Source organism: Pseudomonas sp. Irchel 3E20 (assembly GCF_900187645.1).
Taxonomy (GTDB): Bacteria; Pseudomonadota; Gammaproteobacteria; order Pseudomonadales; family Pseudomonadaceae; genus Aquipseudomonas.
Window position 1 is genome coordinate 173,014 of the sequence record NZ_FYEE01000009.1, and the last position, 57,671, is coordinate 230,684.

The 57,671-nt window shown below is 59.8% G+C and carries 51 protein-coding genes and 1 tRNA gene (2 of these 52 only partly in view); 25 read left to right on the top strand and 27 right to left on the bottom strand.

The annotated features are described in order from the left end of the window. The 7 genes from tssG to CKW13_RS17425 all read right to left on the bottom strand — a co-directional run. Positions 1-831 carry the 5' portion of a type VI secretion system baseplate subunit TssG gene (gene tssG / locus CKW13_RS17395; RefSeq protein ID WP_095109827.1) on the bottom strand. It extends 252 nt beyond the left edge of the window, so the window shows 831 of its 1,083 coding nt (coding positions 1-831); it begins with the start codon at positions 829-831; its stop codon lies off the left edge, out of view. Next, the gene (gene tssF / locus CKW13_RS17400; RefSeq protein WP_095109878.1) at positions 795-2,621 is read right to left on the bottom strand and encodes a type VI secretion system baseplate subunit TssF; all 1,827 of its coding nucleotides are present in this window, start codon (positions 2,619-2,621) and stop codon (positions 795-797) included. Before tssF ends, tssG begins: the two co-directional genes overlap by 37 nt. Positions 2,622-2,627: 6 nt before the next feature. Further along, complete coding sequence (tssE, locus tag CKW13_RS17405; RefSeq protein ID WP_095109828.1) at positions 2,628-3,116, bottom strand: type VI secretion system baseplate subunit TssE; 489 nt, start codon at positions 3,114-3,116, stop codon at positions 2,628-2,630. Between the two features lie 110 nt (positions 3,117-3,226). Further along, positions 3,227-3,730 (bottom strand): type VI secretion system tube protein Hcp, encoded by a 504-nt coding sequence (locus CKW13_RS17410; protein ID WP_095109829.1) that lies wholly within the window; start codon positions 3,728-3,730, stop codon positions 3,227-3,229. Positions 3,731-3,771: 41 nt separating this feature from the next. Next, complete coding sequence (gene tssC / locus CKW13_RS17415) at positions 3,772-5,262, bottom strand: type VI secretion system contractile sheath large subunit (RefSeq protein ID WP_095109830.1); 1,491 nt, start codon at positions 5,260-5,262, stop codon at positions 3,772-3,774. Continuing rightward, entirely contained in the window at positions 5,259-5,762 is a 504-nt protein-coding gene (tssB, locus tag CKW13_RS17420; RefSeq protein ID WP_095109831.1) for a type VI secretion system contractile sheath small subunit, read from the bottom strand. The genes tssC and tssB overlap by 4 nt, the downstream gene beginning before the upstream one ends. 43 nt (positions 5,763-5,805) lie before the next feature. After that, a complete protein-coding gene (locus CKW13_RS17425) occupies positions 5,806-6,351 on the bottom strand; it encodes a hypothetical protein (RefSeq protein WP_141233991.1) in 546 nt (181 codons plus the stop codon). 438 nt (positions 6,352-6,789) lie between these two features. Here CKW13_RS17425 and tssJ point away from each other — a divergent pair, with 438 nt between their 5' ends. The 6 genes from tssJ (at position 6,790) to CKW13_RS24240 (ending at position 13,768) form a co-directional block, all read left to right on the top strand. Then, complete coding sequence (gene tssJ / locus CKW13_RS17430; RefSeq protein ID WP_095109833.1) at positions 6,790-7,383, top strand: type VI secretion system lipoprotein TssJ; 594 nt, start codon at positions 6,790-6,792, stop codon at positions 7,381-7,383. A 39-nt stretch (positions 7,384-7,422) separates the two neighbouring features. Continuing rightward, complete coding sequence (gene tssK / locus CKW13_RS17435) at positions 7,423-8,769, top strand: type VI secretion system baseplate subunit TssK (RefSeq protein ID WP_095109834.1); 1,347 nt, start codon at positions 7,423-7,425, stop codon at positions 8,767-8,769. Beyond that, the gene (gene icmH / locus CKW13_RS17440) at positions 8,766-9,536 is read left to right on the top strand and encodes a type IVB secretion system protein IcmH/DotU (RefSeq protein WP_095109835.1); all 771 of its coding nucleotides are present in this window, start codon (positions 8,766-8,768) and stop codon (positions 9,534-9,536) included. The genes tssK and icmH overlap by 4 nt, the downstream gene beginning before the upstream one ends. A gap of 11 nt (positions 9,537-9,547) precedes the next feature. Beyond that, a complete protein-coding gene (locus CKW13_RS17445) occupies positions 9,548-12,232 on the top strand; it encodes a type VI secretion system Vgr family protein (protein ID WP_095109836.1) in 2,685 nt (894 codons plus the stop codon). A 162-nt stretch (positions 12,233-12,394) separates the two neighbouring features. Next, positions 12,395-13,072, top strand: coding sequence for a DUF2515 family protein (locus CKW13_RS17450; RefSeq protein ID WP_095109837.1), 678 nt, complete (start codon positions 12,395-12,397; stop codon positions 13,070-13,072). A 240-nt stretch (positions 13,073-13,312) separates the two neighbouring features. Next, positions 13,313-13,768, top strand: a complete 456-nt coding sequence (locus tag CKW13_RS24240; RefSeq protein ID WP_141233992.1) for a hypothetical protein — start codon at positions 13,313-13,315, stop codon at positions 13,766-13,768. A gap of 304 nt (positions 13,769-14,072) precedes the next feature. Here CKW13_RS24240 and CKW13_RS17455 read toward each other — a convergent pair whose 3' ends face one another. Genes CKW13_RS17455 through CKW13_RS17480 form a run of 6 tightly spaced genes read right to left on the bottom strand, consistent with a single transcriptional unit; the run spans position 14,073 to position 21,756 of the window. Further along, positions 14,073-14,825, bottom strand: coding sequence for an OmpA family protein (locus CKW13_RS17455; RefSeq protein ID WP_095109838.1), 753 nt, complete (start codon positions 14,823-14,825; stop codon positions 14,073-14,075). A 1-nt stretch (position 14,826) separates the two neighbouring features. Then, a complete protein-coding gene (gene tagF / locus CKW13_RS17460; protein ID WP_095109839.1) occupies positions 14,827-15,813 on the bottom strand; it encodes a type VI secretion system-associated protein TagF in 987 nt (328 codons plus the stop codon). Next, on the bottom strand, positions 15,810-19,457 hold the full coding sequence (gene tssM, locus CKW13_RS17465; RefSeq protein WP_095109879.1) for a type VI secretion system membrane subunit TssM: 3,648 nt from the start codon (positions 19,455-19,457) through the stop codon (positions 15,810-15,812). The genes tagF and tssM overlap by 4 nt, the downstream gene beginning before the upstream one ends. 36 nt (positions 19,458-19,493) lie before the next feature. After that, on the bottom strand, positions 19,494-20,822 hold the full coding sequence (locus CKW13_RS17470; protein WP_095109840.1) for a hypothetical protein: 1,329 nt from the start codon (positions 20,820-20,822) through the stop codon (positions 19,494-19,496). A gap of 28 nt (positions 20,823-20,850) precedes the next feature. Continuing rightward, positions 20,851-21,111: a PAAR domain-containing protein gene (locus tag CKW13_RS17475; RefSeq protein ID WP_095109841.1), complete on the bottom strand. Its 261-nt coding sequence runs from the start codon at positions 21,109-21,111 to the stop codon at positions 20,851-20,853. Positions 21,112-21,153: 42 nt separating this feature from the next. Then, positions 21,154-21,756, bottom strand: a complete 603-nt coding sequence (locus CKW13_RS17480) for a M15 family metallopeptidase (RefSeq protein ID WP_256576613.1) — start codon at positions 21,754-21,756, stop codon at positions 21,154-21,156. Between the two features lie 380 nt (positions 21,757-22,136). On the opposite strand from CKW13_RS17480, the gene CKW13_RS24245 reads away from it, so the two are divergent. Beyond that, positions 22,137-22,865 (top strand): hypothetical protein, encoded by a 729-nt coding sequence (locus CKW13_RS24245; RefSeq protein ID WP_141233993.1) that lies wholly within the window; start codon positions 22,137-22,139, stop codon positions 22,863-22,865. Positions 22,866-22,884: 19 nt separating this feature from the next. Here CKW13_RS24245 and tssA read toward each other — a convergent pair whose 3' ends face one another. The 6 genes from tssA to CKW13_RS17510 form a co-directional block, all read right to left on the bottom strand. Further along, the gene (gene tssA, locus CKW13_RS17485; protein WP_176465130.1) at positions 22,885-23,955 is read right to left on the bottom strand and encodes a type VI secretion system protein TssA; all 1,071 of its coding nucleotides are present in this window, start codon (positions 23,953-23,955) and stop codon (positions 22,885-22,887) included. A gap of 786 nt (positions 23,956-24,741) precedes the next feature. Next, positions 24,742-24,817: transfer RNA gene (locus CKW13_RS17490), tRNA-Gly, on the bottom strand. A gap of 67 nt (positions 24,818-24,884) precedes the next feature. Continuing rightward, a complete protein-coding gene (gene pgsA / locus CKW13_RS17495) occupies positions 24,885-25,445 on the bottom strand; it encodes a CDP-diacylglycerol--glycerol-3-phosphate 3-phosphatidyltransferase (RefSeq protein ID WP_095109844.1) in 561 nt (186 codons plus the stop codon). A 33-nt stretch (positions 25,446-25,478) separates the two neighbouring features. Then, positions 25,479-27,302 (bottom strand): excinuclease ABC subunit UvrC, encoded by a 1,824-nt coding sequence (uvrC, locus tag CKW13_RS17500; RefSeq protein ID WP_095109845.1) that lies wholly within the window; start codon positions 27,300-27,302, stop codon positions 25,479-25,481. Between the two features lie 2 nt (positions 27,303-27,304). Continuing rightward, positions 27,305-27,946 (bottom strand): UvrY/SirA/GacA family response regulator transcription factor, encoded by a 642-nt coding sequence (gene uvrY, locus CKW13_RS17505; protein WP_095109846.1) that lies wholly within the window; start codon positions 27,944-27,946, stop codon positions 27,305-27,307. A 165-nt stretch (positions 27,947-28,111) separates the two neighbouring features. Continuing rightward, a complete protein-coding gene (locus tag CKW13_RS17510; RefSeq protein ID WP_095109847.1) occupies positions 28,112-29,401 on the bottom strand; it encodes a hypothetical protein in 1,290 nt (429 codons plus the stop codon). Between the two features lie 236 nt (positions 29,402-29,637). On the opposite strand from CKW13_RS17510, the gene nhaB reads away from it, so the two are divergent. Then, positions 29,638-31,140: a sodium/proton antiporter NhaB gene (gene nhaB / locus CKW13_RS17515; protein ID WP_095109848.1), complete on the top strand. Its 1,503-nt coding sequence runs from the start codon at positions 29,638-29,640 to the stop codon at positions 31,138-31,140. Positions 31,141-31,171: 31 nt separating this feature from the next. Here the strand turns inward: nhaB and zwf are convergent, their stop codons facing one another. Next, positions 31,172-32,692 (bottom strand): glucose-6-phosphate dehydrogenase, encoded by a 1,521-nt coding sequence (zwf, locus tag CKW13_RS17520; RefSeq protein WP_095109849.1) that lies wholly within the window; start codon positions 32,690-32,692, stop codon positions 31,172-31,174. Continuing rightward, positions 32,689-33,705 carry a phosphogluconate dehydrogenase (NAD(+)-dependent, decarboxylating) gene (gnd, locus tag CKW13_RS17525; protein ID WP_256576614.1) on the bottom strand — a complete coding sequence of 339 codons (1,017 nt, stop codon included), beginning with the start codon at positions 33,703-33,705 and terminating at the stop codon, positions 32,689-32,691. Before gnd ends, zwf begins: the two co-directional genes overlap by 4 nt. 231 nt (positions 33,706-33,936) lie before the next feature. On the opposite strand from gnd, the gene CKW13_RS24475 reads away from it, so the two are divergent. The 3 genes from CKW13_RS24475 (at position 33,937) to CKW13_RS17535 (ending at position 36,351) form a co-directional block, all read left to right on the top strand. Beyond that, positions 33,937-34,104, top strand: coding sequence for a DUF6026 family protein (locus CKW13_RS24475; protein ID WP_176465131.1), 168 nt, complete (start codon positions 33,937-33,939; stop codon positions 34,102-34,104). Between the two features lie 141 nt (positions 34,105-34,245). Then, complete coding sequence (locus CKW13_RS17530) at positions 34,246-35,991, top strand: phosphoethanolamine transferase CptA (protein ID WP_095109851.1); 1,746 nt, start codon at positions 34,246-34,248, stop codon at positions 35,989-35,991. A 138-nt stretch (positions 35,992-36,129) separates the two neighbouring features. Then, the gene (locus CKW13_RS17535) at positions 36,130-36,351 is read left to right on the top strand and encodes a hypothetical protein (RefSeq protein ID WP_095109852.1); all 222 of its coding nucleotides are present in this window, start codon (positions 36,130-36,132) and stop codon (positions 36,349-36,351) included. Between the two features lie 144 nt (positions 36,352-36,495). Here the strand turns inward: CKW13_RS17535 and CKW13_RS17540 are convergent, their stop codons facing one another. Continuing rightward, the gene (locus tag CKW13_RS17540; protein WP_095109853.1) at positions 36,496-36,984 is read right to left on the bottom strand and encodes a GNAT family N-acetyltransferase; all 489 of its coding nucleotides are present in this window, start codon (positions 36,982-36,984) and stop codon (positions 36,496-36,498) included. Positions 36,985-37,010: 26 nt separating this feature from the next. Next, positions 37,011-38,132 carry a cell division protein ZapE gene (gene zapE, locus CKW13_RS17545; protein WP_095109854.1) on the bottom strand — a complete coding sequence of 374 codons (1,122 nt, stop codon included), beginning with the start codon at positions 38,130-38,132 and terminating at the stop codon, positions 37,011-37,013. Between the two features lie 162 nt (positions 38,133-38,294). On the opposite strand from zapE, the gene CKW13_RS17550 reads away from it, so the two are divergent. The 3 genes from CKW13_RS17550 (at position 38,295) to CKW13_RS17560 (ending at position 40,837) form a co-directional block, all read left to right on the top strand. Next, the gene (locus CKW13_RS17550) at positions 38,295-39,725 is read left to right on the top strand and encodes a nucleobase:cation symporter-2 family protein (protein ID WP_256576615.1); all 1,431 of its coding nucleotides are present in this window, start codon (positions 38,295-38,297) and stop codon (positions 39,723-39,725) included. A gap of 67 nt (positions 39,726-39,792) precedes the next feature. Next, on the top strand, positions 39,793-40,257 hold the full coding sequence (locus CKW13_RS17555) for an LEA type 2 family protein (RefSeq protein ID WP_095109855.1): 465 nt from the start codon (positions 39,793-39,795) through the stop codon (positions 40,255-40,257). 25 nt (positions 40,258-40,282) lie between these two features. Beyond that, the gene (locus tag CKW13_RS17560) at positions 40,283-40,837 is read left to right on the top strand and encodes a GNAT family N-acetyltransferase (RefSeq protein ID WP_095109856.1); all 555 of its coding nucleotides are present in this window, start codon (positions 40,283-40,285) and stop codon (positions 40,835-40,837) included. Positions 40,838-40,857: 20 nt separating this feature from the next. Here the strand turns inward: CKW13_RS17560 and CKW13_RS17565 are convergent, their stop codons facing one another. Continuing rightward, complete coding sequence (locus tag CKW13_RS17565) at positions 40,858-41,790, bottom strand: carbon-nitrogen hydrolase family protein (protein WP_095109857.1); 933 nt, start codon at positions 41,788-41,790, stop codon at positions 40,858-40,860. A gap of 84 nt (positions 41,791-41,874) precedes the next feature. On the opposite strand from CKW13_RS17565, the gene CKW13_RS17570 reads away from it, so the two are divergent. Then, positions 41,875-42,810 carry a LysR family transcriptional regulator gene (locus CKW13_RS17570; protein ID WP_095109858.1) on the top strand — a complete coding sequence of 312 codons (936 nt, stop codon included), beginning with the start codon at positions 41,875-41,877 and terminating at the stop codon, positions 42,808-42,810. On the opposite strand, the gene CKW13_RS17575 is transcribed toward CKW13_RS17570, so the two are convergent. After that, positions 42,782-43,036 carry a hypothetical protein gene (locus CKW13_RS17575; RefSeq protein WP_095109859.1) on the bottom strand — a complete coding sequence of 85 codons (255 nt, stop codon included), beginning with the start codon at positions 43,034-43,036 and terminating at the stop codon, positions 42,782-42,784. The two genes, CKW13_RS17570 and CKW13_RS17575, sit on opposite strands and share 29 nt — an antisense overlap. Before the next feature lie 167 nt (positions 43,037-43,203). Here CKW13_RS17575 and CKW13_RS17580 point away from each other — a divergent pair, with 167 nt between their 5' ends. Beyond that, on the top strand, positions 43,204-43,524 hold the full coding sequence (locus tag CKW13_RS17580) for a YqjD family protein (RefSeq protein ID WP_095109860.1): 321 nt from the start codon (positions 43,204-43,206) through the stop codon (positions 43,522-43,524). Positions 43,525-43,668: 144 nt separating this feature from the next. Continuing rightward, the gene (locus tag CKW13_RS17585) at positions 43,669-48,771 is read left to right on the top strand and encodes a dermonecrotic toxin domain-containing protein (RefSeq protein ID WP_095109861.1); all 5,103 of its coding nucleotides are present in this window, start codon (positions 43,669-43,671) and stop codon (positions 48,769-48,771) included. A 124-nt stretch (positions 48,772-48,895) separates the two neighbouring features. On the opposite strand, the gene CKW13_RS17590 is transcribed toward CKW13_RS17585, so the two are convergent. Further along, entirely contained in the window at positions 48,896-49,165 is a 270-nt protein-coding gene (locus CKW13_RS17590) for a PepSY domain-containing protein (RefSeq protein WP_095109862.1), read from the bottom strand. 153 nt (positions 49,166-49,318) lie between these two features. Between CKW13_RS17590 and CKW13_RS17595 the strand changes: the two genes are divergently transcribed. Together CKW13_RS17595 and CKW13_RS17600 are read left to right on the top strand one after the other, a co-directional pair. Further along, complete coding sequence (locus tag CKW13_RS17595) at positions 49,319-50,320, top strand: FecR family protein (RefSeq protein ID WP_095109863.1); 1,002 nt, start codon at positions 49,319-49,321, stop codon at positions 50,318-50,320. Between the two features lie 331 nt (positions 50,321-50,651). After that, positions 50,652-51,026, top strand: a complete 375-nt coding sequence (locus CKW13_RS17600; protein WP_095109864.1) for a fe2+ zn2+ uptake regulation protein — start codon at positions 50,652-50,654, stop codon at positions 51,024-51,026. Positions 51,027-51,032: 6 nt separating this feature from the next. On the opposite strand, the gene CKW13_RS17605 is transcribed toward CKW13_RS17600, so the two are convergent. Then, entirely contained in the window at positions 51,033-51,221 is a 189-nt protein-coding gene (locus CKW13_RS17605) for a hypothetical protein (protein ID WP_095109865.1), read from the bottom strand. 218 nt (positions 51,222-51,439) lie between these two features. Here CKW13_RS17605 and CKW13_RS17610 point away from each other — a divergent pair, with 218 nt between their 5' ends. The 6 genes from CKW13_RS17610 to glgX all read left to right on the top strand — a co-directional run. Then, positions 51,440-51,886 carry a DUF411 domain-containing protein gene (locus CKW13_RS17610; RefSeq protein ID WP_095109866.1) on the top strand — a complete coding sequence of 149 codons (447 nt, stop codon included), beginning with the start codon at positions 51,440-51,442 and terminating at the stop codon, positions 51,884-51,886. Beyond that, on the top strand, positions 51,886-52,323 hold the full coding sequence (locus tag CKW13_RS17615) for a YqaA family protein (protein WP_095109867.1): 438 nt from the start codon (positions 51,886-51,888) through the stop codon (positions 52,321-52,323). The genes CKW13_RS17610 and CKW13_RS17615 overlap by 1 nt, the downstream gene beginning before the upstream one ends. A 390-nt stretch (positions 52,324-52,713) precedes the next feature. Beyond that, on the top strand, positions 52,714-54,282 hold the full coding sequence (gene glgA, locus CKW13_RS17620; protein ID WP_095109868.1) for a glycogen synthase GlgA: 1,569 nt from the start codon (positions 52,714-52,716) through the stop codon (positions 54,280-54,282). A gap of 44 nt (positions 54,283-54,326) precedes the next feature. After that, entirely contained in the window at positions 54,327-56,405 is a 2,079-nt protein-coding gene (gene malQ, locus CKW13_RS17625) for a 4-alpha-glucanotransferase (protein WP_095109869.1), read from the top strand. 69 nt (positions 56,406-56,474) lie between these two features. Continuing rightward, positions 56,475-56,723, top strand: coding sequence for a DUF2934 domain-containing protein (locus tag CKW13_RS17630; protein WP_095109870.1), 249 nt, complete (start codon positions 56,475-56,477; stop codon positions 56,721-56,723). A 70-nt stretch (positions 56,724-56,793) separates the two neighbouring features. Further along, positions 56,794-57,671, top strand: partial view of a glycogen debranching protein GlgX gene (gene glgX / locus CKW13_RS17635; RefSeq protein ID WP_095109871.1) — the beginning only. The gene runs 1,261 nt beyond the window's last position; 878 of the gene's 2,139 nt are visible here — the first part of the coding sequence; it begins with the start codon at positions 56,794-56,796; its stop codon lies off the right edge, out of view.

The window sequence follows — 57,671 nt, forward strand, 5'->3', positions numbered from 1 at the left end:
CGGCCCTACCCATAAGCGCATGCGCAAATCGCGCTGCCAGACCCGCCCACCGACCAAGGCATTGCGCCCTAATGTCAAGCCGGGGGCGCCCAGGAAAGAGCGTTGATCCGTTGGTACCGAATGCCAACCGCCAACAAACTGCTCAATTCGTATGGGTACCTGGAAATATTCGCTGAGTACGCGTTGTAAATACGTCACCGACAACGGCCGATGGCCGATGGCCCCGCTGTAGAACGCAAGGGCTGGGTCGGATACACCGCCCGATGCGGGGTCGTTGGAAAGAGAGCGTTGAGTCAAGCCGGTTAAGGCTTGGGTCAACGGCAGAAAACGCCCCTGGCGATCCAACTCGTACTGCAAAGCGAGTCGGTACTTCTTCCACGCGCCGTAAAACAACGCCGTGGCGCGGTTGCTGAAGATGTCCAGAAAAGCTCGCGCAGCCCGATCGCGATGGACCAACTCCCGCTCGCCCAGGCGCTCGGTGTAGGACAGAGGTAACGCTCCCTGCCCTCCCAATAGGCCAAAAAACGCCGGCGTCAGTGACACAGAATCAAGATGACCCTGAAAATGCGCCTGCCATCGTTCAACACGTTCCAGCCCCTGTTCGGGGGTGTTTGCCAACACCTCCATCCGTTCAAGCTCACTGGCCGGAAAGCCCAAGGCTAATGTGTTGTGAAATTGCAGCCGCTTACCCACCACGTCGCCGGGTCGATCGCCCTGCCCAACAAACAGATGCTCAAGCACCCTAACCGCCTGAAAAAACTCATAGCGATAAGGTTGCTCGACCATCCGAGCGATCACACCAGTATCGAGTCGCCGCTTCGGGGTTGGCATCGAAGGACCTCCTCACCGCTGTGTTTGGATATCAGCACCAGTTGCGTGAAGCTGTTGGCGTGAACGTAAAGCCCAAAGAAGTGATCCAGCACCTGGGCAAAGATATGCAGGCCGATACCGACAAGGCTTTCATCATCGATCACCAACCGTATTTCGGTCCCGCGCGCCACGCTGGCGAAGTATTTTCCGGGCAGCCAGGCTGTGACCGGGCGGTGGTTTAGCTCGTGTATACCTTCGATTTGCCGGGCGGTCGTGGCTGAACGCTGCAAGTCGTAGAGCTTGAGCATTTCGCGAAACGCAGCAGCCCCCCCCTCGACCAGCGATAGGTGGTTGAGCGACAAATGGGAAATCAAGCGCCATTGCGCGCCGCGATCACAGGCAAAACGCACGGCTGCCGTAGGTTTGCGCAACAGCGAAATACGCTGTGCCAGGGAGCCACCGGGCATACGTAAATCTCCGCTCGGCACGCCATAGGCGAGTTGCTCAGGGAGATTGCGATTGCTGCAGGTCAGCTCCAGGCTTAATGACGAATTGCCTGGAGAAATGGGGTCCATGTCAGGATCGACTATGGTCAATTGCAGTTCATGACCAGGGCTTTTACGCGCCAGATTTTCATCCCGGTGTGCCACCCAGTAAAGACCGTTACGCTCTTGGCATTCGCCGTGGTGCAACGAATAGAATGGCCGGATCTCACTCTGGGATTCTCCACCTGCTGTTTCGGTGGCACGGGTGACTGATTCGATGGCATGCACTTCAAACGCAGACGCCGCTTGTTGGTCTGCGACAACGCTGTATGAGACAGCCTGGTGCGATACCAAAATAGGACGTGCGTGCTGTCGAAACAGGTTCACCACCGGCGTACAGTGCAAGCGCACGTTGGCGGCGGATAGCCCTTCCAGCAGCCGCGAAGCGGTCGAACCTGGAAGCACATCGCTGAGCAATAGATGCAGCGTGAAACGCCGGCCTTGAGCACCGCTCAAATCGCAGTCATAGAAACCAAATTTCTCTGGAAACGCGAAAAATTCCGTCAATAACCGATACGCCGGATGGGCGCGCGCCGGCCAATCAATCAGCGCCTCATTCTCGGCAAAACCAACACTTTTCATCGGTGACGCGCAGAGTGCCTGCCATTGCCCGCTGTCGCTCGACTCGAGATAGGCCTTTGCGACATTCAGCGCGAGCACATCGCGCAGCACTGCACAAAACGAAGGTTCACCGTCGATAAACAATCGAACATGATCCAGCCCCAGCTCTCGCATGGAGCCATGAGTAGACTGGAGCTCGAAGGTAATTGAAAGCTGGGCGCTGGCCTTGAGGGGTATTTGCACAGCTCGGGGTGCCTGGACCAAAGGGCTAAAACGCGCCGATGCAATGCGCAATGGCGCCAAAGTCACGTCGTAGACTGTGCGAAACCGACATTCCACACCCCGCACAGGACGGGACAACAACTCCGATCCGCGCGGTAATGTCACGCATTCGGACAGCTTCCCCGCACCGTCACCGAGATCGAACGCGGTAATCGAGCATGCAGGAAAGGGTCGCAAATAGTGCGGGTACAGCACTTGCAGCAGTGCTTCGGTAAATTCGGGGTAATCGTCTTCGATCTTTTTCGAGATGCGTGCGCCCATTAGGGCAAACGATTGAATCATCCGCTCGACATGGGGGTCTTCACTGACGTCGCCGGCCAGCAACAACCGACCGGCAATTTTCGGATAACGTTCAGAAAACTGACGAGAGTAACCGCGCAGGAAAGCCAGCTCGCGTTCGTAAAACGGCAGGAGATCGTCCATGGACATTTACTCACTCACCGCCAAGCGGCGGGTTTTACTGACGCGGTACTGCAAAGTGCTGGGCTGCAGTAATGCATCGAAACTGACAGGTTCACGTGCCGGATGAACAATCAACATTGCGCTGATCGAGAAGCGCAAGCCCCCCGAAGCACGTCGGTGCTTATCCAGAGATACACGGATATCCTTCAGACGCGTCTCGTGCAGGGCGATGGCTTTTTCCAACGCCGTACAGATAAACGCACGGTCCACAGAACTCGCCAGGCTACGGCTTGATACATCGCGCAAGCCATAGGTCATCAATGACGCCTGGCAATGTGGGAACTCTTTTAAAACGTCTTCTTCCATGACCAAGCGACTGTTGAGCAAAGCCTCAACATCCAGCGCCACGGACTCCTTGAACTGCTCCAGGGTGTGCCGAGTAAATTTACCCTGAGCAACGCTATGCGGTGCCTCATCAAAGAGCTTTTCCAGCAGGCTAGGTTCGTATCCTTTCACTCAGAAGTAGTCCTTTGGTCCGAGAAATACTCACCCAGAGCCATGCAGAAAATGTTTTGGAAAAGTAGTTCGAGGCCATGACCACGCCATGGCCCGAATTAACCCGTCAATCAGACCGCAAACGATTTGTCGTTCTTGGTCAAGCTCCACGCACCCTGGGTGTTGCCTTGCTGGCCGCCACCACTGGCTTTCTGGGTGTAGCGCCATTGCACGGCGGCATACTTCAATCTGAACGTTTCCATAGGCTCCTGTCCCGCCACTACTTTAGGCGCGATACTGGCTACCACAGCGTTTTTCAAATCGATCGCCAAATACTTCACGCGCTGACCTTCGCCGTCCCGCTTAAAGAACTCGATGGTGATTTCTTTGAAGGTGGTTCCACTGGACGCTGCTTCATACAACTGCGGGCTGGTGACATCCATGGTCTTGGTGAACTCCATCGCATCGTGTTCGCAACGTTCGGCAGTATTACCACCGGTTGCGGACGCCGTTGACGATTTTGGTTGGCGAATTTCATGCACCCAAGAATCGATTTCCAACCAATCCGCGTGGTCCTTATCCAGAGACTCACCCTTCACATCCGGCTGTCCAATTTTGAGGTAGATGTCTTTCATTACTTCGTCCTTTTTTAGGGAGGGTTGATGCAACAGTCACTCTATGCCTTCACGCCTGCAGGCAACTCCGCGACCAGACGCAGAGATACCGACAGTTCGTCAAGTTGGTAATGGGGACGTAGGAACGCCACAGCGCGAAATACACCAGGACGCCCGGGCACTTCAGAAACCTGAATAGACGCTTCACGCAAGGGATATTGGGCTTTGGCCTCTTGGCTAGCGTTGTCATTGAGCAGCACGTATTGGCTGATCCAGGTGTTTAGAAAGGTTGAAACGCTGGACACCGAAGCAAAACTGCCAATTTTGTCGCGCATCATCGACTTAAGGTAATGAGCAATTCGCGACACCGCGAAGATGTACTGCAATTGCGAGGAGAGCAGCGCGTTGGCGTTTGCCGCGTCCGTGTTGTACTTACGCGGCTTTTGCAATGACTGCGCGCCAAAAAAAGCCGCGTAATCGGTGTTCTTGCAATGCACTAGGGAAATAAAGCCCAGGTCGCTGAGTTCTTTTTCACGGCGGTCAGTGATGGCCACTTCAGTCGGGCATTTAAGCGCTACTTCACCATCATCGGTGTTGAAGGTATGAGTCGGCAGTCCTTCCACCAGTCCCCCCCCCTCAACACCCCTAATTGCGGCACACCATCCGAAGTTTTCAAATGCTTGCGTAAGACGTACGCCGTGCGCGTAAGCAGCGTTACACCACAGGTAACGGGAATGGTCACGACCATCTACATCCTCTACGAAAGGGAAGCTGTCGATAGTGATGCCATCAATAGGGTTGTACGGTAGGCGCCCAAGAAAGCGCGGTAACACCAAGCCTACATAGCGGGCGTCTTCCGAATCGCGCAAGGATTTCCACTTGGCGTATTCAACCGTATCAAACACCTTGGCCATATCGCGCGGACGGCCCAGGTCAGCAAAACTCTCCAGCCCAAGCAGTTCCGGCGCAGGCGCAGTGATGAATGGCGCGTGGGCGGCAGCCGCGACATGGGACATTTGTTCAAGGAAGTACAGGTCTTCTGGTTGGCGGGTGATCGCATAGTCACCAATCAACGCACCAAACGGCGCACCACCAAAGGTGCCAAACTCTTCCTCGTAGATCTTCTTGAACAGCGAGCTTTGGTCGAACTCCAACGCTGCTTTAAAGTCGCGCATCAACTCTTTTTTCGAGGCGTTGAAGACCTTGATTTTTATCATGGCCCCGGTAGTCGACTCAGTAACTAAATGGTGCAAACCACGCCAACTGGATTCGAGCTGCTGAAATTCTGCAGCATGCATGACCAGCGAAAGCTGTTCCGAAAGCATCCGATCCAACTCAGCAATACGCGCATCTAGGCTACGGGCAAGGTTTTCCGACACCACGACCGTACCCTGCATGACCTCAGCAACTAATTCTGCGATCAGGTCACGGGCTCGAAGGTGCTCCGACTCTGATTTAGCAATCTTGCTTTGCTCGACAACCTGGTCCAGCAGGCTCGCACCTTCATTTAACGTCGGCGCACTCACATCACCAAGAGCATTTGCAGTGTTCATACATCCCCCTTGGATTCGCGACGAATCGCGGCCATCTGTTCAGTGTTCGTCAGCACGTCGCTGAGTACATCCTCAAGGGTCTCGTTGGTTGAGATCTTGTTGCGCATGTCTGCCAGCTTGCTGCGGGCCTCATGTAGTTTATGCAGTGCTGGCACCTGACGAATGAGGGCCTCTGGCCCAAAATCTTCCAGCGACTGAAAGTTCAAGGTCACGCCAAACTCGCCTTCTCCCGTCAGGGCATTAGCCACCCGATACGTAGCGCGTGGCGCCATTGCTGCCATAACCTCGTCAAAATTATCCCGATCGAGCGACACAAATTTGCGATCCTTCGGCCGTGCCAAAGGTGTTTCCGGATTTCCGGAAAAATCACCCAAAACCCCGACCACGAAGGGCAACTCTTTTTGCTCGATGGCATCGCCAATCTCAACGTCGTAGGTCAGTTGAATCCTAGGCGCCCGCACCTTTTGCAGGCGTTTTTGCACACTTTCCTTCTTAGCCATAGCAGCTACCGCCTCAATCAAATACTTACTTAAGGGTTCACTCTCAGTTCATGCCCGGCAGGCTGGAGAACGGATCGGAGCTCGACGCCGCTGGCGCAGCTTTGGCTGGTACAGGCACCGGCTTACGTGGCGCAGCTTTGGCCTTAGGCAGCAATGCCTTGGCTCCCAAGGTTTCCCGCAACCTCGCCGCAAGCTTTTGCGCCTCTTGATGCACAGGGCCATTTACGTCCTTTTCATCGCGCAGCCTTCCCAATGACTGCACCGCTACTCGCAAGCCTGACACCGTCAGAATGGCGTCAGCACGAGTGCTAGCCGCATCCCGCTGCAGTACTTCCTGCGCAGCCAGAATCGCGGCACCGTAATTTTCAGCCTCGAACTCCAGCTCAGCCTGGCGCAACCAAGGCTCTTTTCGAGTGGGCTCCATGGACGCAGCCTCTGACAGCAACTTCCTACCCGCTTCAAAGTTACGCGCTTGAATACGTTCATCTGCCTTAAACATTAAGTGTTCAAACGTAGGCGTATCTTGCGCAGATTGCATTGCGCACCCCGTCGTCATCAAAAAACCAATCACAATAAGAATGGCACGCACAACCATCCCTCCCTGACAAAAAAGATCCGCATATAGCGTTTGAGTTTCCAGTAGCCAAGCAAATCATTACCGGCACAGGTAAGAAACCGAACCGTATAACAACCGAAAAATGCTTGCAAACAAATTTTATCGAACTTCCATGGATCTTTTTAATTGGTAATTTTTCCTACAGAACAAATAAAATCATCTTACTCTATCTGAGAAAAACACCTCTTTACATAAACCAAAACAGCATAAAACAGCACTCATACTTGACCAATACAAACAAACCTTTCAAATTGGTCGCAATGAGGCCCCGTTAGACACTCCACGCGCAGGGTAAGAGCCATACATTCTCGTATTCTCAGCGTAGGCAATCTTCCAGCAGCCGACAGCCTCCGAACCAACTTAGTGTCATAACTCAACACCACCATTTTTATGTTCTAGAGCTACTGACCGATGCACACACAAAAAGAATACACTCGTCATCTTCTCATCAACTCCATAACCGCACTTGGAAATAACATTAAGTACCTGCCTCTGATTGGGATATTTTTTTTGATGGGCTGCTCAAGTAATGAAACACAGGAAGACAAGAGCACCCTGATTCCATTACGCATTCATACCGCTGCCAATATGAATCAGGGCACCCATAAAAAACCGCTGGCACAGGTCATCAAAATTTATCACTTGCGCGCCACTGACCGCTTTGAACAGACGCCCTTCGACAGTTTCCTGGACGATGTACAGGAACTCAGAGCACTAGGCTCAGACCTGGTCAACTCCAGGGAAATGCTGTTGCTGCCCGAGCAGCATTACGAACTCAACGAAAAGCTGGAAAACGGTGCCGCTTACATTGGCATTGTTGCGTTTTTCCGGGAGCCGGCCGAGCGGCGTTGGCGTTTTGCGTATGACGCCAATGCTTCCGCTTCGACGGGAATTACCTTGGGGGTTCATGCATGCGCCCTCACCTCCACCCAAGGAGCACTGATCAGCACTGCGACCGGCGCCACCGACACACTGGCGACGGTCAAATGCCCGAGCAAACGATAAGGGCGATATTTCCATTCCCCCCCAACAAGGAGCCCTCCATTGAGTCACAACACCAAAATACTGTGGGGTGAAGGACTATTTCTGCGCCCACAGCTTTTTCAGCAGCAGGACCGCTATCACGAGACAAGGCTGAGCCAGATGCGTCAGTTGCTGCAGCCTTACGCCTGGGGCATTCAACACCTGAAAATCGACAAAGCGACCTTGACCCAAGGCACATTGCGTGTGCTGGAGGTGTCGGCGGTATTTCCGGGTGGTGAACTCTACGCTGCGCCAGAAGGCGCCCCACTGCCTCCGGCCATCGCGCTTCAAGATCTACCCCTTGGCGTCTCCGAAATCACCACCTATCTGGCATTGCCGCAGTTGACCCCGTACGGTCGCAACCTCGCTACCGGCGACTTAAGCGCAAACACTGGTCGCTATACACAGAACAACGAACACACTCCGGATATGTTCACGGAGGCGGAAGAAAGCGAAGTGGCATTCCTAGCCCCGGCCGTTCGTTTGCTGACGCAAGACCAGGCGCACGACGCTTTTGAAGTTATTCCAATAGCGCGCTTGAAACGCAGCAGTACCGGAGGCTTTGAGGTGGACGATCAATACATGGCGCCCTCCGTCAATTTGGCTGCCATGCCCAACCTGCAAATCAAGTTACGCCAGCTGCTTGAAGCCCTCGACGCGAAGGCTCAGGTCATGCAAGAGGCACTGCGCGAGCCCTCGCAAAATGTCGTTGAATTTCGGGCTGGAGACATCGCGTCGTTCTGGTTGTTGCACACCAGCAATACCGCATGCGCCAGTCTTTCTCACCTCTTCCAGCACCCAGGACTGCATCCTGAGCGCGTGCATCAGGAACTGCTTCGTTTGGCAGGCGCCCTGCTAACGTTTTCCAAGACGCATCGCCTAGTTGATCTACCACCTTACGACCACCGCCACCCAGCACCTGGTTTCAACACCCTATTCACCATTATTCACACTCTGATAGACACCGTGATCTCCGCTCGTTACTTCAGCATTGCACTTGCTCAAGTGAAACCGGCCTACCACCAAGGTCGCCTGGACAATGAGCGCATTGATGGAAGTTGCACCCTCTACTTGGGTGTCAGTGCAGAAAAGGCTGGCGCAGAGCTCGCAGAAATCGTGCCGCGCACGGTAAAGATTGGCTCACCGGATACGGTTGAAAAACTCGTCACCTCCTCTATGCCCGGTGTGACATTGACCTATATCCCCGTGCCACCGTCCGCGATCCCTGTGCGACCAGGCATGTTGTATTTCGCCCTTGAACCGCGTGGGTCATTGTACGAACACATGCTTAAAAGCCAGACCGTCACGGTGTACATCCCCAACGGTCTCTCCGAATTGAAACTTGAACTGCTAGCCCTGATGCCATGACCCATACCAGTGCCCCTCACATACCTGCCCCCACAGAAATTCTCAGCCCCACAGGCAATATTCCACAACGCCTGATCGATCTGATGTCCGATGGCTTTTATCTGCTACTCATGATTCAACGCCGCCAAGTTCCCGAACACCTCCCAGCGTTCAGCACAGCGATTAAGCAATTTTTTTCCCGGATCGAGAACACGGCCACTACCGCAGGTATCGCGAGCGAAGACATCCATGCCGCCAAGTATGCGTTTTGCGCAACCATTGACGAGCTGATTCTCTCCGCATCCGATTGCCCCTTCCGTGACCAATGGGAACTCAATCCGATGCAGTTGGTGATGTTCGGCGATCAGTTGGCGGGGGACAAGTTCTTCACTTATTTGGAAGAGCTGCGCAGTAAAGGGGCGATTCGCTTGCAGGCGCTGGAGGTCTATCACTTGTGCCTATTGCTGGGTTTTCAGGGTAAATATCGCCTGGAAGGCTCGGAACAGTTGGGCTATCTAACCGCCCGCTTGGGCGAAGAGTTGGTATTTCTCAAAGGCAAACGAACCGCCTTCGCCCCCCGCTGGGCCTCACCGGACAGTGTCGTCCACCTCCTGCGTCGTCAAGTTCCGCTGTGGACGCCCGCATTAGTCTTGGGGATTGTTGGAGCAATCAGTTTTACCGCCTTCAGTCTGACGCTTTCAAGCAACACTCAAAAGCAAATGGCCTTACTCGACAATGTGATTCAGCTTCCCACACGCACGGCCAGCCTGACCATCACCCTGCCCTGAAGGAGCTCCACATGCCCGCACCGGCTGACATGGATGCCACAGACTGGTCCTCGTTGCTCTCACAGCACAACCGTCTGCTGCACGTGCAAACCGCTCTGCCGGACGCATTGGTGGTGGAGCACTGGGAAGGCGTCGAAGCGCTCAATGAAGAACCAGTTTTTACGCTCGACTGCATCAGCCCTTCAGCCTCGTTGAATCTGGCTGCATTAGCGGGAACGTCCATGTACCTGCAACTGGCGCAAATGGATGGGCAGCAACGCAGTTGGCAAGGCATCGTGTTCAGCACAGAAGAGCGCGGAAGCGACGGCGGTATCGCACGCTATCGGCTGCACATGGGGACCTGGTTAAGCTTACTCAAGCGACGTCGCAATACCGTGATTTTCCAGGATCTCGAGGCCCTGGAGATCGTCACACGAATTTTTTCCGACTACCCCCAGGCCCAGTGGGACACACGGGTTACCCAGCTGCGGCCGAGCCGTGCATTATGCACGCAGCACCGAGAAACCGACTTTGAGTTCGTCTGCCGGCTGTTATCCGAAGAGGGTTTGAGTTTCTATTTTGAACACGGTGGCAGCGCGACGGATAGTGCCAGGTTGGTGATTATCGACCATGACTACCAGTGGCCTGACGGCGGCGCGCTGATCTTCTCCCGTGAAGATACACCGCAAGCCGATGACGGTATTCGTTGCCTGGGCGAGCAGCGCCAAATCACCAATGGTGCGGTAACAACCTGCGCCTGGAACGCGGAGCAACTGCTGGGGGTAAGCGGGACCGCCAACAACCCCATCGTCGAAGGGCCCGCGTTGCCTGAACTGGAAATGTTTGATGCAAATCCCACGACCATTTTCGAAACGTCGGGCCAAGCACGCCAGGCCGCCAACCATCTGTTGAATGCGCGTCGCATGGCATGCCACGGTTATCAGGGAGACAGCGCGACGCGGCAACTGCGACTGGGTATTCGTTATACCCTGGATCAACATCAAGCCCTGGGGGCCCTACCTCTGGTTTGCCGGCAGATCAGGCATGTGGCAAGCAATAATCTCGGCCTGCTTCTTGCCAACCGGTTGGGGAAAGCCACTCTGGAGCACGGCACCTACGCCAACCATTTCCACGCCGTTGCGCCGAATGTGCCGATCGTGCCAACCCGCCTACCCCGTCCCCAGGCGCCCGGCGTACAGACCGCCACCGTGGTCGGGGCACACCGACAAATCATCACCAGCAACCGCGACCACCAAGTGCGGGTACAGTTTTTTTGGCAACGTGGTGACCGCCCCCTGGCGGGCGCCCTGCAGGACAACGCACATGCCCCTGGCAACGAAACGTCGGGCACTTGGATCCGTGTCGCCGAAGCTTTGGCCGGTGCACACTTTGGCCAGAATTTCACACCGCGCATAGGCAGTGAAGTGGTGATTAGCTACGTCCATGCCGACATCGATCAACCGGTGGTCATTGCGCAGGTGTACAACGGCGAAGCAACTGCGCCCTTCAGTGCCGGTATCGGCGCGCCCACCAACCATCCCGGGACGATCAGTGGTGTGCAAACAGTGGGCCTGGATGGCCAACCTGCCAGCGATTGGCAACTGGATGATGCCCAAGGCCAACTGCGCCAGCAGCTAGGTAACCAGACCGCACGCAGCTCTCTCACCCTGGGGTATGCCATCGCCTGTGAAGGGAGCCAGCGCAGCGCTTATCAGGGATTAGGCTTCTACCAGTCCACACAAGGCTGGGGACAGATTCGAGCCGCTAAAGGATTACTCATATCCACGAGCCTCCAGACTGGCGCAAAGGCTACCCAAATGCAGATGAGCGATGCACTCGACCAACTGTACGGCGCGGTGAACACCACCGAACGTTTAAGCCAGGCTGCGCAGCAAGCTCAGGCAGGGATCATGGCTGCTCACGCTGCGCAACAAGCATTAGGTGATGAGCTGAACCCGCGCAAGGCCGCTCACTATCCGGCCCAGGTCAACGGGCAAAACACCACCCAACCCGATACGGAACAAGCAGCGGAGCGCTTCAGCGCGCCGCACATGGTGCTGGAAACACCAGATCATCTAACGGCCGCCACACCTGCCAGTAGCAATGTGTTTGCGGGCCAGCAACTACAAGTGACCACTCAGCAGGACCTGCACTTTAGCGCCGGTCACACCATCGCAGGCGCCAGCGGTGGCAACCTGCATTGGTATACCGCCAAAGGTGGCGCCAAGGTCGTGGCGCAGACCGGTGAGGTCAGCCTGCAGTCACACACCGACCGTATGGAGTTGTTGGCCGACCAAGCGGCAACTTTCACCGCAACGACAGGGAGGATCGACCTGATCGCCAAGACCCGAATCGTCCTGCAGGCCGGTTCAGCGAGCATTACGTTGCAAGGCGGCGACATCAGCTTTACCTGTCCAGGGGTGTTCAGTGTCAAGGGCAGTGAGCATCCATTGCTGAGAGGTGCCAAACACACGCTCAATCTCGACGCCATGTCACAGAGCCAGGGCGCCACCGAACTCGCTTTTATTCTGAAAGATGCGGCCGGTATTCCCTTACCCGAAGTCGATCAAATCCTTGATATCCGCGCGGGTGACCTTCGCAGTCGCGCGGTCAGCGACGCGACGGCTCAAACCCGTCGTCACTTTGCCGCACAACCAGAGCCCGCTCAGGTGCATGTGACCTACCCGCAAACCAAGATCGAAGGTGACTCCTTTTGAGCAGTAACCACGGAGATAGGCGATGACCGCACCCTGGATTGTCGACACGGAAGAAGGTGTTCCCTAAAACGGGCCTACACCCGTGCTGAACCCTGCGCGACCGAAGACGCTGTGGTGACCTGCTGCGATTTATGATCCCTCGTCCAAGCGGACAGCATCAAATTGCTCGCGGGAAACAACGTCCTTATTCCAAAGGTCTTAAAACGTGCCAAACGAACCGCTGGCAATTATGCCCAGCTGTTTTTAGAGGATGAAGGTACTGAATACCAAGGCCGTTTTTATTGGGCCGGACTGGCGGCATTTGCCGCCAAGCAAGTGGTGGATGGTATTGAGTTTGCTGAGAGCAAATTTGATGAAGTGGTGGGGCAAGCCAGGCTCATGTCTCGTGTCACTTATTACTATCTATTAAAAGGTAATTTTTGGGTCTTTCTGGAAATCACTCCATGGATGCTCTATTGGAGAAAGTTTGGCAATGACGTGTTCTTCCGCGATGTCGACTGCCGGGATGTAAACACCTACGACCCGGTGATCCTTGAGCAAATGAAGACAATGCCGTGGTCCATGGGGGAGAACACCGTCTTGCGCAATGACCTTGAAAGGAAAAGGCGGGTGTTAGATATCCGGAAACTCAATTGGCAGATGAACCTGACTGACGGCAAAGGTGCGTTGGTGGAGATGACGCAGTGCGTGGTTCACGCCCGCCAAGGCCAACTCTCGGCGCTACATTCAACAAGGCGTCGCCTTCCCGGCAATAGAGAGCAGCGACTACGGCACAACCTTCTGGCAATGGAGCCCGGATCAATTCGCGCCGAGGCTGTAGTCGCCAAAAGTATGAAGTAATTACTAAAGGACGATGCGAGATTCGCCAATGAACAACCCTATTCACATCAACTCGAAAAAGCCTTCCAATGATCGCCGGCTCCCACTCCACTACCTGATAGGTTCGGGGCTCGCGCTACTGTTATTGGTAATACTGGCAAAGGTCCTAGAGGATTGCCTTCCGCCAGCCTCCCCTCCGTTATTCTGCAAATGGCCTTGGCTACAAGCCACTGCCAGCCGCTGATGTGATGGTGGGATGCAATGAAAAACAAAAGCGACCTGTACAAATTCGACGCCCTCTTGGGCACCCAGCCTGACGCGCAGATAGCCAAACTGGTCAACGTTACTCAGGGTGCCGTCAATAAGCGCCGCCGTAGCCTGGGTATTGCCTCGTACAACAGCAAAACTCCCAGCCGTATTGCCAGATATGATTTCTTACTGGGCGTATTGACTGACCAGATCATTGCTCATCTCGCCGGAGTTACAAAAGCAGCCGTGACGTTTCGGCGTAGAAAGATGGGAATAAAATCTCAACGAGGTCAACACCCATCACCATGGGAAGATCTTGATGGGTTGCTTGGTACTCAACCAGACAGTGAGATAGCCAAGTTGGCCGGGGTGACTAGCGGTGCAGTGCTAAAACGCCGGCGACGCTTAGGTATAGAGGCATTCAGCCGATCTAAAAAGAGCCCATCTACGATGCAAGCACGCATGTAAATCAACCTATTTCGGAACAGATGATTCTTTGAGGTCGCATCGCACCTCTGAACTTGCGTCGGTAGTCTTGATTGAGCCCTGCGGCCTATTCCAATGGAGGGCTGCAACGCGCCACCGCGACCTGAGCGGTGGCACTTTTGAGTTAGCTGGCACATTCACGTTACAGCTGAGCCCCGTCGTGCTGGCCGGTTTAGTGAACGGACTGGCTATCCGGGTTTTTAAGTATGAGACGCGCAAAAGCTTCCTAGCGCGGGCCAGTATTAAACCCACCATGCCGATACTTTTCCCAGTTACACATTGACCCTCAATTTAAGATCTTGAAGTCGATTCGACGGTTTTTGCTCCGCCCCTCAACTGTATTGTTGTCGGCGATCGGCGCATCCGGGCCGCTACCCGTCACTGACATGCTGCTGGACTCTATCCGCTTGCCGATCAAGTACTGTCGTACCGCCGCTGCACGCGCCAAGCTGAGTTCGATGTTGCTCTCACGTAGCCCAACATTGTCGGTGTGGCCAATGATCGCAATCCGGGCATTGTCCAACTCGCGTATAACTTGTGCCATCTCATCCAGCACGATACGGCCCTTGGCGGTAAGAATCGCACTGCCGCTTTCAAACTCAATGGTGCGCTGGCCCAGCGTTTCATCCAGTGCTTGCTGTCCTGAGCTGACCTGTAATGTGTTATGCACCTGGTAAGTTTGGTTGAAAGAACTGGCCAAAGTACTGGTCACTTCCTGGCGCAACGCTTCGTTCTTCACATTACCGCTGACTCGGATCTGATTACCTTCCACCTGCACCCGCCCGGCAGAAATATTCCGAAGATTTGGGCTGAGCATTTTCAATACATACTGATCCCAGTTCGCTGGGGCTACGACATTCCCCACTTCCATTTGATCGGAAATTCTCTGCGCACCATACAGATCGCGCAAACGTGAGAGCACCTGCGCCCTCATCGATTCGGAAGGTACGGTGCCGCTGACAACAATCTTGTCCTGAGCGGCCAGGGCAACGTCGGCCAGGCAAACCAATGAGAGTAAAAAAACTAAAGCACTACGCATGTCATAACCCCAAAAAAGTTTCGCGAAAGGTAGCTCTGGCGGTGTTCAAGGAGAGCCCCGGATGACTGGTGTAGGTAGACATTTTTTTTAATGCGTAGCTCGCGCTGACCTCTTGCTCGACCCACCGAGGGTCCTCAAGCCAGATAGTGTCCTGTTCTTCAATTCGCGGATCGATAACACCGTATAGCCCACGGGCGGAGGCGCCGCCAAATCCCAGAGTCATCGTCGGTTGATGTTCGCCACGTTGCAGCAACATCAATTCAAAATCTGCTCCCCCCAAAAACTCGGCAATCAAATCGAGCCAAAATGCTGAAACCAGATGCCGGTAAAGGGGATCGGATGGGAGTGGCAAACGTAAGCCTTTACCCATTTTGGGCGCGCCACTGCTCATGACCGGACATAGCAGCAAACCGAGGGCCAGCAAGATACGTCGAACATCAACTTGGTGACCGGCCGTGTTAAGCATCTGCTGAAGCGAGCCTATCGTCTGCGCTTGCAGAAAATCGGCAAAGATATGGTGTAGCACGTCTGAGCTGACCGTAAGGTCGGCCTTATGCTCACTTAGTTCGTTCAAGATGGGGGCCGGCTCCCCTGCCTGCTTCGCCAGGGGCAGTTCACGGCCCAAGCGCGACCACATTCGAGTGAACGCCAATGGGCTGCGCGCGAGAAACTCCAAGGGCTTTGCCACTTCAAAGGTAACGCCGGCCATAAAAGGAAATCGCCGGCCGCTCGCATCGACACTGGGTAACAGGTGCCCACCGATCACTGATCGATGGCGAGAGCCCATAAAGGCGAAGTGAAACCCAGGTGCGCTGTCATATAGCGATTTCCAGGCAACATCCTGGGCCAGCAAATCCAACCCCTCAGTTACCCAGCGATCGAGAATGGAAATTAACGGACGGTGATTGTTCGCGGCCCTTACAAAATCGCCCTGCGCTGGCAACTTACCAAAATAACTGATGGGTAACGTCAAAACGTCCGGGGTCATAGCTGCTTCTCCAAGGACGCATCCAGACCAACCACTGTCAGCGGCAACTGAGTACCATCCAACCCCCTGCGCTGGCTGCCATCGGCGTTCGCGCGCGGATTACTGATGACCTTCATGGTGACAGGCACAACCCAATCGTCTTGACGCCACTGAAGCTCGTAAGAGCCATCAGCGTTCTGTCGACTCTGAGCACTTTGAATCAATTGGCCTAACGCGTTTTGACCGACGAAGCTCTGAAGGTCTATCGTCCTTCCGTCGTAAGTCACCACACTGACTTTGGCCGCTTGATTCGGCTTGTTGCTATCCCAGACAAAGTTATTCCACTGAGCGGGGGTGTTGCGGTAACGCAGCTGTTGGTCGCCTACCAGCACACTGTACTCACTGAACCCCGCAGCGGAACCAGGCAATATCTGGAACGTCACCAACGCCCCTCCTTCAGCCGTTTGGCCTAACGGAGCAACCCATTGCGCGAAATGGGTCATCAAGGATGGCGACAGGCTCAGCCCGACATCGGCCCACTGTTTGCTGACCAGGCTGTTCCCGCGGCGAATTACCAAGGGGCCAAGGCTGTCATTAACAAACTGCGCTATCGCCCCCTGGGGACCAAAAACCTGGGCAATTTCGGCAGTGCCCGCTTCAATTTGCCCGGCAGGGGCAAAGGGGTACTTGCCCGCTAACGTTTGCTGGAAAGGCTCATGGACCTGAGCTTTCCAGACTTTGTTGATTTCGTTGTGAGTCGGTGGAATCAGTGCGCCAAATGTTTGAATCATCGGCCATAACAACAGCGGTCGTAACGTCCGGCGCTGGCCATCTTCCATGCTGGACAGCAACTGCTCATCGACTAGCCTAAGCCCAGCTGATAATTCAGAGGTAGCGCTCGCATCCAGAGTCTGCACCATCAACTCTCGGGCACCTGGCCCAGGGTCACCCTGAGTCTGGATGGCATTCAAACGCGTACGAATGCCGGATAGGTTTTCCAGGTAACTTTGCAGCAGTGAAGGCGAACTGTCGCGGGCCACCATCAGCCGGGCAATTCCGGAAAATTCAAGACCGACGGGCCCGACCGGAATTTCTCCGGCATTACCGGGCGCCAACGCCTGCGCTCCGGCAGGGGCCTTGGAGAACCAACTCAACAATCCACCCTTGGCCGTTTTGAGGCCCTCATTAATCAGCGAGGGGTTGTCCCAAGATGTTTGCCGGTAGATTGCCTCCATCAGCTTGCGCATAGGCGAGTTTTGCGGGTCACCCAACTGGTTCATCGCCGTTCGCGCATCACTGAAGCTGGAAAAGCTGGCCACAGTGATGCCTTGCAGAAATTTTCTCCATTCTGCGATGTATTCCTGGGTATACAACTGCTCCAGCTCTTTTTGGATATGCTCTGGACTACCGGACAACGTCAAGTCATCCGCGCGGGCGCTCTGCAGCACCCAGTCGGTGGTGGTTAGCTCCTTATGGGAAGCGTCGCGAATGGCTTGCTTCACATAGCCCTCCCACGCCTCTCGAGAGAAGGCGCCAGAAATGGCATAACTCCCAGCAAATATCTTGTCACCCTCCCCCAGCAACCCCGCAACGGTCACACTCGGATAGCGTGTTGCAGCCCTGGCTTTAAGCTCTGCATAGACTCTGTCTCGTGCTGGCAGCCCTTGCATCACCCCACTGAGAGTACGACGAGAGTCATCGGTCAACGTGACCTTGGTGTCCAGTACGGGCCAGTCGGCCGCATTGGATTGACGGATATAGAAGCTCATTAATCGTTCGGCACGGCGCGCCATGTCTTCCCGGTCCATACCACCTCGATTGTCTTCCAGCCAAAGCCGCCAGAAACGGGTTAGCTGGTCACTCAAGTGTGCGGGTTCAACACGTTCGGCATTGCCCAGCATCAAATAAGCTTTCAGGGCGTTATAAGCATCCTGGACATTGCTCGGCGATGGAGGCTGGTATACCCCGACAGGGGTTACGCTGACGGGTGCCGTCGATTTTGCTGGCTTCAGCGCAGCAGATCTCGCACTGACCTCGCGCAGGTAGGATTCCAATTGCTGCGCCACCGGCGTCAGCATCACCTGCTGCATCCCCTGGAAATACTCATGACGCAATTTGGCTTCAAGTGCAGCCCCCTGATAGAGGCCCAGCCCTAGCGTCAACGGATGATCGTCACGGTACTTTTGCAACTGGCTCAGTCGGTCTTGAATCATCTGTAATGCCTCAAGGCGCGACTGCAGGTCAATGCGGTCCTTCTGAACGTCCTGGGCCTTCCGTAAATCAGCTTGGACGTTGCTCACCAACTGTTGATTGCTAGTGTAGGACCACGTCCAACCCGCCAGACTACCGCCGAGCAACAGCGCCGTGCCGAGAAACGCTACAGAGCGTTTTCGAGTTCGCGAACGACTGGAGTACTGGCGCACCAACTGGCGATCGGCGAACACCACCTTGCGGAACAAATCCAGAAGGAAATAGCTGCGGCGGGACAACTGCTTTTCTTCATTTGGCAAATTTGATTGTTGCACCGCGCTCAGACCAAAGCGCCGAGCAATTTCTTCGGACATACCGCAAACGCTGGCAACTTCCTGGACGGCACTGGTGAAGTAAAAGCCTCGAAATACCGGCCTGTACTGATAAGGATTTTCCTCGAACAGTGCCATCAAGAACGTGCTCAGGCTGGCCTTGATGCCTCTGAATTCCAGCGGCAAGGTCAACAGCCCCGGCGCCTGGGCACCCTCGCGGTTAAGCGCCATCTGCGCCAGACTCATCTCTTTGAGCCCGTCACACAACTCATCAAAGTGCTGGTCAAACTGGCTGCCGGCCTCTGGACCTGTTTGGGAATTGAAAGCAAAGGTGGCACCCCAGACTTTTTCTCGTTCCTGAGGCTCCAGCATCTGGAAGAAATCATTAAACCCATTGATCAAGTCGACCTTGGTAAACACTACGTACACCGGAGCAACCACTTCCAGGCGCTCGGTCAGTTCTTGAATACGTAGGCGCAGTTTTTTAGCCAAATCAATCGCAAACTCCGGCGAATTTCCGGTCAACTCGGCAACACTGGCTGCGATGATGATGCCGTTAATCGGCGCACGTGGGCGGTGTTTGCGCAGCAAACTCAGGAAAGACAACCACTCCCCTCGGTCTGCGTCCTGCACCGAATAGCGTCCGGCGGTATCCAACAGGATTCCTTCGGTGGTGAAGTACCAATCGCAATTGCGCGTACCTCCGATACCCTGCAGCGCAGAGCCTTTTTCATCATTGAAAGGAAAGGTCAACCCGGAGTTCAGGACTGCCGTGCTTTTACCCGCGGCGGGGTTGCCTATCACCATCAGCCACGGCAACTCATACAAAGCCTCTGACCCTCTAAGTCGTCCAAGTCGCGAGGATTTGATCGCGTGGAGCGCCTCTTCCAGCCGTTGGCGCAACTCTGGGGCATCACCCTCTGCACCGGCTACCATCTGATGCAGTGCCGCAGCCGACTTCTTAGCCAAGATTCGCCGCCACAACCAAGCGCCCCCTAATGCAACAAGCGCCAACACAAGGAGCGCAAGAAGCACTTTTTTCAACGTGGCAGCATTAAGAAAGAGCAAGCCTGCGACGATCAATAGCCCGACAACAGCGAGCACACGAGAGTTGGAGAAAAAAGCAGAGAGGCGGTTAATCATGGTGAACAAGTCCCGGGGCTAACGTGATGCGCAAATTCATGCGAGGTCCTGAAGAGGTATTGGAACCGGCAGCGGCGAGGGCTGAACCCGGCAGACCGCTCGCCAAAAGGGATCCTGCACCGACACCAGCAAGGTTTCCTGCTGCGTCTCGACACTGTTTGAAGCGGCCAACGCCAACGAGGCCAGTGTTGTCACTGCGCCCATATCCCCACAGCAAATCGGCAAACTCAGGCACTCACCGATAGGGTCCAACTCGGGAAGCGTTGCGTGCAAAGCCGCCAAGAGTTCGGTTTGCCGAGAGGCACGCTGATCCGCATCAGCGATCACTGCATTGATCGGTGAAAGGTCCGAGCTGTATTCCTCAAGTAGTTGCTTGAGGGTTGCGGCTCGCACCTGCCCGGGCAAGTCGGCCGATTGCGCTCGCTGTTCGCTGCGAAACGGATGAACAATTGCAGCTGGTTCTGTGGCCGCCGGAAGCCCAAACGCGAGCAGCAGCGCGCATGCCCCCTCTCCGGAGACCTCCGGCAGCGCCTCAAGCAGCTCTTCATCTTGAATGAACGAATCACTGGCGAGCACGACCTGTAGACGGGACTTCGTGTCCAAACTCTCGGTATGGCGTAACTGTTCGAGAAAACTCAATACCTGCCGAGTGTCGTTCGTAGCGTGAATAATCACGAGACATTCCAGCCCCCACTTGGAGAGCGGCGTAAGGGCTGATACCAACCATTGGTGCGCCGTTGTTTGGATATCGGTCGACCAGCGAGTAGGAACAAGGACATGCACAGGCAAGGGGCTTTGAGGCTCGCTCGCTTCGAGAAGTTCGCGCTCCAAGTGACGCATCAGCAAAGGCTCCAGAGCCTCTGAAGCCAGCAGTAATGCGCGTCGGACATCGATGGGTAGAGGATCGTCTTGCTCTGATTCAATGAAATCCTCAGTGCTCAAGACATCAAACCAAGCAATACGACGTGGGAACCCGCTTGAATCTTTCAGTGTGGGGTGAGGAGCCGGTCGGTCACGCGCTTTCAACGCTTTGATAACCCCGGCGGGCGCATCGCCAAGAGGCAAATACAGGCTCCAATCCCGTATCTGAATTGGCATGACGTGTTCAGCAGCCAGCATCGGCTCCACATCAGCCAAATCCTCCGCAAGCTCCGGCTGTCGGCGGCGCTTCAGCCACTCAACACCCTGGTGCACCCCCCAATATCCCAAACACAGCGCCGCGGGTATTACCAAAAAGTGGGTGACGATGTCTTGCACCGTCGGCAGACGATAATGGTCACGCCAAGACCACAGGGTAACCCCCCCACTACCGGCAAAGACCAATACCACCCACAGCGCTTTGTAGCCAAGGATTCGCTTAAACATCACATTCCATTCCTGCTCGCCCTTACACTTACGGCCGGTACGTTGTGGATTGGCCTGCAATCAACACGGCTCCACAGGAGGTGATATCACCGTGCCGGGCCGACGCTTTGTCATCCACTTCATAGTCACCATCGCCAGTGGTAATCACCGTTGGGCCATGGACAGGACAAACCACCAGATCGCCTACGCGGGCAATGCCCTTGTCGTTGATCGTCGAATCGTCACTGGCCTCCATCACCACTCCGCCGTGGCTTGTCATATCCCCTTTTACAATCAACGGTCGCGTCATCTTCGCTCTCCATGTAGGTCCAAGCACTGCATTTGCTCAGGGTTAAGGCATAGATCTGGCCGACGGCCCACGACCGGCAGTGCGCAGTTCCACATGCCCGAAATCCAACAGTTTCCAGCGGCCACCCCAGGTCAAGCCCAGCTCTTCGGCTACCTGCCCGTACAACTCATATCCGCGCAATGCCCAAGGGTCTTTTTCGGTAATCACCAACTTCCCTTCTCTCAAAAACGCACTGTCCGCAGCCAGACCATACTGGTGGTAACTCTGCCAGGCCTTGGCATTGGTGGTTCCTGGCAAGAGGCCAAGAACGTCTTGACGTTCCGGACTGCGGTAGCCTTCAAGCAACACCATTTCGTACCCATGGCGCTCCAGCATCACTTTGTAAACCACCAGCAAGCGCTGGACGAAGTCGGCGTCCATCTTGTCCCATGACCTGTCTGCCGCGCCGGTGCGAGGCCTAATTCGCTCGACCTCGCGGGAAGTGAACACCTGCGGCGGCAACGCACGGGGCGGAACCAGCCGCTCACCACGCAACAGCTCTGCAATCAAGCTTGGCGTCTCCCCACGATGAACATCACTGCCATACCCTTCGAGTTCCACCGTCCCACGCAAGTAGAAAACCAATGCAGGTGGCAACAGCAACAAGAAAAGCATTAGCCATAGGAGGCGCCGGTAATGAACGAGCGGCAATAGCCAACGCCTAAAATTAAACCCAAGGCGAACGATACTGCTGTTCGAAACAGAAACTGAACTTCCAACACTAACAAAAAGAAATTTCCTACATCTCTTTAGGAAAAAAACCAGCTCCTTCAAGTGTGTAGATGCACGTTCAGGAAACAACAACCACCACAAGCAAGCAATCGCACTTGCGGCCAAACAAAAAACCACGAGCAATAGCATGAAGTATACAACCCACCTCAGAAAAAAATACAGAGCAGCGTCAAACTACGACTTCAAACCGCCGCACTATCAAAATGACAGCATTGAAAATTAAATAGAGCTACGCCTAAATCCCTGGCACTATTTTGCGTCGCCCCACCAAACTTTCCACCCAGCAAAATAAGCGCACGCCACCTCACTGGCAAAACAGCCGCCAAATACCGGAATTAGATGCCGTGACATCAAGTAACGCACATTCAAAAGCGCCCAGCTTGTTAGCGGATACTCAAGACAACAACACTCCCGATGTCCGCCCAGTTAACAACGCAGCCCAGCCCAGTATCAGCTCAAGGAAGACGCTATACACGTGGCTGAGCATCGTTGCGCTGACACTCGTAACCAGCATGGCATGGGTGTTCGATTCGTCACCTCAAGAAGTCAGCGAAGCTCCCGCAGAGGCACACACCGCCAGCAACGCTATGAGCGAGCAAACGCCGCCACCAATGATCGGTGAGTCCGCCCAGATTTTTAACGAACCCCATACAGAGCAGCACGCGAACCTCATCAGCGCTTCCGCGCATCCAACACCCAATAAAACACCAGTCATTCAGACCACCAAACCTTACCCTCCCGCGCCTACCGCACGCTCAGCCCACAGCGCATCTTCCCCATCTCGCTCCAGCGATGTAGACGTACTGATCGCTCTGATGCGCTATATCGAAAGCCCGGACAACGACCTACCCCCGCCTGCGCGCAAAGCCCTGCAGGACCGTGTAAAAGCCTGCCCGGCAGCCAACACCGAAGCGGGTATTGACTGTCGTCAGCGTATTTGCGCCGACCTTCCGGGCTCGATGAGCTTGTGTCCCTTACCTTGACTACCCGCAAGCCCAAAGGTCAGCCGCCACTTTCGGCGACCTTTGCCACACCCAACACCTGCTCCAGATGAACGAGTGCGGCGTCATTTTTTAGCACAACCTTAAGCCACTCATGCAGGGGCATCTCCCCCCAATCAGCTGCTTGGTTTGCCATGTACGCGACAGGACTGTGGGGCTCAGCCCGACGGAAGTAATTTGCCACCTCGCGCAGCCGATTTAGCGCTTCCTCACGCGAAGCAATACCCGACGCCGCAGCAGGGACATCGGTTACCGACGGCACTGCGCGATGGGGCAGCAACTGCCCAGAATGCTGCATAGGCAATGAAACTTCCGACTCATCCCCTCCACGCACATCCACACCCGCGTCTTTGGCAAATCGCTGAATACTGCTGAGAGCAGCGTCCAGCGCCTCTCGGACTGAAGCAAATCTTGGCGCCTGATCGCCTAGACGCGCCTGCGCTTGGTGTTCCAGACTGCTTAGCGCAGAGACCGCCTCCTGAATCGCTAGCCACTGATGACGATAGAACTCTACCGGTGTTGCAGCCCTGACACGCTCCAATTGCTCTAGCGTTACATGCTCTAAATCCCCGAGACGAGCACCTCCAGATCGTTGATGCGCCATAGCATAGTCAGAGAGCGTGTAGGGCCGCACACCATCGTCCACCACAGGGATCGACGACACCCAACGTAGACTCTGCTTGAGCACCCATGCCAGACAACCGACCCGCTGCTCAACATCTCCATCCTCGATGGCGGGGAATAGGTCATCCCAGTAATGCTCAACTAAACCTGCAATCAGGTTGTAACCCTGGGCCAACCCTGCAAAACCCTGAGTGTATACCCAGCCCTCCGTCAACCAACCCGCAACGCGCAGATCCTTACTGTCCTCTCGTAACAGTTTCGAACACCGCTTAACCACTTCCGGCCAATTGGCAACTTTAAGATCAGCAACCCACTCACCTTGCTCTAAAGTTGGATCATCAAACTCACGAAGTTTTTGTATGTCATCAAATTCAGATGAATATGTAAGATCTTTCCCGGAGTGATGCAGGCCACTTATTGGGCGCAATAAAATTTCAAGATTAGACACAAAACGCCCTCTACCAACGATGCAATATATTTATGTGAGCGATCAGACTTTACCCAGTCAGAAACTACGCGCGATAATCATTACCGTGTTTTTTCCGCCAGACAAGCCTGCGCTACAAATTTTCGTTCAACGGTAGGGGGCAGCACACTACATGGATATCAACGCCGATGAGCACAACTGCAGCGATCATTATCAGCCACACTCACCTGCACTCGCCTGTATCAACACCAGATCCACTCACGCTGAGCATTGGTCCGACTATTAAGCCCTATACACCGCAAGGAAGGTTTATTTGAATTCGGCTTCAGCCTCAAGACACTGAGGATTCCAACGCACAGGCATTCATGCTCTGGAAAATGAGCTCACTCGCCATGTCGCGGCGTTCACGCACTTGTTTCAGGCTGACTTCGAGAAAGGCACCAAAGGACATGCGCTGCCGGCCTCTTTCCCCAGTAGCACCGAAACAATGATCGTTTATTGGCGACCGTGGTAACCATCAGTGACAGGCCATCAACGCCGCTGACGCTGCAGGTTTTACCCGCAAGTGAGTTTTGAAAGAGGCATGGTGAGCGCCTGCGAGAGAGTCAACACCTGACGCTCATCTGGCGAGCTGAGGAGATTCAGCAGCAATAAGAATTCGAGCCTGTTCGCTAGGCGGTACTTAAAAATACTTGAACGTACCGGATTGCCCTCGAACTCAGCAGCTTTCCGCAGAAACGAAAAAAGACGCCGAAGCGTCTATTTTTCTGACATCCAGAACCCGATGGATTTCTGAAGATCTTTATTTGGAGCGGGAAACGAGACTCGAACTCGCGACCCCGACCTTGGCAAGGTCGTGCTCTACCAACTGAGCTATTCCCGCGTCTTGGTAAGTGAGCGCCATTCTATAGGAATCGATTCCTTCGTCAACCCTTTGATTCAAAAAAGCTTTATTTTTTTTCAACGTCGGTTTTGAGGTGTGGCCAGGCCGCTCGCAGGTATTGCAGCATGGACCACAGCGTCAGGCCTGCTGCGATGAGTAGCAAAGCATAGCCAAGCAGGACCCAGAACGTGAAGGACGATGGGTTGGCCAGCAGGATCACCAGCGCCAGCATTTGTGCCGCAGTTTTCCATTTGCCCATGTTGGAAACCGCGACTTGGGCCCGGGCACCGAGTTCGGCCATCCATTCGCGCAAGGCGGAAACAACGATTTCGCGACCGATAATTACCGCCGCCGGCAAGGTCAGCCAGAGGTTGGCGTGCTCTTGGACCAGCAGCACCAGGGCCACGGCGACCATTAGTTTGTCAGCCACCGGGTCGAGGAACGCACCGAACGGTGTGCTTTGTTCCAGACGCCGCGCCAGATAGCCGTCCAGCCAATCCGTTGCAGCGGCAAAGGCGAAGACCGAACTGGCCGCCATGTAGCTCCAGTGGTAGGGCAAATAGAACAGCAGAATGAAGATCGGAATGAGCAGAACGCGTAAGACGGTGATCAGATTAGGGATATTCATCGACACAACTGGCTACAAGGTAAGGGAGGGATTCTACTCGCTGTGCAGGCTTGCATAAATCAGCTCAGCAAGCTTTTTACTGATCCCCGGTGCTTTGGCGATCTCTTCGATGCTTGCACGAGACAGCTCCTGCAATCCACCAAAATGTTTCAGCAATTCACGGCGGCGCTTTGGACCTACGCCCACAACCCCTTCCAGGGTTGAGGTTCGCCGGGTTTTGCCGCGGCGTGCGCGGTGCCCAGTAATTGCAAAGCGGTGGGCCTCGTCACGGATCTGCTGGATTAAATGCAGCGCCGGAGAATCTCCGCGCAAGGTGAATTCATGGGCCGCGTCATTGAGATAAAGCGTCTCGAAACCGGCCTTGCGTGTGGCGCCCTTTGCCACGCCGAGCAGGATTAGGTCGGGCACGGCCAGCTCGTTCAGCACGTCCCGAGCCATGGACAATTGCCCTTTGCCACCATCCACCAAAAGAATGTCCGGCAGCTTGCCCTCCCCGTCCTTGAGCTTGCTGAAGCGCCGGGTCAGGGCCTGGTGCATCGCGGCATAATCATCGCCAGGGGTCACGCCTTCGATGTTGTAACGCCGGTAATCGGACTTCAGTGGCCCTTCCGGCCCGAATACCACGCACGAAGCCACGGTCGCCTCACCGCTGGAGTGACTGATGTCGTAGCACTCCAGGCGTTGTGGCGGCTCGTCGAGATTGAGGACTTCGGCTAGGGCTTCGAAGCGCGCAGCAACGTGCTGGCGGTTCGCCAACCGGGCACCCAGCGCCTGCTCGGCGTTGGTCACCGCCAGTTGCTGCCAGCGCGCACGGGTACCGCGCACCCGGTGGCTGATGGTCAGCTCGCGCCCACGCAATTTGGAAATGGCAGCGATCAGGGTCGGGAAGTCTTCATGCACGACGTTGACGATCAACTCGCTCGGCAAGTCCCGCTCGGGGCTGCTGATGAAGTACTGGCCAAGGAACGCTGCCATGACTTCGGACACCGCTTCATCGATCCCCACCTGCGGAAAGAAGTTCTTGCTGCCCAGCACCCGGCCGCCACGCACACTGATGAGGTGCACACAGGCTCCGCCCGGGTTGACGAACGCTGCGACCACATCGACGTCGCCAGTACCGCCTTCCATGCTCTGCTGGTCTTGCACACGACGTAACAGGGATATCTGATCCCGATACTCCGCCGCGCGCTCGAAATCCAGGGTGCTGGCAGCCTGCTCCATACCTGCGGATAGTTCATCGGTCAGGGCATTGCTGCGTCCTTCAAGGAACATGACCGAGTGGCGCACGTCTTCGGCGTAGACCTGGGGTTCCACCAGGCCAACGCAAGGCGCTTTGCAGCGCTTGATCTGGTATTGCAGGCACGGACGGGTACGGTTCTTGAAGTAGCTGTCTTCACACTGGCGCACGAAGAAGGTCTTTTGCAGGAGGCTCAGGCTTTCGCGAATCGCCCCGGCGCTGGGGTACGGCCCAAAATACTTGCCCTTCTGCTTCTTGGCGCCACGGTGGATGCTCAAGCGCGGGAACTCCCCGTCCGACAGGAAGACGTAGGGATAGGACTTATCGTCGCGCAGCAGGATGTTATAGGGCGGCCGCCACTCCTTGATAAGCGTCTGCTCTAGCAGCAACGCCTCGGTTTCGTTGGCGGTGATGGTGGTCTCGACTTGCGCGATGCGCGCCACCAGGGCGGCGGTCTTGGGGGCCAGGCCGGTCTTGCGAAAATAACTGGCCAGGCGCTTCTTCAGGTTCTTCGCCTTGCCGACGTACAACAGGCGCGCATCGCTGTCGAACATGCGGTACACGCCGGGATGGCCGCTGCAGGTAGAAAGAAAAGCACCGGGATCAAATACGTCAGTCATTGTCAGAGGCTGGCATCGATCATCCCGTGGCGAACGGCCAGCAATGTCAGTTCAACATCGCTGCTGATCGAGAGTTTCTCGAATATGCGGTAGCGGTAGGTGTTCACTGTCTTGGGAGACAGGCACAACTTGTCGGAAATAATCTGCACTTTCTGGCAGCCCACAATCATCAAGGCGATCTGGATCTCGCGCTCGGACAACGAGTCGAACGGAGAATCACTGGTGGGCTGGAACGATTTGATCGCCAATTGCTGGGCGATCTGGGGGCTGATGTAGCGTTGCCCGGCAAACACCAGGCGAATCGCCTGAACCATTTCCGCCAGGGCTGCACCCTTGGTCAGATAGCCCGCCGCGCCGGCCTGGAGCAATCGCGTAGGAAACGGGTCTTCTTCACACACCGTTACCGCCAGCACCTTGATATCCGGATGGCTGCGCAACATTTTGCGCGTGGCTTCAAGGCCACCGATGCCCGGCATCTTGACGTCCATCAGCACCACATCAGGCTTGAGTTCCCGCGCCTTGAGCAGGGACTCTTCTCCCGACTCAGCCTGGCCGACAACTTGCAGCCCATCGATGTCAGCCAGCATTCGTGTAATGCCTGTACGAACGAGATCATGGTCATCGACCACTAGCACCCTAATCAAGCAGACACCTCGCGATATGGTCTTATTAGTTGCCGGACACCTTAGCAAAAACCAGCCGACAGACCTAGTTGCACAGATTATATAAAGAGTATCAATACGCTATGAGTGCAGATAAAACCACAGCGCCCCGGAAAAGGGCTCGCACTGCTGCCAATGGTCGCAGGCTCAACCCATATACCGCACGACCACGGCCCTGAAGTTGCCCTGTAGCGAATGGCCGGCCACCACGATCCGCCCGTCCTCTTGCAGGGCGACAGCCGTTGCAGTGTCCAGCCCTGGGCCCAGGCGCGTCCTGACCCAGCCCCGGCCTTGGCCGAAACCTGGGTCAAGTGTGCCGCCGGGTGCCCAACGCGCCACGATAATGTCTGCCTCAAAACCGCCCTGAGTCGACCCTACAGCGATCAGTTGTTCACCTTGCAGCGTGGCTGCCGTCCACTGGCACCCCTGGTGGCCGATGGCGATCAGCGAAGCCTGGCCATCATTGAACCCCAGGTCCGGGCCACCATCCCCCTGCACGCCCCGCGCCATGGCTAGCAGTGGATCGTTGGTATGGCCCACGGAACGCAAGCGTCCATCCGCCAGGGCCAGCACTTGGCGGAACCGATTGCTTTGGCTCGCCAGGTGGAAGATCGCCATACCGCCATCGCCAAACTGCACGTCCGGGCTGCCATCGGGGTTGTAGCGGGCCAGCAGGCCTTGAGGCGGCAAGTCGCTGGCCCCGGCCACCAGCACGCGGCCATCGGCCTGCAGGTGGACACCCCCCAGCCAAGTGTTGGCCAGCGAGCGCCTGACGATCACAAAGCCGCGCCCGTTGAACGCCGTGTCCAACTCACCATCGGCGCCCACGCGGATCAGCACGCCGACATGGTTGGCCAACGCATAGTGATGATTGGCCAGCAGCAAGATCGCACCGTCCTCTTGGACGCACGCCCCGCTGACCTCTGTGCCGGGCGTCCCCATAGGCACCCAGTGGTCACGCGTACTCACCGACAGTTGCCCCGGCAAATGCACCACCCGCTTGCCGCCATCGCCGAAGCGGCGATCGAGATGGCCCAGGGCATCGAACATCGCCAGCGCCGGCAGGCTGTGCTGCGCGCTGATGTCCTGTAAGCCATGGATCAGAATGCGCCCATCCGCCAGCAGTACCACACCGGCGGCCATGGCATCGCCGCAGCCCTCGAACTGGCCGATGACCGCGCCCTGCTCGCCAAAACCCAGGTCCGCCGAACCGTCGGCCTTGAGCCTAGCCAGGCCGAAGCGATAACCCTGGTGGGTGCCGACCTTGGCCGCCACCAACAACTTGCCGTCCGGGCAAACCGCTACGCCGGTGGCCAGGCTCGAGGTGCTGCCAGGGAAGTACACCTGCGCTAGCCCTGCCTTGCCGAACCCGGCATCCAACCGGCCAGCACCTGAAGGCCTCGCCTGTGCCGTGTGCCAATGCACCCTTTGAGTCATTTGAACTGCACCCCCTGAAGCCAACCGGTCGTGGTGGGCAAGTGGCCCCCATTCAACAGAGAGGCCCCGGGGCCGGCTACTGTCAGAAGCTGCAGGTTTACCTTCCATAAAAGCCAAATAAGTGACTTTTTGTGCCACTGCCCGCCCACCTGCGCGCCAAAGCACATCATCAGCGCACTTGATATTCCAATTTTGTTACGGCAAGTTGCGCACCTTTCCCACTCAAGGAGCGGCCGATGTCCGGTTCAATGGCCCAGGCGTTCGCGCACAACTTCCTCGGGCATTCGCCACGCTGGTACAAAGCCAGCATCGTCGCGTTCCTGATCCTCAACCCACTGCTGCTCTGGACGGTCGGCCCGGTAGCCGCCGGCTGGCTGCTGGTGGCCGAGTTCATTTTCACCCTGGCCATGGCGCTCAAATGCTACCCGCTGATCCCCGGCGGGCTGCTGATGGTCCAGGCCCTGCTGCTGGGCATGACCACGCCCCAGGCGCTGTATGAGGAATTGCTGCACAACTTCCCGGTGATCCTGCTGCTGATGTTCATGGTGGCCGGCATCTACTTCATGAAGGACTTGCTGCTGTTCCTGTTTTCCCGCCTGCTGCTGGGGGTGCGCTCCAAGGCGCTGCTGGCCTTGCTGTTCTGCTTTCTGTCGGCGTTTCTCTCGGCGTTTCTCGATGCCTTGACTGTCACCGCGGTGATTATCAGCGCCGCGGTGGGCTTCTACTCGGTCTATCACCGCGTGGCTTCGGGCAGCGACCCACGCCAGGACAGCCCCTTCAGCGAGGACCATGGCGTGGCGAGCCTGCACCACGAAGACCTGGAACAGTTTCGCGCGTTCCTGCGCAGCCTATTGATGCACGGCGCGGTCGGTACCGCCCTGGGCGGCGTATGCACCCTGGTGGGCGAGCCGCAGAACCTGTTGATCGGCCATGAGATGGGCTGGCATTTTGCCGAGTTCTTTCTAAAAGTCGCCCCGGTATCTCTGCCGGTGCTGGCGGCGGGCCTGGTGACTTGCGTGCTATTGGAGAAACTGCGCTGGTTCGGCTACGGCACCCTGTTGCCGGACAACGTGCGCGCGGTACTGGCCAGCTATGCCGCCCAGGACAACGCCCAGCGTACCCAGCGCCAACGCGCCGCCCTGCTGGTACAGGGCGCCGCTGCATTGATCCTGATCGTGGGGTTGGCGCTGCATATCGCCGAAGTCGGCCTGATCGGCCTGATGGTGATCGTGCTTATCACTTCCTTTACCGGCATCACCGATGAACACCGCATCGGCAACGCCTTCAAGGACGCGATGCCGTTCACCGCGCTGCTGGTGGTGTTTTTCGCGGTGGTGGCGGTGATCCACGACCAGCAACTGTTCACCCCGCTGATCCAATGGGTGCTGGCCCTGCCGCCGGCGCAGCAACCGGGCATGCTGTTTATCGCCAATGGCCTGCTCTCGGCCATCAGCGACAACGTGTTCGTCGCCACCATCTACATCACTGAAGTGAAAGAAGCCTTCGCCCTGGGCCACATGAGCCGCGAACACTTCGAGACGCTCGCGGTTGCCATCAACACCGGCACCAACCTGCCCAGCGTGGCCACGCCCAACGGCCAGGCCGCGTTCCTGTTCCTGCTGACCTCGGCCATCGCCCCGCTGGTGCGCCTGTCCTACGGGCGCATGGTGTGGATGGCCCTGCCCTACACCGCGGTGATGGGGGTGTTGGGCTGGTACGCGGTGAGTTTCTGGCTGTAAGGACGCTGCGGGGGAACCCGCAGCGGTTGGTTCACCCCAGGCGATGCCAGACGCGCCCGTCGCGGGCCAGTAGTTCATCCCCCGCCGCCGGGCCGTCGGTGCCGGCGGCATAAGCCTGCACGCTGGCGTCTTGCTTCCAGGCATCGAGAAACGGCTGCACGGCACGCCAGCCGTTCTCGATGTTGTCTGCACGCTGGAACAGCGTCTGGTCGCCGGTCAGGCAGTCGTAGATCAGGGTTTCGTAACCCGTTGAGGGCTGCATCGTGAAGAAATCCTTGTAGGCGAACCCCAACTCGATATTGGCCATTTCCAGCTCCGGCCCCGGGCGCTTGGCCAGCAGGTCGAACCACATGCCCTCGTTGGGCTGGATCTGGATGCGCAAGTAGGTCGGCTGCAACTCATCGACCTCGGTGTCGCGAAACTGCGCGTAGGGCGCAGGTTTGAAACAGATCACAATCTCCGTGTCGCGCACGCTCATGCGCTTGCCGGTGCGCAGGTAAAACGGCACGCCCACCCAGCGCCAGTTGTCGATCATCACCTTGAGGGCGACAAAGGTTTCGGTCGTGCTGTCGGGAGCGACGTTGGGCTCCTCGCGATAGCCGGCCAAGGGCTGCCCGTCACGCTTACCCGCAGCGTACTGGCCGCGTACCGAGTTGGCCCGCGCCTGCTCAACCGACCAGGGGCGGATCGCCCCCACCACCTTGGCCTTCTCGCCACGCACCGCGTCCGCGCCGAAGGCAGCGGGCGGCTCCATGGCCACCATTGCCAGGAGCTGGAACAGGTGATTGGGCACCATGTCCCGCAACGCGCCGGTGTGCTCGTAGAAACTGCCCCGGGTCTCGACGCCCACGGTTTCCGCCGCGGTGATTTGCACGTGGTCGATGTAGTGGTTGTTCCAGAACGCCTCGAACAGGCTGTTGGAAAACCGGCTGACCAGGATGTTCTGCACGGTTTCCTTACCCAGGTAATGGTCGATACGGTAGATCTGCTTCTCCGTCATCACCTTGAGCAGGCAGGCATTCAGTGCTTCGGCGGTCTGCAGATCGGAGCCGAACGGCTTCTCGATCACCACCCGGCGAAACCCCTCGGCGCTTTCCTCCAGCAACCCGGCCGCACCGAGGCGGGTGACCACCTCAGTGAAAAACCGTGGCGCGGTGGCCAGGTAGAACACGGCGTTAGCGGTGCCGTTGGCGGCGATTTTCGCCGCCAAATCCCGATAGGTCTGCTCGTCGAGGAAATCCCCCCGCACGTAGCTGATGCCCTTGGCCAGCGCCGCCCACAACTGCGGGTCGAGGGAGTCCTGGCCATTGCCGACCTTGCTTGCGGCCTCGTTGCGAATGAAGTTTTCCAGCTTCAGGGCAAAGTCGGCGTCGCTGATGGGGTTGTGGTCCACGCCGACAATGCGCAGCCCCTCACCCAGCAGGCCGTCACGGCTCAGGTTGTACAGCGCCGGCATCAGCAGGCGCTTGACCAGGTCGCCATGGGCGCCGAACAGGAACAACGTGGTCGGCGGCGCCGGCTCGGGGGTGCGGCCCTTTCCCGGGGCGGTCATTTTTTCGGGGTCTCGACGTGGCCGCCAAAGCCAAAACGCATGGCCGAGAGCAGTTTGTCACCGTAGGTGCTTTGCTGGCGGGAACGGAAGCGGGCAAACAGCGAGTTGGACAGCACCGGCACCGGCACCGATTGCTCCATGGCCGCCTCGATGGTCCAGCGCCCTTCACCGCTGTCGGCCACCGCGCCAGAGTAACCGTCGAGTTTCGGGTCGCTGGCCAGGGCGTCGGCGGTCAGGTCCAGGAGCCAGGACGACACCACGCTGCCGCGGCGCCAGACTTCGGCGATATCGGCGACATTCAGGTCAAAACGCTGGTCTTCTGGCAGGTTTACGCTGGATTTGGTCTTGAGAATGTCAAAGCCCTCGGCGAAGGCCTGCATCATGCCGTACTCGATGCCGTTGTGGATCATCTTGACAAAGTGCCCCGACCCGGCCGGGCCGGCGTGGATGTAGCCGCGCTCGGCACGGTCATCCGTGGCGACGCGGTCGCGGGTGCGCGGGATGTCGCCCAGGCCTGGGGCCAGGGTGGCGAACAGCGGGTCGAGGCGCTGCACCACGCCGGCATCGCCGCCGATCATCATGCAGTAGCCGCGCTCCAGGCCCCAGACGCCGCCGGAGGTGCCGACGTCGATGTATTCCAGGCCTTTGGCCGCCAGGGCCTTGGCGCGGCGGATGTCGTCCTTATAGAAGGTGTTGCCGCCATCGATAATCACATCGCCCGCATCGAGCAGTTGGCTCAGGGCCTCGATGGTGTCTTCGGTGGGCGCGCCGGCCGGCAGCATGACCCACACCGCACGCGGCTGTTGCAGGCCGGCCACCAGGGCCGCGAGGTCCGCCACGCCGGTGGCGCCCTCGGCAGTCAAGGCGTCGACAAAATCGGTGTTGCGATCGTAGACCACAGTCGTGTGGCCATTGAGCATCAGGCGTCGTGCAATGTTGCCGCCCATGCGGCCCAGTCCAACAATCCCCAGTTGCATGTGCTGATGCTCCTTACCACTAAAAAGGTGTGTCAAAGGTTATAGCGCAAGGACGCTGACGAGGGTTAATCCGGCACATCCACAGATGCACCACCCCTTCAAGCAGATAACTACGCGGTATCACGTCAGAAATATCGACGAAGACACAGGGACAGTGAAAAATAAAAAAGTTCCATTTATTCCAGAAAAAAACCAAAATCAGCGCCGATTGCGCCCTTGCACCTGCCCGGGGCGCCAGTACACATCTTTTGCACATTGAGGTCCGCCATGGGCGCGCTCGTTAGGCCAGCACCTGCACAAACCCTGTACGTCAGCGTTCGCCGCGATGAGCTGCGCCAACTCAAGGCCGAACGCGAGCAGTTGCGCCAACAGGTCGCCGAACTGCAAGAGCGCCTGCAACAGGCCCGCAACGTGGCCAGCCCAGCAACCGCCTAGCAGGGCTTCAACTCACAAAGTTTTCACAAGCCCTTGGTGATACTCCGGCCTCTTCTGGCCGCTCGTCTGGCGAGCGGCGCCCGGTGGCTGGCGCCTTGAGCGACTTCAGCAGCCGATCTGATTAATCGCCTGGAGCGCTTGATGGCAACTTTTGAACGCAGCGAAAAGTCTGCGAAAAGCTTCGATTGGGCAGGATTGGGCTGGTTATTCCTGTTCTTCTGGTATTTTTCCGGCATTACCCAGGCACTGATTCTCTTCACCGGCACGTCCGGTTTTTCCGGTTTCCGCCAAGCTTTTTTTATGAGCGCCATCTGGCTCGCGCCGATGCTGCTGTTCCCGGCGCGCACGCGCTTGCTGGCGGGGCTGATAGGCGTGGTCCTGTGGGCTTGCTCGATGGCCAGCCTGGGCTACTTCTTCGTCTATCAGCAGGAATTCTCGCAAAGCGTCATCTTCATCATGTTCGAGTCGAACATCTCTGAAGCGGGCGAGTACCTGACGCAATATTTCGCCTGGTGGATCGTGCTCGGCTTCATCGCCCACACCGCCGTGGCGCTCTTCCTGTGGACACGCCTGCGCCCGGTGTACCTGCCCAGGAAGCAGGCAATGGTGGCTGCCATGGCCATCCTCGTCGCGGTGGTCGGCTACCCACTGGTGCGCCAGATCATCAAGACCGACGACCTGACCACCGCCATCGAGAAGTTCGAGACTCGCATCGAACCCGCCGTGCCGTGGCAGATGATCGTGGCGTACCGGCGCTACACCCATCAGCTGGAAAACATGCAGGGCATGCTCGAGAACGTGAGCAAGATCGCCCCCCTGAAAAACCTCAAGGACGCCCAGGCCAACCAACCGGCCACCCTGGTGCTGGTGATCGGCGAATCCACCAACCGCCAGCGCATGAGCCTGTACGGCTACCCGCGCCAGACCACACCGGAACTGGACAAGCTGCGCGATGAACTGGCGGTGTTCGACAACGTCATTACCCCGCGCCCCTACACCATCGAGGCGTTGCAGCAGGTGCTGACCTTCGCCGACGAAGACCACCCCGACGACTACCTCAAGACCCCGTCCCTGGTCAGCGTGATGAAGCAGGCCGGCTACAAGACCTTCTGGATCACCAACCAGCAGACCATGACCAAGCGCAATACCATGCTCACCACGTTCTCCGAACAAGCCGACGAGCGCGTGTACCTCAACAACAACCGCAACCAGAACGCCCGCCAGTACGACGGCGACGTGCTGGCACCCTTCTCCAAGGCCCTGGCCGACGGCGCCGAGCGCAAGTTCATCGTGGTGCACCTGCTGGGCACGCACATGAGCTACCAGTACCGCTACCCGCCTAGCTTCGACAAGTTCACCGACCGCCAGGGTGTGCCCGAGGGCGTGCGCGACGACCAGTTGCCGACCTACAACAGCTACGACAACGCGGTGCTGTACAACGATTTCGTGGTGTCGAGCCTCATCAAGGACTACGCCAAGAACGACCCCAATGGCTTTTTGATGTACCTCTCCGACCACGGTGAAGACGTGTTCGACTCCGCCGGCCACAGTACCCTGGGCCGTAACGAAGGCAAGCCGACGGCGCCGATGTACACCATTCCGTTCATGGCTTGGGCCTCGCCCAAGTGGCGCGCCAACCACGAATGGGACTTCACCGGCGAAACCGGCCGGCCCTACAGCAGCTCCAACCTGATCCACACCTGGGCCGACCTGGCAGGTCTGAGCGCTGATGAGCTGGATGACAGCAAAAGCCTGGTCAGCGACAGCTTCAAACCCCGCCCGCTGCTGATCGGCAACCCGTTCGAGCGCAAGCAGCGGGCCATGATCGACTTCAGCCTGATAAAGCCCAAGGTCGCCCCAGTGCCCACTGCGGTCGTGCAGAAGTAACCCACTCGGGGGCCGGTTCCGGCCCTCGCATTACCTGTCAGGGCCGGTTAACCGGCATTTAATTGAAGGGCCAGATGCTGCCCCCATGCCTCACATCGAGTACGAGGCTCCCTTCCCTTCCATGACAGGAAATACCCCATGAAAATCTCCACTTTGCTTCTCGCCGCCCTCATGACCGCCAGCACCAGCGCCGCTTTCGCCGAAGGCGGCGCCGAGCGCTCCCGTGAGTTCTGGGACACCTTCAAAGTCAGCCAACAGCAACTGCACGGCAACGCCGAGCAACGCCTGGCCGCCGACAAGGCGAAAAAAGACACCCCCATGAGCACCCGCGGTGCCCAGGAACAGACGCCCAAGGCGTGATTGCCGCAAGACCTGCGGGAGCGGATCTGGCCCGGCGGCGACTCGCCGATGGCGCAGTGTCAGAAAAGCTGATGTCGCCTGACCCAGCGCTATCGCGGGTAAACCCGCTCCCACCCAGGTGAGGTCGCCCCCTCCTTATTGCCGCTACAACGCCTTGGTCCAAAACAGCATCCGGCCATGGGCCGGGTCGAACATGCCGGCGGCGAAGCCGAACTTGCCGTAGGAGGCTTGGGCCACGGCATTGCCCTCTAGCACTTCCAGGGTGATTTTGCAGCAGCCGCGCTGGCGGGCGATGTCCTCGACCTTTTGCAGCATCTTCTGGCTCAGCCCCAAGCCGCGGAACTTGTCCACCACCGATACGTCATGCACGTTGACCAACGGCCGGCAGGCGAAGGTGGAAAACCCCTCGAAGCAATTGACCAACCCCGCCGGCTCGCCGCCGACAAAGGCCAGCACGCTGAACGCATGGGGGCGTTTGGCCAGCTCGTCCGGCAGGTTGTGCAGCACATCGGCGGACAACGGCTCGCCGCCGCCCATGGGGTCCAGGGCGTAGTGGTTGAGCACCAGGCGGATGGCGTCGGCGTGGGTGGGGTTGGTGTAGCTGGCCTGGAGAACCAGGATATCGGCGTCCATTTGCAGTGTTGGTCCTGTGGTGGCGGTCATGGGTGAGCGGCAAAACGTTGCATCTGCATTTCCTGCAAACGGCTTAGGGTGCGGCGAAACGCGAAGGCCAGGTAGCCCTCGGTGTAGAGTTCGGCCATTGGCACGCGGGCCTCGATATAGAGCGGCACCTTGCGGTCGTAGCATTCGTCCACCAAGGCAATGAAGCGCCGCACGCTGTCGTCATGGATCGACAGTTGCGGCAGTTCCCGGTCCCCGGCCTCGACCCGCACCGCGCCATCCTCGGTGCCACGGGCGATGCGGCCGGGGCGCTGTTGCGCGCTCAGGCACGGCACGTCGCTGAGCAAAATGGCACTGAAACGGTCGCACAGGGCCATGAAGTCCATGGCGGCAAAGGGTTCTTCGCACAATTGGGCGAAACGGCACCACAGCACCGCGGGGCTGGCCTTGACCACCGCCAAGGGCCGGTAACCCACCGTCAGGGGTGTGCTGGACACCGCTTGGCCCTGGGCCAGCTCAGTGAACACCGCGTCCATCCGGCTCGCCTCTGGCGCGGCGCAAACCCAATAGCGTTGCACCCCGGCGCCCGGATGCAGGCGATGGTCCTCGCTGCCGTCCACCGCCACTACCTGCATGTGCGCCTTGATCGCGGCAATCGCCGGCAGGAAGCGCTCGCGATTGAAACCGTCGCCGTAGAGCTGGTCAGGCGGCTGGTTGGAGGTGCACACCAGCACCACGCCCTCGTCGAACATGACCTGGAACAGGCGCCCCAGGATGATCGCGTCGCCGATGTCGTTGACGAACAACTCGTCGAAGCACAGCACCCGCACCTCGGCGCTCAGTTCCCGGGCCAGGGCCTGCAATGGGTCGGCGATGCCGCTCAACTGGAACGAACGCTGGTGCACCCAGCCCATGAAATGGTGAAAATGCTGGCGCCGCGCTGGCACCCGCAGGCTCTGGTAGAACTGGTCCATCAGCCAGGTCTTGCCGCGCCCCACCGGCCCCCAGAGATAAACGCCGGTTACGGGCCCGCGACCTTGGTGCAGCGCCTCATGGCATTGTTGCAAGGCCTGCACGGCACGGTGCTGGGCGGCGTCGGGGACGAAACCTTGCTGGTCGATGGCGTATTGATAGGCGCTCAATGGGGAATCGAAGGGCATGTTCGGCGGCGTGTCCTCAGGGCAAGCCTGGCAGTATGCCACGGCGCCATCACTTTACTGGCGATCCCACCGGTTGCAGAGACGATTCAGCGGCATTTCGCGTTGCCCCCGCGGGCACCTGCTGGCATTCTGCGCCTCCATTTTCTGACCCGGCCTCGCATTGTGTCTGACAAGCCCCTTCATCGCAGCGACCTGATCTACGGTCTCAACGATCGCCCCGATTTCATGTCGACCATTTTTGCCGCCCTCCAGCACGTGCTGGCGAGCTTTGTCGGCATCATCACGCCCACCCTCATCATGGGTAGCGCCCTGGGCCTGCAAAGCGAAGTGCCCTACCTGATAAGCATGGCGCTGTTCGTCTCCGGCCTGGGCACCTTTGTCCAGGCGCGGCGCTTTGGCCCGGTGGGGTCGGGGCTGCTGTGCCTGCAAGGCACCAGTTTTTCCTTTATCAGCGTGATTCTCAGCGCCGGGTTCATGGTCAAGGCCCGCGGTGGCGGCACCGATGAAATCCTCTCGACGATTTTCGGCGTGTGCTTCTTCGCCGCGTTTATCGAAGTGGCCCTGAGCCAGTTCATCGGCAAGCTGCGCAAGCTCATCACCCCGGTGGTCACCGGCACCATCATCACCCTGATGGGCTTATCACTCATAAAAGTGGCCATGACCGACATCGCCGGCGGCTTTGGCGCCACCGACCTGGGCGCCGCTAGCCACCTGGCCCTGGCGGCCCTGGTGCTGGGTACCATCGTGATCCTCAACCGCATCGACGTGCCATTTCTGCGCCTGGGCGCCATCGTCATCGGCCTGACCCTGGGCTACGTGGTGGCGTGGCTGATGGGCCAGGTAGATTTTTCCAGCATGCCGGAGGTGCCGCTGATGAGCGTGCCGGTACCGTTCAAGTACGGTTTCTCCTTCGATTGGGTGGCGTTCGTGCCGGTGGCGGTGATTTTCCTGGTTTCGCCCCTGGAAGCGGCCGGTGACCTGACCGCCAACTCGATGATTTCCCAACAACCGGTCAAGGGCCCGGTGTACATCCGCCGCATCAAGTCGGGCCTGCTGGCCGATGGCCTCAACTCGGTGATGGCCGCCACCTTCAACAGCATGCCCATGGTGACCTTCGCCCAGAACAACGGGGTGATCCAGTTGACAGGCGTGGCCAGCCGCTACGTGGCGTTCTTCATTGCCGGGCTGCTGGTGCTGCTGGGGCTGTTCCCGATGATCGGCGCCGTGCTGCAACTGATGCCCAAACCGGTGCTGGGTGGGGCCGAACTGATTATGTTCGGCACCGTGGCCGTGGCCGGGATCAAGATCCTCGCCGAGGCCGGCCTGCATCGGCGCAACATGCTGATCGTGGCCATTTCCCTGGGCATGGGCCTGGGCGTGGCCGCCGTGCCCGAAGTGCTGCGCGAGCTGCCCAAGGCCCTGCACAACATCCTCGAGTCGCCGATCACCGTGGGCGCGTTCTGCGCGATTTTGCTGAACATCTTCCTGCCCGAAGAATTCATCGAACTGGAAGAAGACGAATTCGACCCCGAGGCCTCCACCCTCAAGATCATGCAAAACCCGGACGTGCCGGCGCGAACCTCTGAGGGCTGATCGCGTCCTATGCTTGAACGGCCGGCCACTGTGGCCGGCCCTGCCCATCGCCTGCGAGGCAACGTCCATGCCCCCCATCCTGCGCCTTGCCTGCTGCCTGTTACTGCTGAGTGTGAGCGCCTGTGCCCTGTTGCCCGACCGCGACCCGCTGCGCATCAACGTGGTCGGCATCGAGCCGTTGCCCAGCCAGGAGCTGGAACTGCGTTTCGCGGTGAAGCTGCGCCTGCAAAACCCCAACGAGCGCGCCATCGATTACAACGGTGCGGCCCTGGACCTGGAAGTCAACGGCCGCCCGCTGGCCAGCGGCGTGAGCAACCAAACGGGCTCGATCCCGCGCTTTTCCGAAGGGCTACTGACGGTGCCAGTGAGCATTTCGGCGTTCTCCGTGCTGCGCCAGACCCTGGGCCTGCGCCAGGGGCAAAGCCTGGACAACCTGCCCTACGTGCTGCGGGGCAAGCTCGCCGGGGGGGTGTTCGGTACGATGCGTTTCGTCGACCGCGGCAACCTCAGCCTGCCCGCAACCGCGCCCTAGCCTCAATACAAGGAGCCCCGCTGCCATGGACGTCACCCCCACTTTCCATACCGAACGCTTGATCCTGCGGCCCCTGGAGCTGGCCGACGCCGATGCCATCCAGGAACAATTCGCGCACTGGGACGTAGTGCGCTACCTCAATGCCCTGGTGCCCTGGCCTTACCCAGCGGACGGCGCGCTGACCTACCTGCGCGACATTGCCCTGCCCGCCATCGCCCGGGGCCAGGAGTGGCACTGGTCGCTGCGCCTCAAAAGCGCCCCCGAGCAACTGATCGGCAATATCAGCCTGATGGACGAGCAGGACAACCACCGCGGTTTCTGGCTGGGCCCGCAGTGGCAGGGCCAGGGCCTGATGAGTGAGGCCAGCGCAGTGGTGACCGCGTACTGGTTCCAGGTCCTCGAACGGCCGCTGATGCGCGTACCCAAGGCCGCGCCAAACCAGGCCTCGCGGCGTATGTCCGAACGCGCCGGCATGCGCCTGATCGCCACCCGTGACGGCGATTTCGTCTGCGGGCGGTTGCCTTGCGACACCTGGGAAATCACCCGCGAAGAATGGCTGCGCAGCAACACCCCCCTGTAGCCAGCGGGCGCGCCCGCGGGCTACGGCACGTCGTGGATGAAGCGCACACCGGGTTTGCTGCGTTCGTCCACCCGCAGCTCGAACACATCCGGGCGGGCGTAATGGCCGACCACGTCGTAGTCGTAGCGCGCGCGGATCAGGTCAGCGGTGTCGATCTGCGCGCACAGCAGCCCCGCACCGCCCAGCAGCGGCCCGGCAAGAATGTCGCCCATGGGCCCGACGATCACGCTGCCGCCGGCGATCAGCGGCCGTTCGCCAGGCCAGTGGGCGATGTCCAGGCCCAAGGCCCGAGGTGAGTCCTGCACCTGGCAGGCGCTGACCACAAAGCAGCGGCCCTCGTGGGCGATGTGGCGCATGCTCACTTGCCACATCTCGCGCTCATCCACCGTCGGCGCGCACCACACCTCCACGCCTTTGGCGTACATCGCGGTGCGCAGCAGCGGCATCATGTTTTCCCAGCACACCGCCGCGCCCACGCGCCCGACCTGGCTGTCGATCACCGCCAAGGTCGAGCCATCGCCCGTGCCCCAGATCAGCCGTTCGGTGCCGGTGGGCATGAGTTTGCGGTGCTTGGCCACCAACCCGCCCTCGGGCTCGAAGTACAGCACGGTGCAATACAGGGTGCTGCCGGCGCGTTCGATCACCCCCAGCACCAGGCTCGCCCCCGTGCGGGCCGAGAGCCCGGCCAGGGCCTCGGTTTCGGCGCCGGGCACATCCACCGCATTGGCGAAATAGCGGGCAAAGGCCTCGCGCCCCTCGGGCAAGCGATAGCCCAGTTGGGTGCCAAAGCTTTCGCCCTTGGGGTAGCCGCCGAGCAAGGCTTCGGGCATCACCACCAGGCGAGCGCCAGCCTCAAGGATCTGCGCCTCGTAGGAGAGGATCTGCGCCAGGGTTTCGCCCTTGCCCCCAGGCAGCGAACCGATTTGCAGTGCGGCAACGATGGATACAGGCATGGAATCTCCAGAAGGTGAGTCAGCGGTTGCCCATTCTGCGCTGGCCGCAGAATATGAATAAAGACCACTCAAACACTGAATGATATGAGCCAAATAAATATCGCCAACATCGATCTCAACCTGCTCAAGGCCTTCGAGGCCCTGCATGACGAATCCAGCGCCAGCCGCGCCGCCGTGCGCCTGGGGGTGACGCAATCGGCCATGAGCGCGGCGTTGCGGCGCCTGCGCCAGGTGTATGGCGACCCGCTGTTTGTGCGCACCGGCCGGGGCCTGGCGCCGACCCTGCGGGCCAATCAGCTCAAACCAGTCATCAGCGAGGCCCTGGCCAAATGTCGGCAGAGCCTGGCCATGATCGACCCGGCCACCCAGGATTTCGAGGGCCGCTCGGTGACCTTGGGGCTGTCCGACGATTTCGAGATTGCCCATGGCCGCCGCTTGATCGAGGAAATCGAGCACCGCGCGCCGAGGCTGCGCCTGATTTTTCGCCAAACCCACAGCCAGATCGTCGCCAGCGGCCTGCTCGATCGCAGCCTGGACCTGGCCATCAGCGCCGGCGGTTTCAGCGAGCGCCGCCTGAGCCGCCAAGTGCTGGGCGAAGGGCATTACGCCTGCCTGGCGGACCCGGCAAGCCTCGCACCCGGGCAGCAGGCGATAGGCCTGGAGGAGTTCGTCGCCCGCGAGCACATCCTGGTGTCCTCCGGCGGATTTATCGGGATTACCGATGAAGGCCTCGCGGCTCTGGGGCTTAAGCGCCATGTGTGCGCTTCCACCAGCCACTTCGCCGCGCTGCCCTACTTGCTTAGGGGCAGCCGAGCGGTGGCGACCATCCCGGCGCACGCCGCGCAACGCATCGCGGCCATGGGCGGGTTGCGCCTACTGCCCTGCCCCTTGGCGCTGCCGCGCTACCCCATTGAGCTGGGTTGGCGCACCGAGAGCCAGCTCGACCCGCTGCTGTTGCGGGTACGCGAGGCGGTGCAGGGGTGTTTTGCGGCTACTTCGCCGCCGCCATCAGGCGATTGACTTCACTGCGCACCATGTTGGCGAATTCCGGGGGCGACATCGTGTCCAGCTCGGCGCGCACCCATTCGGCCCACTTGCCCTTGCGCTTGGCGCGCTCGCCGAACAGCCGCCCGGCCTCGCCCTTGGCCTTGCCCAGGTTGCTCTGCCACAACTCGAACAAACGGGACTTTTCGTCTTCGAGCGCGGCGCGCTCGGCCAGGGGCTGGTTAGCCAGGTTGAAGCTCATGGGGATTACCTGCTGCGGGAAATGGCCGACATCTTACACTGAAGGCCGAAACGTCCTAGCCTCTACGTCACCCAAGGTTCAGCACTGGGGTGCGGCAATCGCGATGCAACTTTTTCCACCGCCGCGAACTCCATTGTTCACTGTCACTCACCCGCAAGGAGTTACCCATGGCCCGCAAAACCGCCGCGCAAGCGGCCGAAGAACAAATCAAGGATCAAGCCTTCAGCGAGTTGCAGGCGCTGATCGAGGAGTCGGACAAACTGCTCAAAAGCAGCGCCAGCCTGGTGGGCGAGGAAGCCGAAGGCCTGCGTGCGCAGGTAGCGCTCAAGCTCAAGCAGGCCATGGATTCCGTGAACAACGTGCGCGAGCGCAGCAAACCGGTGGTCGATGCCACCGAGACCTACATTGGCGGCCACCCGTGGCAAACCGTGGCCATCAGCGCCGGGTTCGGCCTTGTCGTAGGGTTGCTACTGGGCCGGCGCAACTGATCGACGCCATCCCCCAGGCCCTGCTCGTACTCATCGTGCAGGGCCTTTTTTTGCCGCGACACATAGTTACCACCGAACCTGCACAGCGCCTGTCCACCATCGCCCTGACGCCCGCCCCGCGCGGTACCCACTCAGGACGACGACATGAGCCAATTCCCCTACCCGTATTTTTTCGACGAAGCCACCCGCGTCACCAAACGGCCCAACGAGCGTGAGCGCGCCCTGGGGATCAGTGACGCGGACCGCGATTTCCTGCGCAATCTGTTTTTCAGCACCGACGCCGGGCGCCGCCATCAATCCCCGCCGATGATCGCCGAGCGCTTGCTGATAAGCGCCACCGGTACGGCGCCCATCGAATTGGCCGGGGCGTTCATGATGAGTTCCACCGCCGCCTACGCCGCCGCGTTTTTGTATACGCCTGAGGAGGGCCTGGAAAAATTCGACAACACTGCCGCCGTGCTGGCGGCCTTGGACGAGCGCCTGCGCAGCAGCACCCGGCGCACCTCGTTGGTGCGGTTCCTGTCGATCCAGCAGCGTGCCCGCTTCGACTTCTCGGCCTTGCTGCCGATCACATCCCAAGTCATCGCCGGCAACGTGTTTGAAGAGCAGAAGGCCGCGATCGACCGCCACCAGGCCTTGAATACCCAGGCCATGCTCCAGGAATTGCTGACGCTGCCCACCCTGGGCGCGATGCTCGATCAACTGCTGGCCTCGACCCTGCGCCCGGTGTTCCCGCACTTGGATGCAAGCAAGACCCACGTCAATATTTTCACTCGCTATCCACCCGCCGAAGTGCCAATCCAATGGCTCGATTCCATGTCGCTGCGCAACGCTTTGCTGTGGCTGTACCGCAACCAAGCCTGGCCCAAAGGCCAGCGCCGGGAATTTTTCAACCCTGGGAACAAGGGCGAGGCGAAAGACCCCACACCCTGGGAAAATGCCTTGCATGAGGCGGCCCACAAACTGTTGCCGTTCATGCAGAGCGTGCTGGAGAGTTTCTGGAACACCGCCATGGACACCGGCGCGTCACGGCGCGAGTTCTTTACCCAGGCCATGAGCGACAAGTGCCGGGTGGACTTGCTGTTCAAGCGCCAGGAGCAGGTGCTCAGCGCCGAGCAAAGCCAGCGCCTGGAGGTCCTGTATCGCACCAGCGCCCCTGAACGCATCAGCCCACCACACCCGTTGCACGCCGAAACCGTCCAGATGTGGGAGTACCGCGCCCACGCCATTGTGCTGGCCGGCACCCTGATAATCCGCAACACCCAGACCTATCTGTATACCCAATCCCTGGGCTTGCAGGTGCTCAAGGACGAAGATGACCTACAACGCACACTGCTGGCGATGGCCAAGGCGCCGAGTTATGAAGACGACTTCTACAACTTCCTCAGCCAGGAGGAACGTGCGCGGTTCATCGGCTTCACCACCCCCGAGTTCGGCAGCGAGCCCATTCAGGCAGGGGTGTTCGAAACCCTGTTCAACACCATCATCGAAAAGCAGCAACACAACCTGCGCTATGCCCTTGAGGTGTACCGCCGCACCCAGGGCGATATCGACCTCAATGCCCTGGTCGACCAGGTACTGGATATTCGCAGGATGTTCGATCACCGCCTCCTGGCGCTGGACAGCCAAGGTCGCTGGACGACCCACCCGGTGTCGACCACGGTGCCGATCGAACGCGCGCGGCTACATATCAAGACCCTGGCGAGCATCGAGGCACCGCTGCGCCAGGCCATGCTGGGCAGCGCCGGCATCGAAGAGATCGTCAGCCACGAACTGACCCGCCAATTGCAGGCCGCCCATATCGCCCACACCAACCCCAATGCAATATTCCTCAACCACTACGACTCCAGCGCCCAGGAACTGGAAGCACGGCCGCCCGTGGCCAGCCAGACCCTGGTAGGTTTTTTCCTCAGGCGCCTGATTGACCAGGACCCGCCGCTGGAGCTCACCGAGCGGGCCGGCCTCTATGGCCCGCCGACCGCCGGGCAGGCGCGCCGGTTAGCCGGGATCGACCTGCGCCTGTTCCGCCAAGTGGTGGAAACCACCCTGAGCTACTTTCGCCATATCAATGTGGCCGAGGTCCCGCGCGAGGCGCTGGAACAGCTCAAGCCGCAACTGGCGCACGTCATGTCCACTGCGATCCTCGACGAAGCCCGTACCCGTAAAGGGCAAAAAAGCCTGAGTGAGCGCGACCTGGAGATTGTCGAAGCGTTCTTCACCGCCGCCCCCGACGGCTTGAACGGGTTCATTCCCGAGGCTTTTTCGCCCACGGTGTATCGCAACCTGCAAGGTGAGCCACTGACCCTGGCCAACTGTTTCCTGCTCACCGAGCGCGGCGGCCTGGACCCCCAGCATTCTGGCCGGGCCGTGTGCTGGAGCCCGGCCCGCGGGCTCGAAAGCTTCGCCTCGGTGCAGGAGGCCAGGACCCGGCTAGGCCAGCAACTGCGCGAGCCGAACCGGCGCCTGGACCTGCTGGAAAACCTCGCTCCCCAGCATTACCTGGCCCACGACACCTACCATCCTGGGCCTCTGCGGGCGATCAACGCGCCCGCCGCGCAAAGCTTGCAACAGAGCTGGATCGACCACTGGCTCGCCCTGCGGGCCAAGATCCTCTCGTTCAAGCGCCCATTCAGTGCCCTGGCCCCCTTGCTGTACCACCTCAGGCTCAGCCCCCCGGCGACCAACCTCGGCCATGCAACGGATATCGCCAAGCTTGCGCTGGCACGCCTATCGCTGCCGGCCTGGCTGGGCATGGCGCCCCCCCGGGAACTGCGCCGCCACGCCGAGCTCGCCGAGCAGTACCGCCTTCGCCTAGGCGATGGCAAGGACTACCTGAACCAGATCATGCCGCTGCGCGACTTCATCGAAGGGAAGCTGCGCACACTGCTCCAGGCCTACGCCCTGCGCCCCGACGAGGTCACCATTACCCCAAAACTGGCCTTGGCCGGGCACCCGCAGAACCTGCTCGACTTCGCCCTGAACCCGGTGGAACAACAAGCGTCGGCCTTTAGCGTCCGTTGCAGCGACGAACGGCTCGATGAGCAGACGATTCGCGGTTGGTTGCAACAGCTCGCCAGCCAACAGGATTTTCAGGCCCAGTTGCTTGCCAACCTGCTCCCCGGCAAGCCGGGGGCACTGGAGCGCGAGGCGCTCTACATTGCCCAGTTGCCCTGGCAACTGCTTCTGCATGCCCATGGCCTGATGCTGGAGGAGCGCCTCTCGGGTGCCGGGTTCGCGCTCGTGCAACAGGTACTGGACATGCCCGACGCCAAGGCGCGCACCAGTGTGCAGGGGGCTAACGCGGTTATCCGGCCACTGGAGCTACTCGCCACGGCCGGTGCCACACTGGCCCAGGCGCTGAACCTGTACATCCTCAGCCCGCCGGCCGGCAGCGTCGGGCCGCACCTGCTGTATGCGCCCTACAGCCAGGGGCCGCTGTTCACCGAATTCGAGCATGAAGCGGCGTTCATCGAGGCCCTCAACCACCCTGGCGCCTTCCAAGAGCTGATCCTGGGACGCCTGCCCGCGCCACAAAACGCCACCTACCGGCATTTGCTGGAGAGCACCCGCGGCAAAACCTCGGAGATCACCCTGGCGCACAACCCGATCCAGGGCCACGCGCTCAAGCACCTGTACCAAGAGAACACCCGGCACCTGACCCACATGCTCGCCCGCCAAGCGGACCCACAGGGGGCTAGCGCCTGGGAAACCGTCAAGCAGGTCTTCAGCAGCGCCCTACGCCATGGCCTGGGCGTCATTTCGGGCAAGCTGACGTTGCCTTGGGTGATTTGGGACAGCTACCAGTTGTTCAAGGCGTCGGCGCAAGCCTTGCAGGATCATCAGTGGGCCAGCGCGCTGAGGACCTTTATCGAGGGCGTCGGCCACATGGCCAGCATCGGTGAGTTGATGGACCCCACACCGCCCCCACCTGCAGCTGTGGCGGTTGAAGACGGCGCCAGCAGCGAACCTATGCCGCAGGCCCAGACCTGGGGCGACATCGATATGACGGCCCCCTATCGCACGCTGCTGCACACCTACGAAGCCCATGACGTGGCGCTAACCGACCTGGAGTTCAACGCGCAGTCACGGGTTTACATCGCCTCGGACAGCCGCCACAGCTACGTCCCTATCGCGGGCAAGGTTTATCGCCTGCAACGGGCCGGCGAATACTGGCGAATACTGGCAGGCAATAAACAGGGCCCGTTCGTCTGCCTCGACCCCGCGCAACAGTGGGTCATCGATACCCGCAAACATGTCCCTCGCTTCGGCCAGGCCATGACGCGGGTGCTAGATCGCCAGTTGGTCCGTTCCGCCGCGCGCAGCAGCATCAACATCGAAGCGCGGGGCATGGGCCAGATTCGCCAACTCAATCCTGAACGCGCCCAGCAGATCGTCGAAGCCCTGGACCTGGCAACCTTCTATGTACAGAACTGCAAACTCAACCTGGGCCTGCTGGAATCCCAGCACGCACCGGTCACCCGTATCCACCGCTTCATCAACAGCTTTTTCGGCATCGCCTCCGACCCAGACACCGGCCCCCAGGTGCTCGACCCTGCACTGGTGCAAAAACTGCACAGGGTGGTGGACCTGGTGCTGGCGGAAATTCTTTCGCCTTCGCTCTACGCCCTGGATTCGTCGCGGTTCATCACCGGCACCCACCTCCTGGACCCCGGCAGCAACTGGGCCTTTACCATCGACCGAGACCCGGATCGGCGTATCTACCTCACGGAAAACTTCTTCCTCCCTCCCTTGCAGGACTACACCCATCGCCTGACCACCCCCTTCAACCTGGAGTGTCACGCTCGGGCGACGGCCCTGATCCATGAGGTGACCCACATCGCCTGTAACACCGCCGATGTCGCCTACCTAGAGACGGTGCTGCCGTTTTCCGACCTGATCGAAACCCTGACCCAGGAAGGCCGCGATTTGCAGACCTATCAGCGCGATATCCAGAACAACCGCTACTCGGTGCACACGCCTATCGGTGAGCTGTTCAAGTTCGTGGATGTCTCGGGGAACATCTGGAGCGATTTCGGCAGTACCGAGGACACCGAATACATCGAGGAGCAAATCCTAGAAGCCACCGGCGGGCTTGATTTGAGCAATGCCCGGGGAATATTCAAGACAAACCTGGCCAAGAGGGTCGATACCATGCTCGACAACGCCGACTCACTGACGCTGCTCATCACCACACTGGGGCGCCAACTCGATGCCATTCCTGCCAGGCGACGCCCCTCAATTCCATAGCCAGTAGGCTTGCCTGCGCTGGGCTGCACAGCACCCTTAAAGCGATGCTGTGCCCGGCGGGTTTTTACCGCCGCTAGGCGCCCGAGCGCGGGTCAGCCCGCCTTCTACTAAAGAGGCTGCGCTATCAGTCTTTCTGGTCGCGCAGGATGTTGCCCGAAGCGCCGTCGATGCGGAATTCGTACACGGTGCCATCGGCTTTGCGACCTTTGCCTTCCCAATAGCCGCTGTCATCGGCTTCGATCTGGTAGATCTCGACGTAGTTGCCCTTGGTCTTCGCGGTTTCCAGGGCTTTTTCGATGGTGATCCAGCCCGCACCCGGTTTGTCGGCCAGGGCCGCACCGGCACTCAGCAGGCTGGCGGTGGCAAGCAAAGTAGCCAGGGTTTTCTTCATCATGGTCAAACTCCTTATTGAAAAAACAAATGACACGTGTCGGGGCATTAGGGGACTGGGAGCAAGGATAAGTTCCACTTTGATATGCAAACGCCATGACCATTGTTCTCGTTGGCTCTGCCCGACAGTTAGAATGTAGGAAATCAGGAAGAGTAAATGAGCGAACCTACACCCTCAGAAGCTGAATACGACGCCATCACCGATGCAGCCGCCCATTGGTGCATGCGCCTGCGCGCCTCTGACTGCTCCTCGGCAGAGCGCCTGGCCTTCGAGCAATGGCGCGATGCCGACCCGTTGCACGCCTTTGAATTCGAGGCCATGCAGGACAGCTGGGAAGTTGCAGCCCAACTGCCCCGCCTCACACCGCCCCAGGTTGTCACGTCCCCTGTGCGACGCCGGCACTGGCCTGCCTATGGCGTGGTAGCCGCCATCAGCCTGGCCTGCCTGTCTATCGCGGCATACACCGGTTGGCAATTGGGCTGGTTGCCCAACGCCTACGAGCACTACCAGGCCAGCAACCGTCTGCAACGAGTGACCCTGCCCGATGGCAGCAAGGTGGAACTGAACCTGGGCACCGAGTTGACTTACAGCAACTACAAAGACCAGCGCCGGGTGACCCTGGACAAAGGCGAAGCCTTCTTCAAGGTCAGCCACGACAGCAGCCACCCCTTAGTGGTCAGGGCCGCGGAGGGGCGCATCCGCGTGACCGGCACCCAGTTCAACGTGTGGATGTACCAAGACCAAGTACGCGTCACCCTGCTCGAAGGCTCGGTGCTGGTCACCAGCAAAGGCACCCTGCCTGGCGATGGCCTGCGCCTGGCCCCGGGCATGCAGGCGCGCTACACGGCAGGCGATTTTTCCCCGCAAGTCAGCCAGAGCGACGCCAACGACAGCTCCCTGGCCTGGCGCACGGGCAAACTGGTGCTCGACAACCTGCCCCTCGAAGACGCCCTGCCCCTGATTAACCGCTACCTGGCCAAACCCGTGATGCTCGCCGACGCCGCCACCGGGCGCATTCGCATCGGCGGCATCTACGACACCCGCGAAGTGCGCAATATCCTCAGTTCGCTGCCCAAAGTGCTGCCCGTGTACCTGACCCGGAACAAGGACGGCAACCCAGTGCTCAATTCCATCCCGCACCAACCCGCCAAGCCCTAAAAAGGCCGCGCCCCTTGCGGGCAGCGGCCTCGTTCCCCCCAGCATCTATCGCACCGACAACGGCTGGGCGTTCATCGGCGCGCGAACCCGGGGATGGGCGTCGAGGCCAGGGCAAAAAAACCATCAGCACGCCGCGAAGACGCAATCGACCGTTCCTACCGACAAACGCCAGGCAAAAAATCAGGCCACCGCGCCCTGTCAATTCGGGCACCTGGCCGTACGCTTACATATTTCATACAACCACCACTTCGTGATTTTGCCGGCTCAAACGTCTTATTAGATGAGAGCAAACATCATTTCCTGATTGGGCTCTGACAAGGAGTTTTCCCCCATGTACAACCAGCAACCCATGGAAGGTACAAAAGCCCTGCACGGCGCGGCCATGAGCGGTGCCGACGAAAGCTATGGCAAAGGCACGGAACGCCAGGGCAACGACCGCATCCGGGTTTTGCTCAAAAGCTTCGGTTTGCGCACCAGCCTGATCCGCCTCAAAGTCATCGACGCCCTGCTCAAGGCTGCCGAGAGCGACCGCACCCTGGGGGTGCGCGGCGTGCACAGCCATCTACTGGAGCTGGACATCCCGTTGTCATTTTTGAGTGTGCGCGAAGTGCTCAAGCGCCTGTGCAGCGAGGGCGTCATCACCCTCAACCAGGATAAAAGCTACAGCCTGCATCAACAGGCCGCAGCCCTACTGGAAAAGTCCTGATGCGGTTCAGGGCTTGACCTTGCGGCGCATCACGCCGTTGACCACGACCACCACCACGGCCACCGTCACGGCGATGTACTGGAAGGTCTTCTCGCCAATGATCCCGGCGTTTTGCAAGTACGAAAGGCCAAACATGATCCCCAGTACCAGCAGGGAAATCAGAACCGAATATTTGATGCGTTGCGACTGGGTCATGACGGGTTCCTGAAACGTTGAAAAGTGGACTGCGCCGAGCGACCACGGCGCCAAACGGCGGCCATGGTACAGGCCCCGGGTAGTTTTGGCTCCCTTGCCCACCTGCCTGACAAATCTGTAATCACCCCGCGCGCCCAGCAATGCTAAGGTCACGTCCCGGCACCCTGCCCAGGCACGGCGAGACTGATTCGCGCCGGCAACCTTCGGATTCCCCTGTCATGAAAACCTCATTGCGTCTGGCAGCCTTGTCTGCCCTATTCATCAGTTCCCTGGCCCAGGCGAGCGAACTGATCCCCATCGATGTGCACCGCGACGCCAATTGCGGCTGCTGCAAGGCCTGGATCAAACACCTGCAAGACAACGGCTTCGCCGTCACCGACCATGTCGAGCCCAACATGAGCGCGGTCAAGCAGCGCCTGGGCGTGGCGCCGCGCCTGGCCTCCTGCCACACCGGCGTCATCAACGGCCAGTTCGTCGAAGGCCATGTGCCTGCCGAGCAAGTCCTGGCCCTGATGAAACGCCCCGACCTGCTGGGCGTCGCCGCGCCGGGCATGCCCACCGGCTCGCCGGGCATGGAAATGGGCGACAGCCGCGACGCCTATCAGGTCATCGGCCTGCATAAAAACGGTACGGATGAAGTGATCGCCGACTACCCGGCCCGCTAGTGCTGGCGGGTTATTTCGCCCTGTTCTTCGCGGCGTTCGGCGCCGCGACCCTGCTGCCCCTGCAATCGGAAGCCGCGCTGGTGGGCCTGCTGCTCAACGGCGCCCACGGGGTGTGGGCGCTGCTCGCCGTGGCCACCCTGGGCAATGTCCTGGGCTCACTGGTCAACTGGTGGCTGGGCCGGCGCCTCGAAGGCCTGCGGGGCAAGCGCTGGTTCCCGGTCGGCCCTGCCGCCCTGGACAAAGCCCGACGCCACTATCAGGTGTATGGCCATTGGACCTTACTGCTCAGTTGGCTGCCGGTGGTGGGCGACCCGCTCACCCTGGTGGCCGGAGTGATGGGCGAGCCATTGTGGCGCTTCACCCTGCTGGTGACCCTGGCCAAAGGCGCCCGCTACCTGGTGCTGGCCTGGGTGACCCTGGGCTGGATCGGCGCATAAATCACCCGCCGCCCTGGCTTGGTGCAAACCGCGCCCGCTCGATCGGGCTCACCTCTTGCCCCTCGTCGGCGCATTTAGCTGCGGCGGGGTGCGACAAACAACCGCATGTCGATTGTCGGACAACCCGGCAATCCCCACGCAGCGCTCTGCTTCCTGTCCTAGGCTGCAATCGCCGGCCCCACCGGCCCGCCATCGGTGCTGTAAATAATCGAAACTTTTCGCAAGCCCGGCCAGTCAGCTAAAAGGCGGGGTCGTGAGCGCTGGTGCAATCCTTGCAACAGCCCCACCCGTCAGTCTTTTTTTGCTTTGAACGCGCAGGGCCCAAGCCGCCCTTAGCGCCACGCTTATGCACGCGGCCACGGAGTGGCCGAACGATAAAGGGGAAGATCAATGACGAGTGCCGCTTTGCAAGCCCATGGGGAACGTGTGCTGCCTGTGTCCAGCGACTCAGTGAACCCGCCCATCGCCACCTCGGGCGGGCGCACCCAGTTGCCGTTGGCGAGCCATAATCCCAACCGCAAAAAAGTGCTGTTCGTCACCTCGGAAATCGCCGACCTGGTAAAAACCGGCGGCTTGGGCGACGTCTCGGCGGCGCTGCCCCGGGCGCTGGCGCATTTGCACGATGTGCGGGTGCTGATCCCCGGCTACCCCCAGGTGCTCAACAGCGACAACCCTATCCATATCGTCGGCGAACTGGGCGGCCACGCGGCGCTGCCGCCGTGCAAGATCGGGCGCATGGACATGCCCGATGGCCTGGTCGTCTACGTGCTGATCTGCCCTGAGCTGTACGCCCGCGAAGGCACGCCCTACGGCGCCAACAACGGCCGCGACTGGCCCGACAACCATATCCGCTTCGCGCGCCTGGGCCTGGCTGCCGCCGACATCGCCGCCAATCTGGCGCAGATCCACTGGTGCCCCGACCTGGTGCACGCCCACGACTGGCCCGCCGGCCTGGCCCCGGCCTATATGCACTGGCGCGGCCAGCGCACCCCCACTCTGTTCACCATTCATAACCTGGCCTACCAAGGCGTGGTCAGCCTCGCCTCCTGCCCGGAGCTGGGCATCCCGCCCCACGCCCTGCAACAAGAAGGCATGGAGTTCTACGGCAAACTGTCGTTCCTCAAGGCCGGCATGGCCTACGCCAGCCACATCACCACGGTCAGCGCCACCTATGCCCGGGAAATCACCACCCCGGCTTTCGGCTGCGGCCTCGACGGTTTCCTCGCCAGCAAGACCGAACAAGGCCTGCTCAGCGGCATCCCCAACGGCATCGATGAAAGCTGGGAAGCCTCCACCGACCCGCACCTGGTCAGCCCCTTCAGCATCGGCGACTGGGCCGGTAAAGCGGCCAATGCGGCCCATGTACGCGAACTGTTCGGCCTGGAGCCCAGCGACGGGCCGCTGTTTGCCGTGGTTTCGCGCCTGGTCTACCAAAAGGGCCTGGACCTCACCGAAGGCGTGGCGCAGTTCATCGTCGACTCGGGCGGGCAAATCGCGATCATCGGCCGCGGCGAACCCGAAGAAGAACAGGCCATGCGCGCCCTCGCCCAACGCTTTCCCGGGCGCGTGGGGGTGCGCATCGGGTTTAACGAAACCGACGCGCGGCGCATGTTCGCCGGCAGCGACTTTTTGCTCATGCCCTCGCGCTACGAGCCCTGCGGCCTGAGCCAAATGTACGCGCAGCGCTTCGGCTCGCTGCCGGTGGCGCGCAACACCGGGGGCCTGGCCGACACCATCGAGAATGGCGTCACCGGGTTTCTGTTCGATGAGTCGAGCATCCCCAGCTACACCGAGGCCCTGCAACGGGCGTTCAAGGTGTTCGCCTACCCGGCGCTGCTCAACGCCATGCGCTGCCGGGCCATGGCCGCCCCCTTCAACTGGTGCCAAGCGGTGGAACCCTACGCCGAACTCTACGAACAACTGGTGGCCAAGGCCCAGGGCCATGTGGGCCGGCCTTGAACGGCCCTACGCAATAGCCCCTGCCCTTTGAGCGGAGAGTTTCGATGAGTGATGCGCAACTGGAAATCCTGGCCAGCCGTGCCGGCCTGGCCGTGGATTGGATCGATGCCAGCGGCCAGCCGCGCAAGGTCGCCGCTGCCGCCCTGCGCGCGATCCTGAACGGCCTCGGCTACCCAGCCTCCAGCGCCCAGGAAATCGACGCCAGCCTGCTGGCCCTGCAACAGGCCCAGGACAGCCGGCAACTGCCGCCGTTGCTAACGGTCGACCAGGGCCGCGGCCTGAACCTGGCCGCTTATTTCGCGCCCCACAGTGCCTGCGAAATCCATCTCGAAGACGGCGCTACCTTGGCCCTCGACCTGGATGCCGACGCCGTGCTGCCCGGCCTGCTGCCCGTGGGCTACCAAGAGGTGCGCATCGCCGGGCAACGCTTCACCCTGGCCGTCGCGCCCCTGCACTGCTACAGCCTGGGCGATGCCCTGGCCAGCCAAACACCGCGCGCCTGGGGCCTGAGCGTGCAGCTCTATGGCCTGCGCCGGGCCGGTGATGGCGGTTTCGGCGACACCCAAGCCCTGGAAACCCTGGCCCGGGCTGCCGCCGAACGGGGCGCCGACGCCTTGGCTATCAGCCCATTGCACGCGATGTTCGCCTGCGACCCGCAACGCTACAGCCCCTATTCGCCCTCCAGCCGTTTGTTCCTCAACAGCCTGTACGCCGCCCCCGGCACGGTGTTGGGCGAGCACGCCTTGCGTAGCGCTATCGAGGCCACAGGCCTTGGCGAGGAACTGCAACGCCTGGAGCACCTGCCGCTGATCGACTGGCCCGCCGCCGCCCAGGCCAAGCAGCACGTGTTGCGCGCCCTGTATGACGGCTTCTGCCACGGTGAACACCCGCTGCACGAAGATTTCATCCACTTCCGCCATCGCGGCGGCGAGGCCCTGGAACATCACTGCCGCTTCGAGGCCCTGCAAGCCGATTGCGCGGCCCGCGGCGAGCCCACTGACTGGCGCCTGTGGCCCGCGCGCTGGCGTGACCCGCGCAGCTGCGCCATCGCCGAATTCGCCGAAAGCAACGCCGCCCTGATTGGTTTTTTCGCCTTCTGCCAATGGCTGATAAGCCGCAGCCTGGAACGTGCGCAAACCGCCGCCCGCAGCAGTGGCATGGCCGTGGGCCTGATCGCCGACCTCGCCGTGGGCGCCGATGGCGGCGGCAGCCAGGCCTGGAGTCGCCAGGACGAACTGCTCGCCGCCCTCACCGTCGGTGCGCCGCCAGACCTGCTCAACCGCCAGGGCCAGGGCTGGGGCATTTCCGCATTCAGCCCCGAAGGCCTGGTGCGCCATGGTTTTCGTGCCTTTATCGAAATGCTGCGGGCCAACTTTGCCTACGCCGGGGGCCTGCGCATCGACCATGTGCTGGGCTTGCGCCGCTTGTGGGTGATCCCCGAAGGCGCCGCGCCCAGCGAGGGCGCCTACCTGTATTACCCGGTGGATGACCTGCTGCGCCTGTTGGCTCTGGAATCGGTGCGCCACCAGGCCATCGTCCTGGGCGAAGACCTGGGCACCGTGCCCGAAGGCTTTGCCGACAAACTCGCCAGCCACTCGATCCTGGGCATGCGGGTGTTGCTGTTCGAGCAGGACAACAGCCATTTCAAGCCCATTCTCGACTGGCCCGACAACGCCCTGGCCACCACCAGCACCCACGACCTGCCCACCCTTAACGGCTGGTGGCACGGGCGCGATATCGATTGGAACCAACACCTGGGCTTTGTCGATGAGGACGGCGCCGCCCACTGGCGCCAGCACCGCCAACGCGAGCGTGCCGGGTTACGCCAGGCCCTGGCCGCCGACCCGCAGAACTTTTGCGAAGAGGCCCGCGAGACCGACCAAGTGCTGGACGCCGCCGTGCGTTTCCTTGGCCACACCCGCGCGCCGCTGGTGCTGCTGCCGCTGGACGATGCCCTGGGCATTGAAGAGCAGGCCAACCTGCCCGGCACCACCGACAGCCACCCCAACTGGCGCCGCCGCCTGCACGGCGAAAGCCCGGCCTTGCTCGATGAGCCGGCCACGGCGCGGCGCCTGGAAATGCTCGCCTGCGCCCGGCGCCAGGCGTTCGAGCGCGACCAATGATCGGCCCCGCATCCGCAGGGCCGGCACCGTTGTTTCACGTCACCTGAGTTGAACGTAAGGAGCATAGCCATGAGCACCGATGACAAACGCATCCGTGAGTTCGCCTACCAGATCTGGGAATCGGAAGGCAAACCCGAAGGCCAGGATTCACGCCACTGGGAAATGGCCCGCAAACTGGCCGAAGCCGAGGCCTTGAGCCCCACCAAGCCGCCCAAGGCCAGCGCCAAGCCCAAGCCTGCGGCCAAACCCGCTGCCGTGGCCGACAAGCCGCAGGCGGCGAAAAAACCGCGCGCACCGCGCAAGCCGCCTTTGGCCTGAACCCACCCCCGCAGCGCCGGGCCCATGCCCGCGCTGACCGGCATTCGTCGTACCCCGCGCAGGAGTCTTTATGAGCACGCCAGGCCCACACACGTCCGTCATTCGCGAAGGTTTGCCATTTCCACTGGGCGCCAGTTGGGATGGCCAGGGCATTAATTTCGCGCTGTTCTCGGCCAACGCCACCAAGGTCGAACTGTGCCTGTTCGACGCCACCGGCGAGGTGGAACTGCAACGCATCGAGCTGCCCGAGTACACCGACGAAATCTTCCACGGCTACCTGCCCGATGCAGGCCCCGGCTTGATTTACGGCTATCGCGTGCACGGCCCTTACGAGCCGCAGAACGGCCACCGCTTCAACCCCAACAAATTGCTGATCGACCCCTACGCCAAGCAACTGGTGGGCGAACTGAAATGGTCCGAGGCGCTGTTCGGCTACACCATCGGCCACCCCGATGCCGACCTCAGTTTCGACGAGCGCGACAGCGCGCCGTTCGTGCCCAAGTGCAAGGTCATCGATGAGGCCCACGACTGGGGTGGCGACCAACCGGTCAAGGTGCCGTGGGACAAGACCCTGGTCTACGAGACCCACGTGCGCGGCATCAGCATGCGCCACCCGGCCGTGGCCAAGAACGTGCGTGGCACCTTTGCCGGGCTCATGACCGACGAAGTGGTGCAGCACATCCGCGAGCTGGGCGTGTCGTCGGTGGAACTGCTGCCGATCCACGCCTTCGTCAACGACCAGCACCTGCTGCAAAAAGGCATGACCAACTACTGGGGCTACAACAGCATTGCGTTTTTCGCCCCCGACCCGCGCTACCTGGCCAGCGGCAAAATCGACGAGTTCAAGGACATGGTCGCGCGCCTGCACCAGGATGGCCTGGAAGTGCTGCTGGACGTGGTCTACAACCACACCGCCGAAGGCAACGAGCAAGGCCCCACCCTGTCCAT

Coding starts and splice junctions, on each gene's coding strand:
- tssF (WP_095109878.1), bottom strand. CDS start 2,621: ATGGACGATCTCCTGCCGTTTTACGAACGCGAGCTGGCTTTCCTGCGC.
- CKW13_RS17410 (WP_095109829.1), bottom strand. CDS start 3,730: ATGAAAGACATCTACCTCAAAATTGGACAGCCGGATGTGAAGGGTGAG.
- tssC (WP_095109830.1), bottom strand. CDS start 5,262: ATGAACACTGCAAATGCTCTTGGTGATGTGAGTGCGCCGACGTTAAAT.
- tssB (WP_095109831.1), bottom strand. CDS start 5,762: ATGGCTAAGAAGGAAAGTGTGCAAAAACGCCTGCAAAAGGTGCGGGCG.
- tssJ (WP_095109833.1), top strand. CDS start 6,790: ATGCACACACAAAAAGAATACACTCGTCATCTTCTCATCAACTCCATA.
- icmH (WP_095109835.1), top strand. CDS start 8,766: ATGACCCATACCAGTGCCCCTCACATACCTGCCCCCACAGAAATTCTC.
- CKW13_RS17445 (WP_095109836.1), top strand. CDS start 9,548: ATGCCCGCACCGGCTGACATGGATGCCACAGACTGGTCCTCGTTGCTC.
- CKW13_RS24240 (WP_141233992.1), top strand. CDS start 13,313: ATGAAAAACAAAAGCGACCTGTACAAATTCGACGCCCTCTTGGGCACC.
- CKW13_RS17455 (WP_095109838.1), bottom strand. CDS start 14,825: ATGCGTAGTGCTTTAGTTTTTTTACTCTCATTGGTTTGCCTGGCCGAC.
- tagF (WP_095109839.1), bottom strand. CDS start 15,813: ATGACCCCGGACGTTTTGACGTTACCCATCAGTTATTTTGGTAAGTTG.
- tssM (WP_095109879.1), bottom strand. CDS start 19,457: ATGATTAACCGCCTCTCTGCTTTTTTCTCCAACTCTCGTGTGCTCGCT.
- CKW13_RS17470 (WP_095109840.1), bottom strand. CDS start 20,822: ATGTTTAAGCGAATCCTTGGCTACAAAGCGCTGTGGGTGGTATTGGTC.
- CKW13_RS17475 (WP_095109841.1), bottom strand. CDS start 21,111: ATGACGCGACCGTTGATTGTAAAAGGGGATATGACAAGCCACGGCGGA.
- pgsA (WP_095109844.1), bottom strand. CDS start 25,445: ATGAATATCCCTAATCTGATCACCGTCTTACGCGTTCTGCTCATTCCG.
- uvrC (WP_095109845.1), bottom strand. CDS start 27,302: ATGACTGACGTATTTGATCCCGGTGCTTTTCTTTCTACCTGCAGCGGC.
- CKW13_RS17510 (WP_095109847.1), bottom strand. CDS start 29,401: ATGACTCAAAGGGTGCATTGGCACACGGCACAGGCGAGGCCTTCAGGT.
- nhaB (WP_095109848.1), top strand. CDS start 29,638: ATGTCCGGTTCAATGGCCCAGGCGTTCGCGCACAACTTCCTCGGGCAT.
- zwf (WP_095109849.1), bottom strand. CDS start 32,692: ATGACCGCCCCGGGAAAGGGCCGCACCCCCGAGCCGGCGCCGCCGACC.
- CKW13_RS24475 (WP_176465131.1), top strand. CDS start 33,937: ATGGGCGCGCTCGTTAGGCCAGCACCTGCACAAACCCTGTACGTCAGC.
- CKW13_RS17530 (WP_095109851.1), top strand. CDS start 34,246: ATGGCAACTTTTGAACGCAGCGAAAAGTCTGCGAAAAGCTTCGATTGG.
- CKW13_RS17535 (WP_095109852.1), top strand. CDS start 36,130: ATGAAAATCTCCACTTTGCTTCTCGCCGCCCTCATGACCGCCAGCACC.
- CKW13_RS17540 (WP_095109853.1), bottom strand. CDS start 36,984: ATGGACGCCGATATCCTGGTTCTCCAGGCCAGCTACACCAACCCCACC.
- zapE (WP_095109854.1), bottom strand. CDS start 38,132: ATGCCCTTCGATTCCCCATTGAGCGCCTATCAATACGCCATCGACCAG.
- CKW13_RS17555 (WP_095109855.1), top strand. CDS start 39,793: ATGCCCCCCATCCTGCGCCTTGCCTGCTGCCTGTTACTGCTGAGTGTG.
- CKW13_RS17560 (WP_095109856.1), top strand. CDS start 40,283: ATGGACGTCACCCCCACTTTCCATACCGAACGCTTGATCCTGCGGCCC.
- CKW13_RS17565 (WP_095109857.1), bottom strand. CDS start 41,790: ATGCCTGTATCCATCGTTGCCGCACTGCAAATCGGTTCGCTGCCTGGG.
- CKW13_RS17570 (WP_095109858.1), top strand. CDS start 41,875: ATGAGCCAAATAAATATCGCCAACATCGATCTCAACCTGCTCAAGGCC.
- CKW13_RS17575 (WP_095109859.1), bottom strand. CDS start 43,036: ATGAGCTTCAACCTGGCTAACCAGCCCCTGGCCGAGCGCGCCGCGCTC.
- CKW13_RS17580 (WP_095109860.1), top strand. CDS start 43,204: ATGGCCCGCAAAACCGCCGCGCAAGCGGCCGAAGAACAAATCAAGGAT.
- CKW13_RS17585 (WP_095109861.1), top strand. CDS start 43,669: ATGAGCCAATTCCCCTACCCGTATTTTTTCGACGAAGCCACCCGCGTC.
- CKW13_RS17590 (WP_095109862.1), bottom strand. CDS start 49,165: ATGATGAAGAAAACCCTGGCTACTTTGCTTGCCACCGCCAGCCTGCTG.
- CKW13_RS17595 (WP_095109863.1), top strand. CDS start 49,319: ATGAGCGAACCTACACCCTCAGAAGCTGAATACGACGCCATCACCGAT.
- CKW13_RS17600 (WP_095109864.1), top strand. CDS start 50,652: ATGTACAACCAGCAACCCATGGAAGGTACAAAAGCCCTGCACGGCGCG.
- CKW13_RS17605 (WP_095109865.1), bottom strand. CDS start 51,221: ATGACCCAGTCGCAACGCATCAAATATTCGGTTCTGATTTCCCTGCTG.
- CKW13_RS17610 (WP_095109866.1), top strand. CDS start 51,440: ATGAAAACCTCATTGCGTCTGGCAGCCTTGTCTGCCCTATTCATCAGT.
- glgA (WP_095109868.1), top strand. CDS start 52,714: ATGACGAGTGCCGCTTTGCAAGCCCATGGGGAACGTGTGCTGCCTGTG.
- malQ (WP_095109869.1), top strand. CDS start 54,327: ATGAGTGATGCGCAACTGGAAATCCTGGCCAGCCGTGCCGGCCTGGCC.
- CKW13_RS17630 (WP_095109870.1), top strand. CDS start 56,475: ATGAGCACCGATGACAAACGCATCCGTGAGTTCGCCTACCAGATCTGG.